The following is a 48,274-nucleotide window of genomic DNA, read 5'->3' on the forward strand; positions in this document are numbered from 1 at the left end:
GGAAATCGGTGCAATTACCCGAGCGAGCGCAAGGCAGCTCATAGCGTCAGGTAACTGATAAGGCGGCTCAACAGGCCCAGACCAATGGTCACTGCCAATACCAGTACAAGGAGCATCCACGGCCGGAAGGGCCGGCGCTCGACTTGGTGCTGGGACAAATGCAGGTACTCTTCGACATGCTTTTGGTCGTCTGGGTTCAGGCGGCTGGTCATAAAGGCCTCGTCAGGTAGACGTAGCTAAATGTGTAGAAGCTACAGGCTGATTTAACGAACGTTGAACGGAGCATAGCCGCTGTCCGCAAGGGGCTCGACGCTCACCGTATCGTCCAGGCGAATGATTCCACTTTGTAACACTCGGGCAGTGATTCCGCCATGTCCACGCACGGCCTGAAAGGTGCCGATGCCCAGGTTGCTTTCAAGACGCGCGCAGGGCTGGCACCAGCCGGTGGTTTCGAACGTTGCCTGGCCAATCCGGAAGCGGCGACCCTTGAGGCTGAACAGATTGATGTCACTGATAACGAGATTGCGCCGTAGATCTTCAGGCCGGACCGGATGATCGTGCGCACGCCCCATCAACGAACTGATCACCGCCAGGTGTTCCCACTGAATCAGCGTGACCTGCCGCGCATTGCGCACGCCGGGGCGGGCGTGGTCGCCGGTCAGGCCGGCCTCGAGGCGCGCTTCCACGGCCTCGAGTTCAAGCATCGGCGAGCGTGATTGCGGACGCACGCCGATCCAGCGTACACGACCTTGTTGCGGCACCTCGGCGATCAGTTCCTGTAGCGGGCTCACAGGCTGATCCCGACGTCAAAAACAATGCTGCGCCCCAGATTGCTGCGCAAGAAGTCCGGCGCATCCGGGTGAGCGAACAGCACGCGGGCAAATGTCGGCCCGACCAATGACAGCGAGCGCCAGCCCTGGCGCAAGTATTCGGTCGGCGGCGGGAAATGGCTGTTGAGGTCCAGCACTTCGCGTTTGAGGCTGGCGAAGGCAATGATGTCCAGATCACCCAGATCCATGCCGCGCTCTTTGTAGTTGTGCGCCTTTTTGCGCAAGGTCGGCGCCAATCGCAGCAAGAATTCGTTGGCGGGGATGCGTCGTGGCTTGGCTTCGCGGCGCACCAGTTGACTTAGGGAAAACGCGCTGCGTCGACGTTGCAATTCGTCGCGCCATTCATCGTTGAGGCGTCGGCCCTCGTCGAGCACGAAGAACACCTCGAAACTGGCATCGCGAAACAACACATCAGGCGGCTCGCCGGCGGGGGCGAATTCATCGGCACGATAGGGAATGTTCAAGCCTTGCAGCAGGCGCTGGCAGACCCAACGCTCACGCTCCCATTTGCGGGCATTGGACAGGAACGTGTTGGCTTGCTCGGCCGCGATGGTCAGCAGGCGTAAATAGTCTGAGTCATCCATAGGCCCAAGCTTAGCGTTCAAATGTGATCGCAAAGAAGACAATTTGTCGGGGAGGGCCAATGCCTCCCGTCCCCATGCCCGTTTCAGGGCCCTGCACAAAATGGATAGAGATCTGCGTGCACTGGATATTGCCACGTATCGGGTGGCTCTACCCTCGGCTGTACGGACGTAAGCCGTATTACCGACGCTCTAAAAAAACAACAACAAGAGACATATGCCATGCGCAAGATCGACGTACATGAGGTTATCGACAACGCTCGCTTCAACCGCTTTCACTGGATGGTGCTGTTCTGGTGTGCCCTGATCATCATCTTCGACGGTTACGATCTGGTGATCTACGGCGTGGTCTTGCCGATGCTGATGAAAGAGTGGGGGCTCAGTCCTTTGCAAGCCGGTGCACTGGGCAGCTATGCACTGTTCGGCATGATGTTCGGCGCGCTGTTCTTTGGTCCGTTGTCTGACAAGATCGGCCGCAAGAAGGCCATCACGATCTGCGTGATGCTCTTCAGTGGCTTCACCGTGCTCAATGGTTTCGCCCGAAACCCCACCGAGTTCGGCCTCTGTCGCTTCATTGCCGGGCTCGGCATTGGCGGCGTGATGCCTAACGTCGTGGCACTGATGAACGAGTACGCACCGAAGAAAATCCGCAGCACTCTGGTCGCGATCATGTTCAGCGGTTACTCGGTGGGCGGCATGTTGTCCGCCGGACTGGGCATTGTGCTGATCCCGAGTTTCGGCTGGCAGTCGGTGTTTTACGTAGCGGTCCTGCCGTTACTGTTGTTGCCGCTGATCATGTATTTCCTGCCCGAATCGGTAGGTTTCATGGTGCGTCAGGGGCGTAATGAAGAGGCGCGCAATATTCTCCAGCGGATTGATCCGGCCTACGTCGCGCAAACGTCTGACCAATTGCACATGGCCGAAGTGAAAGGCACGGGCACTCCGGTGTTGCAGTTGTTCCGTGAAGGCCGTGCGCTGCGCACGCTGATGCTGTGGCTGGCGTTTTTCTGCTGCCTGTTGATGGTGTACGCGTTGAGTTCCTGGCTGCCAAAACTGATGGCCAACGCCGGTTACAGCCTGGGTTCGAGCCTGTCGTTCCTGCTGGTGTTGAACTTCGGGGCGATCTTCGGCGCGGTTGGTGGCGGGGTGCTGGGTGACAAACTCAATCTGCCGAAAGTGCTGGCGGTGTTTTTCGCCACGGCGGCGGTGTCGATCACTCTGTTGGGCTTCAACAGCCCGATGCCGGTGTTGTACCTGCTGATCGCCGTTGCGGGTGCCACCACCATTGGCTCGCAGATTCTTTTGTACGCCTGCGCCGCGCAGTTTTACTTCATGACGATTCGCTCTACCGGTCTGGGCTGGGCGTCGGGTATTGGGCGCAACGGGGCCATCGTCGGTCCGCTGCTGGGTGGTGCATTGCTTGGGATCAGCTTGCCCCTGCAACTGAACTTCATGGCGTTTGCCTTGCCCGGTGCGGTGGCGGCCCTGGCCATGACCGTGTTCGCCATCAGCAGCCGACGCAGCGCTGCCGGTGTCAACCCGGCGTTGTCAGCGACCGGTGCCTGAATCATGAAAGCGTTTTTCCAGGACTTCTCGTTGTCAGCTGCCGTGGCCGGATTCATTGCCACGGTGATTTCCTATGCAGGCCCGTTGGTGATCATCTTTCAGGCGGCAGAAGCGGCGCATCTTTCGCGGGAAGTGTTGTCGTCCTGGATCTGGGCGATCTCCCTTGGCAGCGCCGTGCTCGGTATCGCTTTGAGCCTGCGCTACCGCGTTCCGGTGATCATCGCCTGGTCGGCGCCGGGCTCGGCGTTGCTGGTGACGCTGTTGCCGGAAATTTCCATGGCAGAGGCGGTGGGGGCTTATCTGGTCAGTAGCCTGATCATTTTCGTGGTTGGCATTTCGGGCGCTTTCGACCGGATCATCGGCAAGCTGCCCGCAGCCATCGCGGCAGCGATGCTGGCGGGGATCCTGTTCAGTTTCGGTACCGGGTTGTTTGTGTCGATGCAGCACAAGCCGTTGCTGGTCCTGGCGATGTTTGCCTGCTACCTGATCTGCAAGCGTGCGATGCCGCGTTATGCGGTAATGATGGTGCTGCTGGCGGGTTGTTCGATTGCCGCGTTCACCGGTGATTTGCATCGTGAAGCGCTGGTGATCGGTCTGGCCACGCCGGTGTGGATCGCGCCCGAGTTCAGCCTGGGTGCGATCCTGAACATCGCCTTGCCGCTGGTGATGGTGGCGCTGACCGGTCAGTTCGTGCCCGGCATGGCGGTGCTGCGCACCAGTGGATATCCAGTGCCAGCGAGTCCCATCGTCGCCAGTAGCGCGCTGGGTACGGCACTGTTGGCACCGTTTGGTTGCCATGGACTGAATCTGGCGGCGATCACCGCGGCGATCTGCACCGGTCGCGAATCCCATGAAGATCCTCGCAAACGCTACGTGGCCGGGGTCGTCGGTGGCCTGTGTTACCTGTTGTTGGGGGGCTTCGGCGCCACGCTGGTCTCGCTGTTTTCAGCGTTCCCCAAAGAGTTGATCGCGGCGCTGGCTGGGCTGGCCTTGTTCGCCGCCATTACCGGTGCGTTGACGGGAGCGATGGCGGTTCCGAGCGATCGTGAAGCCGCGCTGGTGACCTTTCTGGTCACGGCTTCGGGCATGACGTTGTTCGGATTGTCCGCAGCGTTCTGGGGGCTGATTTTCGGCATGGTTACCCATGTGTTGTTGAGCGCTCGTCGTCCCGTTCCCCGTCGCAAATCCACTGCAACTGAAGTCCTTCAACCAGTCGATCAATAACAATAAGAGAAAAACGATGAAACAGATTCTCCCAACAACCGGTTCGGCGTTGTCCCTGGCTGTCGTCTCGGGTTTTTCCACGGGGGCGATGGCGGCTGAAGCCGGCTTTGTCGAAGACACCACCGCGACGCTGCAGGCGCGCAATTACTACTTCAGCCGCGACTATTCCGACATCGTCGGCGCCAACCAGCAATCGAAGGCTGAAGAGTGGGCCCAGGGTTTCATCCTCAACGTGAAGTCCGGATACACCCAGGGTACCGTCGGGTTTGGGGTGGATGTCATCGGCTTGCTCGGCCTCAAGCTCGACAGTGCTCCGGACCGGACCAATACCGGTCTGCTGCCGGTGCAGGACGACGGCCGCGCGGCGGACAACTACAGCCGCCTGGAAGGCGCGTTGAAGATGCGCTACTCCAAAACCGAGCTGAAAGTCGGTGAGCTGCAACCCAATCTGCCGGTGTTGGCATTCAGCGATATTCGCCTGCTGCCACCGAGTTATCAGGGCGCGAGCATTACCTCCAGCGAGATCAATGGCCTGACGCTGCAGGGTGGTCATTTGAGTTCAACCCACCTGCGCAACGAGGCTGGCGACGAAAAGATGCAAGCGATGCTGGGTCACGTGCCGCAGCGTCAGGTCAGCAGTGACGGTTTCAATTTTGCCGGCTCTGATTATGCGTTCAATGACAAGCGCAGCTCGGTCAGCGCCTGGTACGGACAACTGGAAGATATCTACAACCAGCGTTTTCTGGGTTTAAAGCACAGTGAGCCAGTGGGCGACTGGATCCTCGGCGCCAACCTCGGTTACTACGATTCGCGCGAGGACGGCAAAAAACTGCTGGGCAATATCGACAACCAGGCGTTCTTCTCGTTGCTGTCGGCCAAGCGTGGCGGCCATACGTTTTACGTCGGCTATCAGGGCATGTTCGGCGACAGTGCATTTCCACGGGTATTTGCCAACATCTCGCCGCTGGGCAACGAAGTGCCGACCTACGAGTTCGCCTTCACCGATGAACGTTCCTGGCAGGCGCGCTACGACTACGACTTCGCGGCGCTCGGCGTACCGGGGCTGACCAGTACCGTGCGCTACATCAGCGGCAACAATGTCGATACCGGAAAGGGTTTCGAAGGCAAGGATCGCGAGCGTGACCTGGACATCGGCTATGTGTTGCAGAGCGGCAGCCTCAAAGGTTTGGGGATTCGCGTGCGCAATGCGATGGCGCGTTCAAACTACCGCAGTGATATCGACGAGAACCGCTTGATCCTCAGCTACACGTGGACCTTGCTGTGAGCCCTTTGATCACAGGTTGCTGGTGCAATCACCGATGACGTTGTAGGTCACGCGGTGGGTCTGGCCCTGATGGTCGACATACACCATGGTCGCCGGTACGACCCCGCACGCGGTCGCAGTGTCCGACACAGAAACCACGCTGGCGATGTCCAGTGGCTGCTCCGGGCTGTACAGGACCGCGAGGGGCTCGTTGTCAGCGGCCATGGCCGAGGTGGCGATGACGGTCAGCAACAGGCTGATCAACGTTTTCATGTTGGCGTGCTCCGTGTCGGTTCTGATGTCTGAATTTTAGTCCTGGCCACCGACGGATAAAGGGGCGAACGGTGGATGCAGCCTTACATAAAACGTAACAGTCATCGCCCGAGGAGGGCTTATGGATGTGCTTAACAACTTGCGCGTGTTCATCCGGGTGGTGGACTGCGCCAGTTTCACCGGGGCTGCCGATGCGCTGGATCTGTCGACCGCGCAGGTATCCCGATTGGTGGCGGATCTGGAGGAGCATGTACAGGCGCGTCTGCTGCAACGCACCACGCGGCGCTTGAGCCTGACCGACGCCGGCGAACGCTTTTTGCTGCGCAGCCGGCAAATCGTCGAAGCCATGGATGAGGCGACGGCCGAGGCTCGTGGTGCTCATATCAATCCGGCCGGACGCCTGCGGGTGCACAGCATGAACGGCCTGGGTGCGCTGCTCACGCCGTTGATCGCCCGCTACAGTGAGCTTTATCCGGATGTGGTGTTCGAGCTGACCTTGTCGCAGCGCAATCCCGATCCGCTGGAGGAGGGGCACGATGTGGTGATTTCGATAGCTCCGGAACTGGCCGACTCGCAAATGGTTGCGCAGGCCGTCGGGCAAATCTACAGCGTACCCTGTGCCTCCCCGGACTATCTGCACCGCCGGGGCGTGCCGCAGCATCCGCTGGCGCTGAACGATCATCAATGCCTGCGCATGCTCGACCCGCTGTACAGCGATCAATGGCTTTTCCACGACTCGCACGGCGAGCACGCCGTCAGCCCGGCCAAGACCTTTCAGTGCAATGTTGCCGAGTCGATGGTCAAGGCTTCGGAGGCGAGCATGGGCATCAGCCTGCTGCCGTTCTACACCGCGACGCGGCCCTTGAGCGACGGTACTTTGCTGCGTGTGTTACCTGCATGGCGCCTGCGCGAACGCAATGTGTATGCGCTGTATCCTTCGCGACGCTTTCTCGATGCCAAGGTCCGCACCTGGGTGGACTTTCTCAGGTCTGAGCTACCGAAGCTGTTCGCCGAACATGACGCGGTGATGAACGATCCGCGGCATTGGGCTTGAAGTCGAAGGGCCTGCGAGCGGCGGTGTAGACTGAGTGTCTGTTGTCTTTCGCCGAGGAGTCGCGCGTAGATGTGCACACCAGGGTCAGCGGGCATCGTGCCATGGCGCACACGGGAGTGTGTTGAACTATGATCGGTGCGCAGTTGCTGTCATCGGAAACCCTTGCGGCCGGCTGGCTGATCTATGTGCCGGTGTTGATCTGGGCGGTCTGTCGCGCGCCGTGGGTTGAACTGTTCACCGACAGCCGTCGTCAGCATCTGCTGTTTGGAACGGTGTTTGCGCTGTTTCTGCTGTGGCTGGTGCGGCAGGATTTCGATACCGGCGTGTCTTATCACCTCATCGGAATGACGGCGGTAACCCTGCTGCTGGATTGGCCGCTGGCGCTGGTCGGCGGGTTGGTTGCACAAATGGGGCTGGTGTTGCTCGGCCGACAGGACCTGGCGGCGGTCGGGGTCAATGGTGCGCTGTTGATTGCGCTGCCGGTGCTGGTCACCGAGTGTTGCGCCATTCTGGTGGAGCGTGCGCAGCCGCGAAATCTCTTCGTGTATATCTTCGTTTCCGGATTCTTTGCCGCCGCGCTGTCCGCGTTGTTGTGCCTGCTGCTGGGGCTGTGGTTGCTGTGGTTCGATGAGCGTTTCGAAATGCCGTATTGGCTCGAGGATTTTGTCGGTTACCTGTGGTTGATCATTTTCCCCGAGGCGTTTATCAACGGCATGATCGTCAGTGCGCTGGTCGTGTTTTGTCCGGAGTGGCTTGAGACGTTCAACCGCACGCGCTACCTCTCGGCTCCCTGGAAGGACGACGATCCCAAGTCCTGATCCCCATCAAAACCTGGAATCGCCCACTCGATGGATCAGTGACGCGGGTCGAAATCACCGCTGAACAACTCGTCCTCGGCATCGGGAGCCACTGGAATCTTGTGTTCTTCGGACGCCCAGGCGCCCAGGTCGATGAGTTTGCAGCGGTCGGAGCAGAATGGCCGGAATTTGCTCTCGGCGGTCCATTCCACGGGGGCGCCACAGGTTGGGCATTCGACGGTTGTTGGTTGGCTCATGACTGGCCTCCACGCAAAGTAAGATAAAAGTGATGCAGGCGTTCGACCTCGCTGTGCAGCCAGGCAAGGTCGCGGTCATTGACCACGACGTCGTCGGCATGGCTCACGCGATCCTGGCGATTGGCCTGGGCCTTCAGGATCGCCCGGACTTGCTGTTCGCTGGTCTGGTCACGTTGCAGGGTGCGTTCAACCTGCAATTGTTCCGGGGCATCGATCACCAGCACGCGTTGGGTCATGGCGTATTGTCCGGACTCGATCAGCAGCGGCGAAACCAGAATCGCATAAGGTGATTTTGCCAGCGCCAGGTGGTGAGCGATTTCCTCGCCGATCAGTGGGTGCAGGAGGGCCTCCAGCCAGCGGCGTTCTTCAGGCACTTCGAAGATCAATTTGCGTAGCGCTGCGCGGTCCAGTTGTCCGTCGCTCTGCAACACACCGGGGCCGAAGTGTTCGACGATCTTTGCCAGTGCCGGGCGGCCAGGTTCAACGACCCAGCGAGCGGCATGATCGGCGTCGACCACATGCACACCCAGATCGATGAAGTGCTGGGCGGCCGCGCTTTTGCCGCTGCCGATGCCGCCGGTCAGGCCGAGAATCCAGGGTTTTTCCACAGGGCTATTCATTTCAAACCGACAGACTGCCAATAAAGGTCGGTTATTTGACCACCCCAGAGCAACGCAATCCAGCCGGCAATGGCCAGATAGGGACCGAAAGGGATCGGCGTCGAGGTTTTTGCGTTGCGCCAGCGCAGCAATATCATCCCGATAATGGCACCCACCAGAGAGGACAGCAGGATGGTCAGCGGCAAAATCTGCCAGCCACCCCAGGCGCCCAGCATCGCCAGCAGCTTGAAATCACCGTAGCCCATGCCGTCCTTGCCCGTGATCAGCTTGAACACCCAGAACACCGCCCACAGCACGCTGTAGCCGGCTATTGCCCCCCAAAGCGCCTCGTGCAACGACACGAACAGGCCGAAACTGTTGACGATCAACCCCAGCCATATCAACGGAAGCACCAGCACGTCCGGCAATATCTGATGTTCGGCGTCGATCAGGCTCATCGCCAGCAACCCCCAACTCAGGATCAGCATCAGGCAGGCAGGCCAACCGAAGCCGAAGTGCCAGGCCACAAACGCCGACAGCGCGCCACAGGCCAGTTCGATCAACGGATAGCGCGGGCTGATCGCTGCTGCGCAGGATGAACAGCGCCCGCGCAACAACACATAACTGAGCAGCGGAATGTTTTCCCAGGCGCGGATCCGGTGACCGCAATGCGGGCACTGGGAATGAGGCAGCAGCAGGTTGTAGGTCGGCACCGGCGTTTCGCCGGGCAGCCCGAGAATGTCATGGGCCTGCACACGCCACTCGCGTTCGAGCATTTTCGGCAGGCGCCAGATCACCACATTGAGGAAACTGCCGACCAGCAGGCCGGTGATTCCCGCGAGAAGGACAAAGGCCAGCGGATAGTGAATCAGGATTTCATTCAAGGGCATGTCAGATCGCTGAGCCGAGTTGGAAGATGGGCAGGTACATGGCAACTACCAGTCCACCGACGATAACACCCAGCACCACCATGATGAACGGCTCCATCAGGCTGGTGAGGTTATCGATCATGTTATCGACGTCGTTTTCGTAGAACTCCGCGACCTTGTCGAGCATATCGTCCAGGGCGCCGGACTCTTCGCCGATGGCGGTCATCTGTATGGCCATGTTCGGAAAGACGCCAGAGGTTCGCATGGCGAAATTCAATTGCATGCCGGTCGAAACGTCCTGCCGGATGCGCAACACAGCACGCTTGAACACGATATTGCCGGTCGCACCGGCCACTGACTCCAGGGCCTCCAGCAGTGGCACGCCGGCAGCGAAAGTAGTCGACAGTGTGCGGGCGAACCGGGCCACGGCGGACTTGTAAATCAATGTGCCTACCAGCGGCAGTTTCAGCAGCCAGGTGTCCATCCGGTCACGAAAGGCCGGGGATGTCCTGAGGGCGTGGCGCACACCGAAGGTCATTGCGATCACTGCGGCAAGGACCGTCCACCACCAGGCCTGCATGAATTGCGACAGGCCAATGACCATCACGGTGAAGGCCGGCAGTTCGGCGCCAAAGCCTTTGAACACCGACTCGAACTGCGGTACGACATTGACCAGCAGAATACCGGTGACAATCGCCGCGACGAACACCACCACCAGCGGGTAGGTCATGGCTTTCCTGATCCGGGCCTTGAGGCTTTCGCTTTTTTCCTTGTAGGTCGCGACCCGCTCCAAAAGGGTGTCGAGGGCACCGGCCTGTTCGCCGGCATCCACCAGGTTGCAATACAGTTCATCAAAGTACCGGGGCTTCTTGCGCAGGGCGGTGGCGAAACTGTTGCCGGCCGCGACTTCCTGTTTCAGTTCGTCCACCAACTGGCGCATGGCCGGATTGTCGAAGCCTTCGCCGATGATGTCGAACGACTGTAACAAGGGCACGCCGGCCCTCATCATCGTCGCCATTTGCCGGGTGAACAGGGCAATATCCTGGGCCTTGATGCGCTTGCCCATGTTGAAAACCGAATGGTTTTTCTTGCGAATCTTGCCGGGATTGATGCCTTGCTTGCGCAGTTTCGCCTTGATCAGAGCCGGGTTTTGAGCGCTGAGCTCACCGGTTACCCTTGTGCCTTTGCGGTCGATGCCTTCCCATGCATACACGCTGATTTTCGCTGCCTTGACCGCCATGTTCAGTCCTGGGTAATCCGCTTGAGTTGCTCTTATAGCCTAGTCAATCAACGGAGCCAAACCAGCAAGGGTGAGGTGACAAAAAACGTCAGATAGTGCTGATCCTGGTAGTAGGAAAGGGCTTTGCCGCCGCCACGGCCCCAGCCAACAGGGGGCTTTTGCCTTGGCACAGGCTGTGCTGCCAAGGGGCAGATCATGAGCTTTCGACTCATGCATGGAGCCTGTATATGAATCAAAAAGGTTTTACCCTGATCGAGTTGCTTGTCGTGGTGGCGATCATCGGGATCCTGGCAACACTGGGTCTGCCGATGTATTCCAAATACCAGGCCCGGGCCAAAGTCACGGCGGCGCTGGCCGAGCTGACTGCGATGAAAGTGCCGTTCGAGGATGTGATCAATCAGGGGGATACCCCGACAATTGCCAACGTGGCGCCCGCCGGCGCGACTTCGACTACCCACTGCGCCCTGGCTGTGACGGCTTCGACTCCGGAGGGGGAGGGATCAATCGTTTGTACATTGCAGAATGCCCCGGGGACGGTCCTGGGCAAAACCGTCGTCCTGACACGGGACGAAGCCAAAGGCTGGTCATGTAAAAGCACCGTATCCCGGGATTACTTGCCCAAAGGGTGTTCCGCGACGTGAATCGCTGAATCAATTTCCCGCCATTGCGGGGTTTTTTCTGTTGGTCGGCCCGTCGTCAAAAGTTTCAGAGAAAGCGTAGAAATTCAGGATCTTAGGAACTTTCCATAAACCCGCAACTTGCACGCAGCATTTCGGCGTCTCGTGCATTTTGCATGGTTTCAAAATTCGTCTTACTTTATAAATTGTTGATTTATAAGGATTTATTAACTATCTAAAAATTGGCACAGCGTTCGCAACACCCTTGGTAACCCTGCCGACATGACACCCGGCAGATTTGTCAGAAAAACAGGAGTTACTCGTATGAAGAAGTTCGCTATCGCTGCCGCTACTGCTACCGCGCTGACTCTGACCATGGCAAATGCGGCATTCGCCCAGACCACTCAAGCCACCCAGGCTCCAATGACCCTGGCGGCGGGTGAAATGACCAAGGCTAAAGAAGCTACTTCCGATACCTGGATCACCACCAAAGTCAAAGCCGACCTGATGACCGAAAAAGGCATTCCAGGTACCGACATCAAGGTTGAAACCAACAAGGGCGTGGTATCGCTGTCGTCGACCGCTGCCGTGACCGATTCGCAAAAAGACATGGCTGTGGCCATTGCCAAGAAAATCAAAGGCGTCAAGGCGGTCTCCGCTGACGGCCTCAAAACCGAATAAGGCAGGCTTCTCGCCTGGACCGGGAGAGGGCGCGACAGACGGGCCGAGTCATACGTCTGTTGCCGCCTGAGAGTTCATGCGAGCGGCCAAATGGATTTTGGCCACTACAGGCCCCGCGCATTTTTGCCGGGGCCTGTTTTATTTGCAGTGGTGCCAATCAATTGTGGGGGCGTGCCTGATTAATTGCCGCGTTTGCTGGTGATCTGCTTCAGCCGATTACCTTCGAATCGCAAGTATTGATACATGCCGCCATTCGGTCCGTAGGTCCATTCCTCGACCTGAAATTCCTCGCGCCGGTCTGCACTGCGCTTGTAACCCAGCAAGTCGCGACTGACCGGCTCACCGCATTTCTGGATAACCTCACTCGAACGATCACCGACGCTGATCAATTGGCTGCCACAGCGCAGGGTATCGGCTGCCCAGGCCTGACTGACGGCTAGCACCAGGATCAGGCCTGTCAGCAGCCGTCGAATCATCACTCGGCATCCAGATGCATCGGTGTCACCACGCGGCCATCACTTTGTGCCTCGCCGAGATTGGCGTCGATGAAATACACCCGGTTATCTTCCAGCTGGGCCTTGTCGACCAGGTAATCCTTGATGCTGCTGGCGCGTTCCTGGCCCAGTTGACGCAACAGCACGTCGCTGGTGCTCCAGAATTTGATCACCTCGGCACGCATTTTCGCGGTGCGCTCTTCCTTGCCCAGGTCCTTCCATTCGGCTGGGGGCTGGGTTTTCAGGCGGGTGCGGTAGATACCTTCGAGCAACGGGCCTTTTTCCCCGTCCGGCACGTCCAGTAACGAAGCCTGGGCCGGGACCTTGTCGCCGCGGCGCTGGAGCATTTTGTAGTAGTTGTACTGATACTCACGTTCCAGGCGTTGTTCAGCGATCAATGGGCCATCACTGCTCTGGGCGGCGGTGCCTTCGATTTCCAGGCGCAGGGCCGGGCGTTCCTTGAGGGCCTTGGACAGTTTGTCCAAAGCGCCTTCGGCGTCCTTGCTCAGGTCGCTGGAACCCGCTGCGAACGACACACTGCCCAGATCTTCCGCGCCCCCACCGTTGACCAGCCCGCCAATGAGCTTGAACGGTGCGGCCGCGGCTTTGACGATCAGGTTGCGCAGGGTCTGCCAGATGATCGGCATGACACTGAACTGGGGGTTGTTCAGGTCGCCGCTCACCGGCAGTTCGATGGAGATCTTGCCGTCGACGTCCTTGAGCAAGGCAATGGCCAGTTTCAGCGGCAGGCTCACGGCATCCGGGCTGTCGACTTTCTCACCCAGTTGCAGTTGTTCGACCACCACTTTGTTTTCAGCTTTGAGCTGGCCCTTGGTGATCTGGTAGTGCAGGTCGAGATTGAGCCGGCCCTTGCGGATACGGTAGCCGGCGAACTTGCCGGAGTAGGGCGTCAGCGTGGTCAGTTCCACGCGTTTGAAGCTGGTGGCGATGTCAAGGCTGGCCATCGGGTCGAACGGATTGACGGCGCCCTTGATGGTCACCGGCGCGTAGCGATCAACCTTGCCCTTGACGTCGACACCGGCCGGTTTCGGCTGGCGGCTGTCGATGGTGCCGATCTGCCCGTTGAGTTGTTGGATGGCGGTGGCGAAGTTCGGGGTCAGGCTGAAGTCGGCGAAGTTGGCCGAGCCATCATTGATGAAAATGCCGCCGATGTGGATGCCCAACGGTTTTTCGTTGCTGGCCGGTTTGTTCGCTGCCGGTTTAGCCCCGGAGTCCGGCGGTTGCGGAATCAGCAGATCATCGATGTTGGTAGTGCGATCATCGTTGATCATGAAACGCGCATAGGGCTGGAACAGGTTGATTCTGTCGATCGACAGGTTGTCCCCGTGCTGATAGTTCAGGCCTTCGACAACGACCTGTTGCCACTTGACGAAATCGCGGGTTTTCAGGGTGTCCAGGGTATGCAATTGATCGACCTGGGCGCGGCCGGTAACGCCGAAGGCCAGGGGGTCGGTGCTTTTCAGGTTGACTGCCAGATCGCTGCCGAGCATGCCGCTGCGCAGTTCCAGGCGAATGAATGGCGTGATGTAGGACTGGGCAACCCGCAGGTCGATGTCCCTGGTCTGTACCTTCAGTTGGGCGCTGACCGGGGCCAGATTGACCTCGCCGTCAGCCATGATCTTGCCTTGCTTGCCCACGCCGGTATCGAGCTTGAGGGTAAAGGGCGAGCCGTTGAGGCTGTCGAAGTTTTGCAGGTCGAGGTTCAGCGGGCTCAGGTCCAGGGCGACGGCGGGTTGTGCCTTGCGGTCAGCCAGATGCACCCGGTAATCGCGCAACTGCACATCCTTGAGCAGCACCTGCCAGGGTTTGTCTGGCGCAGCCGGTTTGGGTTCAGGCGAGTCTGCCGCCGCCGGAGTGCTGGCCGGTTCGGCATCCGCCTTGGCTTTGGCGGTGGGTTTTGACGGCTGGCTGGCGAACAGCTTCTGCCAGTCGAGTTGGCCGTCCGATTCCAGCGCGGCCCAGGTTTCCAGTTTGTTGCTGCGGATCTTGCCGACCACCACTTGCTGCCTGGCCAGGTCCACGGTGGTTTCGCTGACGTCCAGGCGTTCAAGTTTTACCAGCGGTCGTCCGTCCGGGGCCTTGATCGCGAAGGGTGCGATGTTGACCGCTACATTGCTCAACAGCAGCTCGGTTTCCTTGGCCAGGTTGAGCTTGTAGTCGGTGCTGATACTCATGATGCCGCTTTCGAGGTCCAGTGGCACGGCATCGCGCACATAGGGCCAGAAGGATTTCATCTTGCCATCGGTGATTTTCAGCTTACCTTCGGAGGTGATCGGGATCAGGCTGAAGTTACCCGTCCAATCGATCTGTCCACCGTTTGGGCCGACAGCCACCAAGGTCATGTCGGCGCTGTCTTCGGGCAAGGTGCTGAGGTTGTTCAGCTCGAAATCGAGCGAGTCGTAGAGAAACTCGATGGGTTCGCTGGGGCGGGCATCTTCAAAATGCACGGCGCCGCCCGCCAGTTTGATGCGCTCGATGCGCAGCGGAAACGGCTTGGCATTCGGGTCGGCCGGTGTGGGTTCGCTCGCTGGCAGTTTGAACAGCCCAAGCAGATTGAGTTTGCCGTCCTTGCTGAACAGGATTTCGGTCTTGGGCTTGTCCAGTTCGACATCGGACAGGTGCACGGCCTTGGTCCACAGACTGTCGAATTGCAGATTGGCGTACAGGCGCTCGAAACCGACCTGCTCCTTGCCGGGCTCGCCGATATTCAAGCCCCAAAGGGTCAGTTCAAGGCTGAACGGATTGAATTCGATCCGCTGAATTGTGGCGGGGGTGGTGGCGTAGTTGGCCAGTTGCTGGTTGGCAACGCGCAACGCGATCCCCGGTAAAATCAGAAAGCCCAGCAAGCTGTAGAGGGCCAGAGCAGTCAACAAGGCGCCGATGGCGCGAATCAATCCTTTGTACATGTGCGGCTTCATCTGTCTGGATCGGAGTGCGTTGGAGTATGGCACGCGTTTCCGGTTCCGAAGTGATCGGCCTGTTGAGGAAATTCAAGATTTCTCCCACAGCGCTCAGAGCTGCAGAATCAGGGTTTTCAGCGGTGGTTGCTGATCCATCGACGGGAAGTCGGCGCCTGGCTTCATCACGGTCCACTCACGCACCGGCCGCCCGGCCTTCTCTGCACAACGCAAAACCTGCTCGCGCCAGTCGTCCATGCTGACTTTCGCCAGGTTGTTGCAGCAGATCAGCACGCCGTTGTCGGCGGTGGTCAGCAGGGCCGGTTTGAGCAGGCTCTGGTAGTCGCGCAGCAGATCGACGGTGCCGAATGCGCTCTTGGCCCAGGCCGGCGGGTCCAGCAGCACCAAATCGTACTGGCGCTGTTCCAGACGCTGATAGCTTGGCAGTTTTTGCCCGCGGCGCTGGCTGATCGGCAGGCCGGCCAGCTGACGAATGGCCGGGAAGTAGTCGGACTGGATAAACTCCATGGTCGGCAACTGCGGGTTGAGTTGGCCGTTCTCCCGACCGACCGCCAGGTTGCCTTCGGCGAAGTCCAGGTTGCATACCTCGCGCGCGCCGCCGGCGGCGGCACTGAGGCCGACACCACAGGTGTAGGCGAACAGGTTCAGTACGCTTTTGTTTTTACTGTGATCCTTGACCCAGCCACGGGTGTTGCGCAAATCGAGGAACAGCAGCGGGTCTTGTCCGGCATGGCGGCCACGCACCCGATAGTTCAGGCCCCATTCGTGGCCAACCAGGTCTTGCAGGGCGGCGTCGTCGGCGCGGTAGACAGTGTCTTCGCGATCGATACGCGAGTTGCCACGGGAGCGGTCGTTGTAGACCAGCAGGGTGGCAAAACCCAGGTGTTGATTGATCGCTTCGTGCAGTTGAAGCAGCGTCTCGCGCTCCAGCGGCTGGTGGAAGCTTTGCACCAGCAATTGCGGGCCGTAGCGGTCGATGGTCAGGCCACCGGCGCCTTCCTGGCTGCCATGGAACAGGCGATAGCAATCGGTACCTTGCTGGTGCAGTTCGGCGAGCAGGTCCTGGCGTTGATCGAGGGCGGCGCGCAGCGCCTGATTCAAGGAAGACATGCTGGGCGCCTTGCAGGAGGGAATTGGGCGCGGGAGTTTAACAGCTTGGAGCATAACCTGGAGCGGGCTCGCTCGCGATGGTCGACAACGATAACGCGTGCTGTCTGAATGATCGTGTGTTCCAGGAGTTTTTCGCGAGCAAGCTCGCTCCTACAGGCCCATCCGTCGTTTAGCGCGTTGAACCGATCCATTACGTACCGCCCAGCGCAGCATCGGCGCGCTGCGATTGACGCTGGCGCGGATCAGCTTGCGTTGCAGCGGGTTCTGGCTGACGCCGAGCATGTCGCTGGCCCAGTCCGGCAGCAGATCGATCCCGGCCTGAATCATCAAACTGCCGAATGGCTTGGCCAGGCGACTGGGGGAGGGGGCATTCAGCAGCAGGCGCAGGACTTCACGACTACGCTCGTCGCACAGCAGTTGTGGACGGATGCGCTTGAGGTAGTTGGCAATTTCCTGACGTGAACGGGGCACATCCCGGGCGCCCAGGCGTTCGGCGACCAAAGCGATTTCCGCGTAATAGCGATCCTGGTCGGCAGGTGAAAGATGCGGGTTGCGATAGCGCAAATGCGCGGCGAGGAAGTTGCTGACTTCTGCCACGTGCACCCACGTCAGCAATTCGGGATCGCTGGCGGCGTAGGGGCGTCCATCCGGCGCCGTGCCGGTAATCTGCAAATGGATAGTGCGGACTTTTTCGATCAGCCACTCGGCATCCTGTCGAGAACCGAAGGTGGTGCCGGAGATGAACTGCCCGGTACGGCGCAAGCGGCCGAGCATGTCTTCACGAAAATTCGAATGGTCCCAGACCCCGGCCAATGCCAGCGGGTGCAGGGCCTGCAGCATCAGGGCGGCGATGCCGCCGATCAGCATGCTGCTGAAGTCGCCATGGACTTGCCAGCTCACCGAATCTGGCCCGAACAACCCGGGATCGCCCTTGGGGTTTTCCAGGTCGAGTTTGCCCAGGGACAAACCGCTCAGGCTCATGATCTGGGTTTCGATGCGGGTGCGGATGAATTCCATGGCCACTCTGTAATTTTCTGTAGGAGCAGTCAGTACGTTATTGATTCAGGCGCTTATCGATCAGCCCCTGCACCACGTTCGGGTCAGCCAGGGTTGAAGTGTCGCCCAGACTATCGAGCTCGTTGCAGGCGATCTTGCGCAGAATGCGCCGCATGATCTTGCCTGAACGGGTTTTCGGCAAGGCCGGCGCCCACTGGATCAAATCCGGTTTGGCGAAACTGCCGATTTCCTGGCTAACGAGGGCCAGTAATTGCTTCTTCAGATCATCGGTGGTTTCGACGCCGTTCATGGGCGTGACGAAGACATAGATGCCCTGGCCCTTGATGTCGTGGGGGTAACCGACTGCCGCGGCTTCGGCAATGCTCTCGTGCAGCACCAAAGCGCTTTCCACTTCAGCGGTGCCGATACGGTGGCCGGACACGTTGATCACGTCGTCGATGCGCCCCGTGATCCAGTAATCGCCATCTTCATCGCGCCGTGCGCCATCGCCGGTGAAGTAGTAACCGGGATACGGCTTGAAGTAGGTGTCAACCATACGTTGCGGGTCGCGATAGACGCTGCGAATCTGCGCCGGCCAGCTGGACTTTATGGCGAGTACGCCGCTGCCGGCGCCCTTGATTTCCTTGCCCTGTTCGTCGAGCAGCACCGGTTGCACACCGAACATCGGATGCGTGGCGCAACCGGGTTTTATCCGCTGTGCGCTGACCAACGGGCTGAGCATGATGCCGCCGGTTTCGGTCTGCCACCAGGTGTCGACGATCGGGCAGCGCTCTTCGCCGACCTCATGGAAGTACCATTCCCACGCTTCCGGGTTGATCGGCTCGCCGACGGTACCGAGCAATCTGAGGCTTTGGCGCGACGTTTCCTTCAACGGCTCGGGACCTTCGCGCATCAGGGCGCGCAGGGCAGTGGGGGCGGTGTAGAAGATGTTCACCTTGTGCTTGTCGATCACTTGCCAGAAACGCGACGTGCTCGGGTAGCTTGGCACGCCTTCGAAGATCAGCGTGGTCGCGCCGTTGGCCAGCGGGCCGTACACGATGTAGCTGTGGCCAGTGACCCAGCCGACATCGGCGGTGCACCAGAACACTTCGCCGTCGCGGTAATCCAGCACGTATTTGAAGGTCATCGCCGCTTGTAGCAGGTAGCCGCCAGTGGTGTGCAACACGCCTTTGGGTTTGCCGGTGCTGCCTGAGGTATAGAGGATGAACAGCGGGTCTTCGGCGCCCATTGGTTCGGGTGGGCAATCGTCACTGACGTCGCGCAGCGCCTGGTGATACCAGAGGTCGCGGCCTTCAACCCAATTCACCTGGTTCTGGGTGCGCTCGACCACGATCACGCTGCTGACATCGGGGCAGCTTTGCAGGGCCTTGTCGACGTTGTGTTTGAGCGGCACGAATTTACCGCCGCGCACGCCTTCGTCGGCGGTGATCACGGTGCGGCAGTCGGCATCGAGGATCCGGTCACGCAGCGAGTCCGGGGAGAAGCCGCCAAACACCACCGAATGCACGGCACCGATGCGCGCGCAGGCGAGCATGGCGTAGGCGGCTTCGGGGATCATCGGCATGTAGATGCACACGCGGTCGCCTTTTTTCACGCCACGGCTTTTGAGCACGTTGGCCAGGCGGCAGACCTGGTGATGCAGTTTTTTGTAGGTGATTTGCGTGGATTCGGCAGGGTCGTCGCCTTCCCAGATGATGGCGACCTGATCGCCGCGTTTCTCCAGGTGCCGGTCGATGCAGTTGTAGCTGACGTTCAATTGCGCGCCGGCAAACCAGCTGGCCTCACCGGTTTTCAGGTTGTAGCGCTGGACGGTGTCCCACGGTTTGCTCCAGTCGAGAAAGCGCGTGGCCTGTTCGGCCCAGAACGTACTGGGGTGTTCGACGGATTCGCGGTACAGGCGGTGGTAGTCGTCTTGACTCAATTGTGCAGCCCGGCGGACGGCATCGGCTTTGGGGAACGTGCTGATATCGAACATGACGGTTCCTTATGCTTGTTTTGCGACAAGGATAAAGATGCGCCGAGAGATCGATGGGTTCAAGTCGTACACAAAACAACTGTGGGAGCGACGGTGCGACGATTCGACCTGCTCGCGAAAGCGATCTCACATTCACCATCATCGTTGAATGTCGGACCGTCTTCGCGAGCAGGCTCGCTCCCACAATGTGTAGCAGGCTTTTTCAGCTTATCCGCGGTGACGACCGCGGAAGTAGTTGATCAGCCCTTGGGTCGAGGCGTCCTCGGCCGGGGTTTCTTCGCTGCCGACCAGGCGGTTGTAGACGCCTTTGCCCAGCTCCTTGCCCAGTTCCACGCCCCACTGGTCGAAGGCGTTGATGCCCCAGACCACGCTTTGCACGAAGACCTTGTGTTCGTACATCGCCACCAGAGCGCCGAGGCGACGCGGGCTGATGCGCTCGACCACCAGGGTGTTGCTCGGACGGTTGCCCGGGATCACCTTGTGCGATGCAAGCTTTTGCACGTCCGCTTCGCTCATGCCTTTGTCACGCAGCTCGGCTTCGGCTTCCGGCAGGGTCTTGCCGAGCATCAGCGCCTGGCTTTGCGAGAGGCAGTTGGCGTACAGCCACTGGTGGTGGTCGGACACCGGGTTGAAGCTGACGATCGGCACAATGAAGTCCGCCGGGATCAACTGGGTGCCCTGGTGCAGCAACTGGTGGTAGGCGTGCTGCCCGTTGCAGCCAACGCCGCCCCAGATCACCGGTCCGGTGTCGGTGGACACGGGCTTGCCGTCCTGGCGCACGCTCTTGCCGTTGGATTCCATGTCCAGCTGTTGCAGGTGCTTGGTGATGTTACGCAGGTAGTGATCATACGGCAGGATCGCATGGCTTTGCGCGCCCCAGAAGTTGCCGTACCACACGCCGAGCAGGGCCAGCAGTACCGGCATGTTCTGTTCGAATGGCGCGCTCTGGAAGTGTTGGTCCATAGTGTAGGCACCGGACAGCAATTCCTTGAAGTTGGACATGCCGATGGCCAGTGCAATCGGCAAACCGATGGCCGACCACAGCGAGTAGCGCCCGCCGACCCAGTCCCACATCGGGAAGATGTTCTCTTCGCGGATGCCGAATGCCACCGCGGCGGCGTTGTTGCTCGATACCGCGATGAAATGGCGATACAGCTCGGCTTCCGAACCACCCTGGGCCAGATACCAGGCACGGGCGGCCTGGGCGTTCTTCAGGGTTTCGAGGGTGTTGAAGGATTTCGACGAGACGATGAACAGCGTGGTCTCGGCGCGCAGCTTCATGGTCAGTTCGTGGAACTCACTGCCGTCGATGTTTGCCAGGTAATGGCAGCGCACGCCTTTTTGGGCGTAGGACAGCAAGGCTTCGGATACCAGCTCCGGGCCGAGGAAGGAGCCGCCGATGCCGATGTTGACCACGTCGGTGATTGGTTTCTCAGTGTAACCGCGCCACAGACCATCGTGGATGCGGCCGACGAGGTCGGTGATCTGGTTCAGTACCTTGTGCACTTCCGGCATCACGTTGACGCCATTGACCGACAGCTTGTCGCCAACCGGGCGGCGCAGGGCGGTGTGCAGGGCTGGACGGCCTTCGGAGGCGTTGACGATTTCGCCGTCGAACAGCGACTTGATCGCACCCTTGAGGTCGACTTCGTTGGCCAGGCCCACCAGCAGATTGCGGGTCTCGGCGTTGATCAGGTTCTTCGAGTAGTCGAGAAACAGGCCGCAGCTGCTGAGGGTGAATTGAGTAAAGCGCTGCGGATCGGCATTGAAGGCTTCGCGCATGCTGAAATCCTGCATGGCTTGGCGGTGGTCATTCAGCGCTTGCCAGGCGGGCAGAGCGGTAACGTCGTGGGGAGTGCGGTAATACGCCATCGCTGCGGGTTTCCTTATTACTTGAACGGCCTTTTGAACACTAAAAATCCCGGAGCGCTGTGGGTGGGCGTTCCGGTCAACTGCGTCGACACGAATTCATGGCGCAGGGCGAATACAGTAAACCCCGCGCAATGATCTGTCTTGACTTTGTCTGACCTGTTTCCGGTACTTTTTTAACATCAAGTCAGGAATAGTCCGACAAACGGAAGAGACAGGGCTCGGATCAGGCGACCTGGACCGGAATGGCGTTGCTGGTGTGGCTCAGTTCATTGCCCGGTGCCATGTAGAGCATGCGTGGCTTGAAGTTGAGCAGTTCGGCTTCGCTGTAGTGGGCATATGCGCAGATGATCACGCGATCGCCGACCTTGGCCTTGTGCGCCGCAGCGCCATTGACCGAGATCATGCGCGAACCTTCTTCGCCACGGATGGCGTAGGTGGTGAAGCGCTCGCCGTTGTCGACGTTGTAGATCTGGATCTGTTCGTACTCGCGGATGCCGGACAGGTCCAGCCATTCACCGTCGATGGCGCAGGAGCCTTCGTAATCGAGTACAGCGTGGGTGACTTCGGCGCGATGCAGCTTGGCTTTGAGCATGATGGCGTGCATGAGTGTTTCCCAGGTCGGAATCGAACGGCGGGCAGTTTGCCCGATGGGGTTGTGGCCGGCAATACAGTCTGTTCGGGCGCAGAAGCCCTCTGTGGGAGCGAGCCTGCTCCCACAGGGTTTTTCGGTGTTTAGATTGGTGCGTCGAGGTTCAGGTGCAGGTTGTCGATCAACCGCGTCGTCCCCAGGAACGCCGCCACCAGAATCACCAGGTCCCGGTCTTCCGGCGTCGCCGGACGCAAGGTCAGGGCGTGGCGAATTTCCAGGTAATCCGGGCGCAGGCCGGCGGCTTCGAGCTGTTGCAGTTTCACGCGGATCAACGCCGGGAAATCGCGCTCACCTTGCCTGATCGACTCGGCGATCTCGCTCAACGTGCGGTACACCACCGGTGCCACAGCCCGCTGCTCTTCGTTGAGGAAGCCGTTGCGCGACGACAGCGCCAAGCCATCGGCCGCCCTTACGGTCGGCTCACCGATGATCTGGATAGGCATGTTCAGGTCATGTACCAGTGCGCGAATCACCGCCAGTTGCTGGAAGTCTTTCTCGCCGAAAATCGCCAGGTCCGGCTGGACCATGTTGAACAGCTTGCTGACCACCGTCGCCACACCCTCGAAATGCCCCGGCCGGCTGGCGCCGCACAAACCTTCGGACAATTGCGGGACGCTGACGCGGGTCTGGCCGGCCATGCCGTCGGGATACATCTCTTCAACAGTGGGGGCAAACAGCAGGTGGCAACCGGCCTGGAGCAGTTTTTCCTGGTCGGCGGCGAGAGTGCGCGGGTACTTGTCGAGGTCTTCGCCAGCACCGAATTGCAGTGGATTGACGAAAACGCTCGCCACCACGAAGTCCGCCCGTTGAGAGGCCTTGGTTACCAGCGCAACGTGACCGCTGTGCAGGTTGCCCATGGTTGGTACAAAGGCAATGCGCTTGCCTTCGCTGCGGGCACGGGCCACGGCGGCCCGCAGTTCGCGTACGGTTTTTACGGTGTTCATGCAGAAAATCCGTGTTCGATCCCGGGGAAAGTTGCCGCTTTGACTTCAGTCACGTAGGCATTCAGTGCAGATTCGATGCTGGTCTGGCCAGTCATGAAGTTTTTCACGAATTTTGGCACGCGGCCGGAAATGGACAGCCCCAGCATGTCGTGCAGAACCAGCACCTGGCCATCGGTGCGATTGCCGGCGCCAATACCAATTACCGGTATCCTCACCGCCTGGGTGATTTCTTCTGCCAGTTCGCTCGGAACGCACTCGAGCAGTAGCATTGCCGCACCGGCCTGTTCCAGGGCGATCGCGTCGGCACGCATCTGGCGCGCCTGGTTCTCATTGCGACCCTGGACCTTGTAGCCGCCAAGGATATTCACCGATTGCGGCGTCAGGCCCATGTGCGCGCATACGGGGATGCCGCGCTCGGCCAGCAGGCGGATCGAGTCGGCCAGCCACAAAGCTCCTTCAACCTTGACCATGTGCGCGCCGGCCTGCATCAACAGAGCACTGTTGGCCATGGCTTGCTCGGTGGTGGCGTAGGCCATGAAAGGCAGGTCGGCGAGGATCAAGGCATCGCTGTTACCACGTTTGACGGCAGCCACGTGGTAAGCCATTTCTGCGGTGGTGACAGGCAAGGTGCTGTCGTGGCCCTGCAAAACCATGCCGAGGGAGTCGCCCACCAGCAGCACTTCGACGCCAGCCTGATTGCAGGCATGGGCGAATGTCGCGTCGTAGCAGGTCAGCATGGTGATCTTTTCACCTTTTTGCTTCAGACCTTGCAGGGTGGTCAGGGTGATGGCTGGCATGAAAAGTTCCTCATTCAGGCGCTGTGGAAACTACTGCGAGTAACGCGCGTGATTCTTCGTTAAATACAGGCGCACGCTCTTTTTGTCGTGCTTTTAAGGCCTGGATTGCGCCCTTGAACGCCGTGTTGGCGGCAGCGGGACGCCTATAGTCGTGAGGAGAACGAGGGAAGTCAATTGCGTGTGTTACCGCATTGTTACGGGTGGGGTGTTACCGGGGTAACTGATGCGATTCAGCAGCAGATCTTGTACGCGACACAAAACCAATGTGGGATTTGTGTCACGTCGGGAGCAGGCGATCCAACCCGACGAACGGGCAGGCTGCGAGTAATTCACTTAGCGTGCGGCCATCGGCCAGTTGCAGATCCGCAGATGCCAATTCCGCCAGCGGATACAGCACGAAGGCCCGTTCCTGCATGTGGTAATGGGGGACCTTGAGACGCGGCTCGTCGATCAGGCGATCACCGAACAGCAGGATGTCGAGGTCCAGCGTGCGTGGCCCCCAGCGCTCGTGGCGCTCGCGACCCTGGCTGTTTTCGATGGCTTGCAAGGCATCCAGCAATTTCAGCGGCGCCAGTGTGCTGTCAAGAGCGGCCACTGCATTGGTGTAGCGCGGTTGTCCAGGAAGCAGCGAGTCGCTTTGATAAAACGCAGAAACCCCGACCAGCTCCGATTGCGGCAAGTGAGCCAGTGCCTCGACGGCGCTGCGCAGTTGTTCGGCAGGGTCAGCCAGGTTGCTGCCCATGCCGATATAGATGCGTTCCATGGATTATTCGCCCGTGGTGCTCGAAGCACCGGCGGCGCGTTTGCGTTTGGAGCCACTGCTGCGGCGACGCTTGCGCGGGGCGCCGGTGCCTTCGTCCTTGCCGCTGAGGTCGCGAATCATGTCGCGGCGCTCACTGTCGTTGGCGTCCTGGTAGTCCGTCCACCAGTCTCCCAGGCCGTCGGTCTGCTCGCCAGCGCTTTCGCGTAGCAGCAAGAAGTCGTAGCCGGCGCGGAAGCGCGGATTGTCCAGCAACAGATCGGCACGCTTGCCGCTGCGGCGCGGCAGGCGTTCCTGCATGTCCCAGATCTCGCGGATCGGCATGGTGAAGCGTTTCGGAATCGCGATCCGTTGGCACTGTTCGGCAATCAGCTCGTGCGCCGCTTCCTGCATGGCCGGAATCGGTGGCATGCCACGTTCCTGCAGATGCAGGACCCGCGCCGGCAGGGCAGGCCAGAGCAGGGCTGCAAACAGGAACGCCGGGGTAACCGGTTTATTCTGCTTGATCCGCAGGTCGGTGTTGATCAGGGCTTCGCTGATCAGGGTGTGGGTATACGTCGGGTTGTATTCCAATGCTTCGGCGCTGGCCGGGAACAGTGGATCGAACAATTGCAGGTCGACCAGCATTTCAAACGTATCGGCGGCATGGCCGGAGAGGAACAGCTTGAGTACCTCTTCGAACAGGCGAGCCGACGGGATCTCGCGCAGCATCGGCGCCAGGTCGCGGATCGGCAGGGCGCTGTGTTTTTCGATGCCGAAGTTCAGCTTGGCGGCGAAACGCACGGCCCGCAGCATGCGTACCGGGTCTTCCTGATAGCGTTGCTTCGGATCGCCGATCAGGCGGATCAGGTGATTGCGGATGTCGTGTACGCCATTGGCGTAGTCGAGGATGCGTTCGCTGACCGGATCGTAATACAGGGCATTGATGGTGAAGTCGCGTCGTTGCGCGTCTTCTTCCAGGGTGCCATAGACGTTATCGCGCAAGATGCGCCCGCTTTCGTTGCGGGAGGACTGGTTGCTGTCTTCTTCGTCTTCGTTTTTCGGGTGATTGGCGCGAAAGGTCGCGACTTCGATGATTTCCCGGCCGAAGTGGATGTGCACCAGTTTGAATCGGCGCCCGATGATTCGCGCGTTACGGAATTCGGCCCGTACCTGCTCAGGGGTGGCGCTGGTGGCAACGTCGAAATCTTTCGGTGTGATACCCAGCAGCATGTCGCGCACGCAACCGCCAACCAGGTAAGCCTGATAACCGGCGCTCTGCAGGCGTTCAACGATATTCACTGCGTAGCGGCTGAATTGCGCCTTTTGCAGCGAATGTTGACCGCTGTTGAGCACTTCAGGCGTGCTGCGAATGTGTTGCGTAGGACGCTTGGGAGAACGGAATGACTGGAACAGCTTCTTCAGCATGGGATGCACTGTTTGAAGGAATATTCGGCCATAACAGAAGAATGACCGCATGATGGGCGGGGATTCTAGCATTTAGTCGGGGGATGGTGTAGGACGCAGCAGATATGAGCTGTAGGCCGCGGGCTTCAAGGCAGAAATTAGCAGATTTGCGGGTGTTTCCGAATAGCAGAAACCACAAGGGGAGCCGAAGCTCCCCAAGAAGTAGTTGCATGCTCTATTTTTATTTTTGGTTTTGGGCTTCTTGTTTTTGTTGAGCGCCCTTGCCATGAAGTTTTCCTTCATGACCCTCCCAATCGGGAGTCAAGAGCAAACGGATTGCTTTGGTCGCTGAATTGCAGTGATCTTTCGATCCAACCAGTACAGGCTCTGTCTTGGGACAGTTTTTGTTGTTCTCGGCCTGGTCGTGGGGCAAGCCCCAAATACAACGCCTCTCCAAAAGAATCAGTTAGCTGCGCCTCTCGCCGTCTTGTTTTTATTGTGCGTGAGTCGATACGTCTTATTTTTATTGTCTTGTGCATTGCTTGTTATTGTTCTTGTACCAAACATATAGCAGGGTGCGTGCCAACTTTTAAGAAGCCCAATAAAACAAGGGGTTAGGCCGGCTGGCAGGCATTTCGAGGACCAAAAAAAGCCGGGGCTTCGTTACCGTAAGCCCCGGCTTCTGTTACGTGAAAAAGCTGAGGTAACAGTTTTTTCCACAAAGTCACGTGTTACTCGCACATCAGACAGGCGCGGTTCAGCTCTCGCTGGCCACCCCGGTCTTACGCCGTGGAATGCCGAGGCGTTGACGGCGCTCCCACAGGCATTTGCGGCTGACCCCGAGCTTGCGAGCCAGCTCGGTTTCGGTCATGTGGTCCTGATGCTCGAGAACGAAATGCTGGAAGTAGTCTTCCAGGGAGAGGTCTTCGGTCGGTTCGTGGTTGTTGTTACTGGCATTGCTGTTGCCCTGTTGTGGGGGCAGGCCAATGAACTCGTCGTCTTCCAGGTCACCCAGTTCGATGTCGATGCCCAGCAGTTCGGCAGAAATCTCCGGGCTTTCGCACAGGATAACGGCGCGCTCGACGGCGTTCTCCAGTTCGCGAACGTTACCCGGCCAGGAGTAGTGACGAATGGCTTGCTCGGCATCCGCGGCGAACTTCAGGTCGGTGCGGTTGATTCGCGCACTTTGCCGTGCGAGGAAGGCGTTGGCGATTTCGTTGACGTCCGCACCGCGTTCGCGCAGGGCTGGCAGCTTCAGCGCAATAACGTGGAGGCGATAATACAAGTCTTCGCGGAACTGGCCGATCTTCGCCAGGCTCTTGAGGTCGCGGTGCGTCGCTGCGATCAGGCGCACATCGACTTTTTGCGACTGCACCGAGCCCACGCGACGAATTTCGCCTTCCTGCAATACTCGCAGCAGGCGAGCCTGGGCTTCCAGCGGCAGTTCGCCGATTTCATCGAGGAACAAGGTGCCGCCGTCCGCCGCTTCCACCAGGCCGGCGCGTCCGGCGCTGGCGCCGGTGAATGCACCCTTCTCGTGGCCGAACAGTTCGGATTCGATCAGGCTTTCCGGAATGGCCGCGCAGTTCACCGAAATCATCGGCGCCTTGGCGCGTTTTGACAGGTTGTGCAGAGCGCGCGCCACCAGCTCTTTACCGGTGCCCGATTCGCCCTGGATCAGAACGTTGGAATCGGTCGGCGCGACTTTGCGGATCTTGCCGTACAGGTCCTGCATCGGCGGGCACGAGCCGATAATGCCGATTTCACCGTTGCTGTTGTCGGTACCGGATTTCACCGCACCGTTGGCCGCCTTGCCGGCAACCGCTTCGCCACCGGCCTGTGCCGTTTGTCGGTCACGCAGGATTCGTGCGGCGGCTTGCAGCATTTCGTCGTGGTCGAATGGCTTGGCAATGTAATCCACCGCCCCCATTTTCATCGAGTCGACCGCCGAGCGCAGGCTGGCATAGCTGGTCATGATCAGCACAGGCGTGCCTTGGGCGAGCTTGATCAACTCCGTGCCAGGCGCGCCCGGCAGGCGCAGGTCACTGACGATCAGATCGAACGAGGGAATGGTGAAGCGTTCTTGTGCTTCCTGCACTGAACCGGCTTCGCTGACCTGATACTGGTTACGTTCCAGCAGGCGGCGCAAGGCGGAGCGGATAATGGTTTCGTCTTCGACGATCAAAATGTGCGGCATTGATTCGATACTCTCGACGGTCTCAGTTCACAGCGGACGTCGCTTCGACATGACGCGGCAAGGTAACCCTGATTCGGGTGCCGCGTTGGCTTTGAACATCAGCCGGGCTGTCGATGGTGATTTGTCCATAATGCTCTTCAACGATGGAATAGACCAGTGCAAGGCCCAGACCGGTGCCTTCGCCAGGGTCTTTGGTGGTGAAGAAAGGTTCGAACAATCGGTCCATGATGCTCGACGGGATACCACTGCCTTCGTCCTCCACGATCAGATCGACCGTGTGCTCGCCGGCTTCACTCTTGACCCGTACCGCACTGCCGGGAGGCGAGGCGTCACGGGCGTTTGAAAGCAGGTTGATCAATACCTGGGCCAGCCGTTGCGGGTCGCCTTCGACCCAGTGTTCGGGGTCGCACAGGTTGTAGAACTGCACTTCGAAATTGCGTCGGTTCAGGGCCAGCAGGCCGATGGCATCCTGAGCCACTTCGGCCAGACAGACGGGTTCGTCACTGTGCTGATGGCTGCCGGCATGGGCAAAGCTCATCAGCGACTGGACAATGCGCGATACGCGTTTGGTCTGCTCGAGGATCTGACCGCTGATTTCCTTCAGCTCGCCGTCTTCTTCCCTTTCTTCGCGCAGGTTCTGCGCCAGGCACGCGATACCGGTGATCGGGTTGCCGATTTCATGGGCCACGCCGGCCGCCAGTCGGCCGATGCTGGCCAGGCGCTCGGAGTGCACCAGTTTGTCCTCGAGCATCTGGGTTTCGGTCAGGTCCTCGACCAGCAATACCAAGCCGCTGTTGCCCGGCGCCAGCGGTTCATCGATGGCCGCTTTGTGCAGGTTCAGCCAGCGGGTCTGGCCATCGAGGGCCAGGTGCTGTTTGTGCAAGTGCTCGTCCGGCAGGTTGATGAAACCTTGCAGCAGTTCTTTCCATGGGTCGGCAATGGTGCTCAGGCGCGAACCGACCACGCGCTGCGCAGCGATGCCGGTGAGTTCCTCCATGGCCTTGTTCCACATGAGAATTTCCTGATCCTTGGCCAACGAGCAAACACCCATTGGCAATTCCTGCAGGGTCTGGCGATGATAGCGGCGCAGGGCATCGAGTTCGGCGGCCAGGCCTGTCAGGCGCGAGTGGTAGTCCTCGAGACGGCTTTCGATGAAGTGAATGTCTTCGGTGACGTAGTTTTCGCCGCCAGCCTTGTACGGCAGGAACGTCTCTACCATGTCCTGGGCCACGCTGGGACCCATCAGGCCGGAGAGGTTGGCTTCGATGCGGTCACGCAAGCGGCGCAGGGCATACGGCCGGCGTTCGTCGAAGGGCAGATAGAGGTCGCGCAGTGCCTGTTCCACTTCTTTTTGCGCCGCTTTTGCACCCAATGGTTTTGCAAGCTGTGTGGCGAATTCCTGGGGTGAGGCGGCGTGCAGTTCCCGGCGTTGCGGGCGGCGAACGTTATCCACGGCGCAGGCTTCGGCAGCGCTGGCTTCTTCGGTGCTGGCGTTGGTGAATAGCGAGATCAGGGTGAACATCAGCACGTTGGCTGCCAGCGAAGCAATCGCCGCCATGTGCCAGCTGGTGTCGTCCAGCACGTAGATCATGTTCAGCAGCGGAATGTAGAAGCCTTGCAGGTTGCCGACCAGCGGCAGCAGCATGGTCACCAGCCACACCAATATCCCCGCCAGCAAGCCGGCAATGAAGCCGCGACGGTTGGCGGTCGGCCAATACAGGACCGAGAGCACGCCCGGCAGGAACTGCAACGTGGCGACGAACGCGACAATGCCGAGGTTGGCCAGGTCCTGCTCGGCACCGAGCATCAGGTAGAAGCCGTAGCCGGCCATGATGATCGCGACAATCAGCGCCCGGCGGGTCCACTTCAGCCAGCGGTAGATGTTGCCTTCGGCCGGTGGCTGATACAGCGGCAGCACCAGGTGGTTCAAGGCCATCCCGGACAGTGCCAACGTGGTGACGATGATCAGGCCGCTGGCGGCGGAGAGCCCGCCGACATACGCCAGCAACGCCAGCGCCTTGCTGTTGGCGGCAATACCGATGCCCAGGGTAAAGTATTCCGGATTGGTGGTGGCGCCCAGTTTCAGGCCGGCCCAGAGAATCAGCGGCACCGCCAGGCTCATCAGCAGCAGGAACAGCGGCAGGCCCCAGCTCGCACTGACCAGCGAACGCGGGTTGAGGTTCTCGGTAAAGGTCATGTGATACATGTGTGGCATCACGATCGCCGAGGCAAAGAACACCAGCAACAGCGTACGCCACGGGCCTTCCTGCAAGGGCGTGTGCAGGGCAGCGAGCGCGGTCTGGTTTTGCAACAGCCAGAGCTCAAGCTGTTGCGGGCCGTCGAACACGCCGTATAGCGCATACAACCCGACACCGCCGAGGGCGATCAGCTTGATCACCGACTCGAAGGCAATCGCAAACACCAGGCCTTCATGCTTTTCGCGGGTGGCGATGTGGCGGGAGCCAAAGAAGATCGTGAACAGCGTAATCAATGCACAGAAGCTCAGGGCCACGCGATTCTGCACCGGCTCTTGGGTGAGAATGCCAATGGAGTCGGCGACCGCCTGAATCTGCAAGGCCAGCAGCGGCAGTACGCCGACCAGCATGAAAATCGTGGTCAGCGCACCGGCCCAGGTGCTGCGGAAGCGGAAAGCAAACAGGTCCGCCAAAGACGACAGTTGATAAGTGCGGGTGATCTTCAGGATCGGGTAGAGCAACACCGGCGCCAGCAGAAATGCCCCGGAGACACCCAGGTAGCTGGACAGAAAGCCGTAGCCGTACTGATAGGCCAGGCCCACGGTGCCGTAAAACGCCCAGGCACTGGCATAGACGCCCAGTGACAGGGTGTAAGTCAGCGGGTGGCGAATGATCGCCCGCGGGATCATGCCCCGTTCACTGATCCAGGCCACGCCGAACAGCACCGCCAGGTACGCGGCGCTGATCAGGATCATCTGGGTCAGGCTAAAGCTCATCGGCATCTTTTTGGCTCTGCAGGATGAAGGTCACGACGATCAGAATCAGCCAGAGCAGATAAGGGCGATACCAGGCGCCAGTGGCGTCGATCCACCAATCCATGATGGCCGGGGAAAACAGGTAAATCCCCACTACCAAAAGCAGGACCAAGCGATAGATGTACATCCCGGCCTCTCTTTTTTATGCGCGTGCCTGAAAACGTGCGGCGATGGTAACGGATGGGCGCGCCACTGCAAGTGCGATCACAATAGTTGCGCCTCGGGCAGGTTCAGTGTGCGCGGGATCAACGACGCATCCCAGTGGGCAATACCCCAGTTCAACACTTCCCGTGGCGTGGCGTAAGCCAGTTCGGTTCCCGGGTTCTGCCCCAGTGCGCGCAGCGCCCGCAGCAACAGCGGCGTTGCCTGATCCTCGGTCAACGGCGGCGAACGGTAGGATTTACCCAGTTTATTGCCATCGGGCTGAGTAATCAGCGGGATATGCAGATAACGCGGTTGAGGCAGGCCGAGCAGTTCCTGCAGGTAGAGTTGGCGGGGCGTGGAGTCCAGCAGGTCGGCCCCCCGAACGATATCGGTGATGCCCTGCCAGGCATCGTCCAGGACCACGGCTAATTGATAGGCGTAGAGTCCGTCGCGGCGGCGGATCACGAAGTCGCCGACTTCCCGGCCCAGATGCTGGCGGTATTCGCCCTGCACCCGGTCGAGGAAGTGGTATTCCAGTTCCGGTACGCGCAGGCGGATGGCAGCATCATCAGTGCCATGGCCGGCATTGCGGCACAGCCCCGGATAAATCCCGTTATACGCTTCCAGCTGTTTGCGTGAACAGGTGCAGGCGTAGGCCAGGCCGTGATTGAACAGGCGATTGAGCACCTCGGCATAGGCATCGTGGCGCTCGCTTTGGCGAACCAGGTCGCCATCCCACTCGAAGCCGTAGCTTTCCAGAGCCTTGAGAATGGCAGCCTGGGCGCCGGGTTCTTCACGGGGCGGGTCAAGGTCTTCCATGCGCATCAGCCAGCGTCCGCCCACCGAGCGCGCGTCAAGGTAGGAGGCCAGCGCAGCGACCAGCGAGCCGAAGTGCAGATGGCCGCTAGGGGTGGGGGCGAAGCGCCCGATGTAAGGAGTGTTGGCGGTCATGGGTGCATTCGAGGCCATACAAACATCAGAAACAAAAACGGAGCGTTCGCACGCTCCGTTCTTCGTTCAGGTCGCAATTATTTGCCGACTTGCTTTTCCTTGATTTCCGCCAGGGTCTTGCAGTCGATGCACAGGTCGGCGGTAGGGCGTGCTTCGAGGCGCTTGACACCGATTTCGATGCCGCAGGATTCACACCAGCCGTACTCTTCGTCTTCGATCAGCTGAAGTGTCTTGTCGATCTTCTTGATCAACTTGCGTTCACGATCGCGGGCACGCAGTTCGAGGGCGAATTCCTCTTCCTGGCTGGCACGGTCTGCCGGATCAGGAAAGTTGGCCGCTTCGTCCTTCATGTGGTCCACGGTCTTGTCGACACCTTCCATCAGCTCTTTTTTCCACTGATTCAGAACCTTGGTGAAGTGCTTGCGCATGGGCTCGCCCATGTACTCTTCGCCGGCTTTCTGAACATAGGGCTCGAAGCCACTGATCGTCTGGTTTTGCTGCTTTGCTTGGGTGGACATGAAATAGACCGCCTCTACTCTTGTAATCCATCTGCGCAGGATTGCTCCATCACCGACACCTGCCGGCCCCGCGGCTGCAAGCGGGCGAACTTACCAGATCAACTCGGGCCGCGCTACTCCCGGATGTCGAGCTCGCGGCACATGGTGCTTGCCAATGATGACAAACCGTTGTCTGGTGGCTCTGGAACCCTGCTCAATTATTGATTTTAGTCAAACCTTGCGTACGCGCTTGAGTCGTTTGTGCCCGGGGTTATAAGGCCTCTGACCGCTTTAGGTTCTCGCTCGTTCCTGCGCTTGGGTAGAATCGGTTTTTTCCCCCGTTGAAGGAAGGCCAATGGCTCAGCCCTACAGTGCCCGCAGTCGTGCGATCGAACCTTTCCATGTCATGGCGCTGTTGGCGCGGGCCAATGAATTGCAGGCAGCCGGTCATGATGTGATCCACCTGGAAATCGGCGAGCCGGACTTTACCACCGCCGAGCCGATCATCCGGGCCGGCCAGGCTGCGCTGACGGCAGGGCGGACCCGTTACACCGCCGCGCGCGGTATTCCGGAGTTGCGCGAGGCCATTTCGGGTTTTTATCAGCAGCGTTATGGTTTGAACATCGACCCACGGCGCATCCTCATCACGCCGGGTGGGTCCGGCGCGTTGCTGCTGGCCAGCGCTTTGCTGGTAGACCCCGGTAAACACTGGCTGCTGGCGGACCCTGGCTACCCGTGTAACCGGCATTTCCTGCGACTGGTGGAAGGCGCCGCACAATTGGTGCCGGTCGGTCCCGAGGTGCGTTATCAATTGACGCCTGGCCTGATCGAGCGTCATTGGGACCACGACAGCGTTGGCGCATTGGTGGCGTCGCCGGCCAATCCGACCGGCACGATCCTGACCCGCGACGAGTTGGCGAAGCTGTCTGTCGCGATCAAGGAGCGCCACGGTCACCTGGTGGTCGACGAGATTTATCACGGTCTGACCTATGGCACCGATGCGGCCAGCGTGCTGGAAGTCGATGACGGTGCATTCGTTCTTAATAGTTTTTCGAAGTATTTCGGGATGACCGGTTGGCGGCTGGGATGGCTGGTGGCCCCCGACGCGGCCGTCAGTGAGTTGGAAAAGCTCGCCCAGAATCTCTATATCAGTGCTCCAAGTATGGCCCAGCATGCAGCACTGGCCTGTTTCGAACCGGCAACCATCAGCATTCTCGAAGAGCGTCGCGCCGAATTTGGCCGGCGTCGGGATTACCTGCTGCCGGCCTTGCGTGAAATGGGCTTCGGCATTGCGGTGGAACCGGAGGGTGCTTTCTACTTGTACGCCGATATCAGCAAGTTCGGCGGCGATGCCTTCGCGTTCTGCAAACACTTTCTCGAAACCGAGCATGTTGCATTCACCCCGGGGCTGGATTTCGGGCGTTATCAGGCCGGGCATCATGTGCGGTTTGCCTATACGCAAAATCTCGAGCGTTTGCAGGAGGCGGTCGAGCGCATTGCCCGTGGGTTGCGGAGCTGGCAAGGCTGATGCGATTTCATCCTCCACTTGAAGAAGGTCGCCTGATTCGTCGTTACAAGCGTTTTCTCGCCGATATCGAAACCGTTGGCGGCGAGTTGTTGACCATTCACTGCCCGAACACAGGCTCGATGCTTAATTGTCAGGTCGAGGGCGGGCAGGTCTGGTTCAGCCGCTCCAACGACCCGAAACGCAAGTTGCCTGGCACTTGGGAGATCGGTGAAACCCCGCAGGGACGGCTGTTTTGCGTGAACACCGCCCGGGCCAATGGTTTGATCGAAGAGGCGCTGCGTGCGGGCATCATCACTGAGCTGAACGGCTTTACCGGGCTCAAGCGTGAAGTGGCTTATGGTCAGGAAAACAGTCGCATCGATTTTCGCCTTGATTACCCTGACGGGCCGGCCTACGTCGAAGTCAAAAGCGTGACCCTGGGCTTCGACGGTACGGCGGTGGCGGCGTTTCCCGATGCGGTCACCCAGCGTGGCGCCAAGCATCTGCGTGAGCTGGCCCACTTGGTCAGGGACGGTATTCGCGCGGTGCAGTTGTACTGCGTTTGCCTGACCGACATCGAGGCTGTGCGCCCGGCGCAGGAAATCGATGCGACTTATGCGCAGGCCTTGCGTGAAGCAATGGCCTGTGGGGTCGAGGTGTTGGCTTACGGCGTGCGATTGAATCATGAAGAAATGTTGGTCGACCGGCGTCTGGACGTGTTGCCGGGTGGCTAGAGGCTGATCCAGATCCCCTGTTCATCCTCGCGGCAGGCCACTGTGGTCAAGGCTTGCCCTGCGCAAGGGCCGGCGACGCATTCACCGTCTTCGATCAGGAACAGTGCGCCATGGGTGGCGCACTGGATCAGGCTGTTGCTGGGGTCGAGAAACTGGTCGGGATGCCACTCCAGACCGACTCCCCGGTGCGGGCAGCGATTGATGTAGACATAAACCTGTCCGCTGCGGCGCACCGCAAAAAGCTTTTGGCCATCGATGTCGAATCCGCGGCTGCTGTCGTTGATCAACTCGGTACCTGCGCAAAGCAGCTTCATGTCTATCCTCAGTCCCGCAACTCGTGACCGGATATGCCCGAGCTTGGCCGTTAAATGCTGACAATAATGAAATGGCCGTCTTGCCCGTCGGGTACAAGTGCCTGTCACCGAGGATACTTGGCCTGCTCCTTCGATGCCCGGGAAAACTTTAAAGGACGCTGTTTATGCGCTTGATTGCCCGCGTCGCCGTGATTTGCATGGGGCATCACCTGATCCGGTCAGTATTTTTCCACAGGCAAAAAAAGACCCGGCAAGAGCCGGGTCAAATAACCGTGATTAGCCTGATGAGGAGATAATCCGAGAGTCCGAACCAAGGGCTTTTCAGAATATCGACCAGTCTCGCGACCAGTTGTGATAATCATATCGATTCTCATTACCAAGTCAATCGTTGTTTCTTGAATTCTTTTCGATTTGCCGGATTTTCGTCTGCAGGCTCCGCAATCATTGGGCTGCAGGTTGCAAAACTTCAGTGAGTTTTGTCGGATCAGTTCTTGTGGCGTGAAGAGATGGCTTCCAATTGTCTGTTCAACGCCTCCTTGCGCTCGGCAGGAATGTCATTCCAGTGAACGTCCATCAGGGCGCCTTCGATTGCGTACAACAACACCTTGGACGCTCGAAAGCCGCGCGTACGCACGGCCCGATAAGCATCCACCGCCCCGAGGCGACGCAAGTCCGAAGCGCTATGGATGCCCACGGCATGCAGCCATTGCGCTGACGTCTTGCCAAGATTCTTCAGGTGTTGCAGTTCATCATTCATCAAGCCTCCTTGCGATGGCCGAATGGAGATCGTGGGCAATCTTCTGAGGAGTGTAGCCATCAGCAGGAAAAGCGTGATTGTTTGCTCGTTTCCGACGCAAATGCTTCTAAGAGACAAGTATTGGCTGCGTGTGAAAAGTCTGCGAATGCAGGAGGAAGAGGCGGGAAACAATCAGGAATTGCGGGTGAGCATCCACGCAGTCCAGCGCAACGGAGCGCTGGACGTGTCAGTCAGCGACGTTGATCAGCGGGTGCGATAGCGCAGTCGCGTACCGAAGTTCATCGACATCAGGATTTCGTCGGCACTGAGTTCCACCGGAAAGTAGGCGCCGGAGATTTGCGCGTGGGCCAGGCTCGCGCCTTCCAGGTTCGCCTTGCGAAAATCGATGCCGCGCAAGTCGGCGGAACGGAAGTAGGCGTCGCTGAAATCCACGCCGTCAGCATTCAGCTCGCGCAGGTCCAGCCCCCGGAAGTCTCCACCCACCATGTCGATGGGGCCATCCTTGGGGCGTTCACTGTTGAAGCCTCTGATGTCGTCTTTGTGCAGCAGGGCATAAAGCGGAGTGTCGAGAAGTTTCGGCTGGCTCATGTCGCATCACCTGATGGTTTTATGGCGCCAGTATAGTGCCACTATTTGACGGTCGTGAAGCCAATGCCGGCCTCACGACTGAAATAGTTTCCTACAGGCCTGGCAGGCGCTGGCGAATCTGTGCCACAACCGTATCGAGAGTCCCGCTTTCATTGGTCTGGATGCGCTTGCTGCAGAGGATTTCCGCGGGCGTCAGCGCTTCACGGCTGGCTTGCTGGGCTGCGATAACAGTCAAGGTGGCATCAGACGGGTCTTTCTTGTCTGCCTGGCGCTCGGCCAGCCAGCTTTCGATCACGGCCTGTGGCGCATTGCAGTCGAGAATCAGGAACGGTGCGCCGGTGGCCTCGGCCACCTTCGCGGCGCTGTCACGCTGATCACGCTTGAGGTAAGTGGCGTCGACCACCACCGGAAAGCCTGCACGCAAAATGACGTCGGCGATTTCATGCAGACGGGTATAAGTCGCCACGCTGGCGTCGGCACTGTAGATGCCGGCCTGTACATCATTCTCGACGGTTTGCTCGCCGAACAGACGCTTGCGCTCGACATCGGAGCGCAGGCGAATCGCACCCAGGGCTTCGACCAGGCGCATGGCGACATGGCTCTTGCCGACGGCGGAAACGCCGTGGGTAATGGCCATGAAGCGCGAAGGAATGGTGCTGTAGCTTTCCGCCAGGTTGGCGTAGTTGCGGTACTGGCGCAGGGTTGTGGCGCGCTGCACGGCGGTCGCCTCAGCTGGCATGCTGAACAGGGCGACTTTGGCGCGAACCAGTGCGCGGTAGGCTTTGTAGAAGTTCAGCAGTTCGAGGCCGCGATAGTCACCGGTCAGCTCCAGGTACTGGCTGATGAAACGACGCGCCAGGCACTTCAGGCCGCGATCTTCCAGGTCCATCGCCAGGAAGCCGGTGTCGGCATAAACGTCGGTAAAGCGAAACGGTTCGTTGAATTCGATGCAGTCGAAGATCACGACCTTGCCATCGATCACGGTTGCGTTGCCCAAGTGGATATCACCGTGGCATTCACGAATGAAACCTTCGGCCTTGCGCTGGGTGAGCAGTGGTTTGAGGCGCTCGAAGCTGCTTTCGGCCCAGGCTTGCAGGGCGTCGAGTTGCAGCAGGTCGGATTTGTCGCTGAGGAACGGACGGATCTGTTCGAAGTTCTGCCGCACCGGCGCCATGACGCTGTCCGGGGTGCCGGCTTCGTGCTCGGCTGGCACTTTCGGTGCGCTGAGATGGAAGCGGGCGATTTGTTCAGCCATCTCGTCGATGTGGGCGGTGGTCAGTTCGCCATTGGCCTGAAGGGTGCTCAGCAATCCGTTTTGCGGGAACTGGCGCATCTTCAGTACATATTCGATGGCCGGGCCTTCGCCGCCCAGTTGCGGAGCCTCGGCGCTGCCGGTGACGGGCAGCACTTCGAGGTACAGATCGTCGGTCAGGCGCTGGTTCAGGCGCAGTTCTTCAGTGCAAAAGTGTTCGCGAGCTTCAAGGCTGGTGAAGTCGAGAAAACCGAAATTGACCGGCTTCTTCACTTTATAAGCGAAGGGGCCTGTGAGAACGACCCAGGAAATGTGGGTTTCGATGACCTGGAATCCGTCTACAGGATGCGGGTAGAGGGCAGGGTTTTGCAGGGCAGCGATCAGGGACTGGCTCACAGGCGATCCTTCAGGGTCTGGAAAATCAAGGCCGCCATTATGGCCGTAAGTCCGCTTGGCGCAAACCTCGGAGCGCTCCTGTTGAGTATGAATAAAGTGCGTATAATCCGCCGCCATGACTCGTACTCGAACTCCCCGTACCCCAAAAAAACCACCCTCCAGGGGCCTGCGCCCGTGGTTGGGCTGGGCCATTAAACTCAGTCTGGTCGGCCTGGTCGTGCTGGCCGGATTCGCCGTTTACCTTGATGCAATCGTCCAGGAGAAGTTCTCCGGCAAGCGCTGGACCATTCCGGCCAAGGTTTACGCGCGCCCGCTCGAACTGTTCGTCGGACAAAAGCTGAGCAGGGACGATTTCCTGACAGAGCTCGATGCCCTGGGCTATCGCCGTGAAAGCGTGGCTAATGGTCCGGGTGCGGCGTCAGTCAACGGGAATACCGTTGATCTGAACACCCGTGGCTTCCAGTTCTATGAAGGCATGGAGCAAGCGCAGCCGGTGCGTGTGCGTTTCTCTGGCGATTACGTGGCCGAACTGTCGGGCGCAAAGGACTCGAAACTTTCCGTGGTGCGCCTGGAGCCGCTGCTGATCGGCGGTCTGTACCCGAAAAACCTCGAAGACCGGATTCTGATCAAGATCGATCAGGTGCCGCCGTACTTGCTTGAAACGCTGGTGGCTGTCGAGGACCGCGATTTTTATCATCACTTTGGTGTTTCACCGAAGTCGATCGCCCGTGCAATCTGGGTCAACGGTGCGTCCGGCCGCATGCGTCAGGGCGGCAGTACGCTGACTCAGCAGTTGGTGAAAAACTTCTACCTGACCAACGAGCGCAGCTTGAGCCGGAAACTCACCGAAGCAATGATGGCGCTGCTGCTCGAGCTGCATTACGACAAGCGCGAAATCCTCGAGGCATACCTCAATGAGGTGTTTATCGGGCAGGACGGTCAGCGCGCGGTGCACGGTTTCGGTCTGGCCAGCCAGTTCTTCTTCAGTCAGCCACTGGCCGAACTCAAGCTGCATCAAGTCGCACTGCTGGTGGGCATGGTCAAGGGGCCTTCTTCCTATAACCCGCGTCGTTATCCGGAGCGTGCCCTTGAGCGGCGCAACCTGGTGCTCGATGTCCTGCAAGAGCAGGGCGTCGCGACTGCCGAGCAGGTTGAGGCCGCGAAGAAAATGCCGCTGGGCGTGACCAAGCGCGGTAGTCTCGCGGACAGCTCGTTCCCCGGCTTCCTCGATCTGGTCAAGCGCCAGTTGCGTGAAGATTATCGCGACGAAGACTTGACCGAAGAAGGCCTGCGGATCTTCACCAGTTTCGACCCGATCCTGCAGATGAAGGCCGAGGCGTCGGTCAACGACACCTTCAAGCGCCTGGCCGGGCGCAAGGGTTCCGATGACGTCGAAGCGGCAATGGTTGTGACCAACCCGGAGACCGGCGAAGTACAGGCCATGATCGGCAGTCGTCAGGCCAGTTTTGCCGGGTTCAACCGGGCGCTGGATGCGGTACGGCCGATCGGCTCGCTGATCAAGCCGGCGGTTTATCTGACCGCGCTGGAGAAGCCTAGCCAGTACACATTGACCAGTTGGCTGTCGGACGAAGTCTTCTCGGTCAAGGGCGCCGACGGCCAGGTCTGGAAGCCGCAGAACTACGATCGTCGTTCTCACGGTACCGTCTTCCTTTATCAGGGCCTGGCGCATTCCTACAACCTGTCGACCGCGCGTCTCGGTCTGGCGGTCGGTGTACCGAACGTTCTGAAGACGCTGGAGCGCCTGGGTGTGACTCGTGAGTTCCCGGCCTTTCCGTCGATGTTGCTCGGCGCTGGCGGCATGACACCCATCGAAGTGGCGACCATGTACCAGACCCTCGCCAACGGCGGCTTCAATACGCCGATGCGCGGGATTCGTAGCGTGCTGACTGCCGAGGGCGAGCCGCTCAAGCGTTATCCGTTCCAGATTCAGCAGCGTTTCGACCCGGCCTCCATTTACCTGATCCAGAGCGCCATGCAGCGCGTGATGCGTGAAGGTACCGGCAGCTCGGTTTATAACGTGTTGCCAAGGAGTTTGACCCTGGCGGGTAAGACCGGCACCAGTAACGACTCGCGGGACAGTTGGTTTGCCGGTTTCAGCCAGGACTTGCTGGCGGTGGTCTGGCTGGGGCGCGACGACAACGGCAAGACGCCTTTCACTGGTGCCACCGGGGCCTTGCAGGTTTGGACCAGCTTCATGCGCAAGGCTGATCCACTTCCCCTGGACATGCCGCAGCCGGACAATATCGTTCAGGCCTGGGTTGATTCGCGAACCGGGCAAGGTTCTGACGCCGGTTGCCCCGGTGCCGTGCAGATGCCGTATATTCGCGGCAGCGAACCGCCTCCCGGTGCTGTTTGCGGTGGTGAAAACCCTGCCGAGACGGTGATGGATTGGGTCAAGGGCTGGATGAATTAAGCAAAGAGGGCTTCAAGTGAACAAGTGGTTGATTCCAGCGGTTGCCGCCGTAGCTTTGCTCAGCGGTTGCTCCACCGTACAACGTGGCTCGATTCCGGTTGTGGATTCCGGGACCGCCGTGTCCAACAGTGAGCGGATCTCGGCCAATGGCGGCTTCCGCCAGTCGACCGTCAAGCGCCCTGTACAAGGTCAGTCGCGGGCCCAGGCGATTCCGCAAGGTGACAGCGGCGTTGTGGTGATGGTGCCAGGCGCTGCAACGACTTCAACGCCGATCAGCACCACGCCGATTACCCCGGGTCCGATCACGCCGGGGCCGATTGACACGTCGCCGATCCAGTCGGCGCCGATCAATCAGGGCAGCTACAGTATGCCGTCGTCGCCAAGCGGGATTCCGTCAGCCAGTTCGGGCGGGCTGTCTGCCGACGAGCAACTGGACGGCCCGGTATTGGCTTTGCTGACCACCGCTCAACAGCAGCAGGCGAGCGGTGATCTCAATGGTGCTTCCTCCAGTCTCGAGCGCGCCCAGCGCGTTGCTCCGCGTGAGCCGCAGGTGCTTTACCGTCTGGCGCAGGTGCGGATGGCTCAAGGCGATGCGGCCCAGGCTGAGCAATTCGCTCGCCGCGGGCTGACTTTTGCCAGTGGCCGTCCAGCCCTTCAGGCGAACTTGTGGGAACTGATTGCCCAGGCGCGAGAAAAACAGAGTGACTCCCAGGGCGCGGCATTGGCTCGTCAGAAGGCCAAGGTAACGCTGTGATGGATGCGCGCTTTGTGAAAATCGCCGATCAACTGTTGTTGATCGAGCGCGAATTACGGGTGCAAGGATGGTGGGATGAAGTCTCGCCATCTGCTGAAGCACTTTCCAGCGCCGAGCCGTTTTCGGTCGATACACTGGATTTCGAGCAATGGCTGCAATGGATCTTCCTGCCACGCATGAAGATGATCCTCGAGCAGAATTTGCCGCTACCCAATGCTTCGGGCATTCAGGAAATGGCCGAAATGGTCTTTGCCGGACGCAATGTCCAGGGCAAGGATCGGCAGTTGCAGGCATTGCTCAAAGAGTTTGATCAGCTGATCACAGCGTCTCGCTGAGCCAGAAGCTGCCAGCGTCCGCTGGCAGTTGTCCACAATCTCTCTCTATTTTGTCGGCCGCTGTAGGCTAAGTGCATGTGCGTGCCAATTTTTTGCCAAAACTTGCGCAATTGAAGCTAACACGCAACGGATTTACAGGTTTTTTCTTGCGTTCTCATGTGCTTACTAGGATAAAGCTCATAGACGACTTGACTTGCGAAGGGCGAAACAGAAGAATCCAAAGTCCGCTGTACAGGGACTGCCAGAAGCAGACCCTCTCAGCAGATCATGAGGCGCATATCCGCGTCGACCTGTTACACCCGCAACGCGTTACCTCGCGCTGGGTGGGAAAGGCCCGCAACACTTGGGACGATCCCAATACTTGCTCAGTCAGTGCTGACGTAGTCGGCGACCACCGTCGCTCATGCTCTGCTGAGAAGTAAACCTATTAAGACCCGTCCTATTTTTCGTGGGCGGTATTCTGGCGTTTTAGAGGTGAGCAACGTGGAGCTTTTATCTGGCGGTGAGATGCTCGTCCGCTTTTTGCGCGACGAAGGCGTCAAATATATCTACGGGTACCCGGGTGGTGCTCTTCTTCATGTCTACGATGCCCTGTTCAAAGAACCGGAAGTGACCCACATCCTGGTTCGTCACGAGCAAGCGGCTACCCATATGGCTGACGGTTACGCCCGTGCCACCGGTAAAGCCGGCGTGGTACTGGTGACTTCCGGTCCGGGTGCAACCAATGCCATTACCGGTATCGCCACGGCCTACATGGACTCCATTCCGATGGTGATCATTTCCGGGCAGGTACCGAGCACCATGGTCGGTACCGATGCGTTCCAGGAAACCGACATGATCGGTATCTCCCGGCCAATCGTGAAGCACAGCTTCATGATCAAGCACGCGTCGGAAATCCCGGAAGTCATGAAGAAGGCGTTCTACCTGGCGCAATCCGGTCGTCCTGGCCCGGTCGTTGTCGATATCCCGAAAGACATGACCAACCCGGCCGAGAAGTTCGAATACGTCTTCCCGAAAAAGGCCAAGCTGCGTTCCTACAGCCCGGCTGTTCGTGGTCACTCCGGTCAAATCCGCAAGGCGGCAGAAATGCTCCTGGCGGCCAAGCGCCCTGTGTTGTACTCGGGCGGCGGCGTGATCCTCGGCGGTGGTTCCGCACCACTGACCGAACTGGCGAAGATGCTCAACCTGCCAGTGACCAATACCCTGATGGGCCTCGGTGGCTACCCTGGCACCGACCGTCAGTTCATCGGCATGCTCGGCATGCACGGCAGCTACACCGCGAACCTGGCGATGCACCATGCTGACGTGATCCTGGCAGTCGGTGCGCGTTTCGACGATCGCGTAATCAACGGCGCGCCGAAGTTCTGCCCGAACGCCAAGATCATTCACATCGACATCGACCCGGCTTCGATTTCCAAAACCATCAAGGCTGACGTGCCAATCGTCGGTCCGGTGGAGAGCGTCCTGACCGAAATGGTCGCGATCCTCAAGGAAATCGGCGAAACCCCGAACAAGGAAGCGGTCGCCAGCTGGTGGAAGCAGGTTGATGAGTGGCGCGGTGATCGCGGCCTGTTCCCTTACGACAAGGGCGACGGCAGCAAGATCAAGCCGCAGACCGTGATCGAAACCCTGTGCGAAGTGACCAAGGGCGACGCCTTTGTGACCTCCGACGTGGGCCAGCACCAGATGTTTGCTGCGCAGTACTACAAGTTCAACAAGCCGAACCGCTGGATCAACTCCGGTGGCCTGGGCACGATGGGCTTCGGTCTGCCGGCCGCTATGGGTATCGCCCTGAGCTTCCCTGACACCGATGTTGCGTGCGTCACCGGTGAAGGCAGTATCCAGATGAACATCCAGGAGCTGTCGACCTGCTTGCAATATGGTTTGCCGGTCAAGATCGTCATCCTCAACAACGGTGTTCTGGGTATGGTTCGTCAGTGGCAGGACATGAGTTACGGCAGCCGTCACTCGCACTCCTACATGGAATCCTTGCCTGACTTCGTCAAGCTGGCTGAAGCCTATGGCCACGTCGGCGTGCGCATCACCGAATCGAAAGATTTGAAGTCGAAGATGGAAGAGGCGTTCGCCATGAAAGATCGCCTGGTGGTGATCGACATTTCGGTCGACACCAGCGAGCACGTCTATCCGATGCAGATCAAAGACGGCTCCATGCGCGATATGTGGCTGAGCAAGACGGAGCGTACCTAATCATGCGGCACATTATTTCCTTGCTTCTGGAAAACGAACCTGGTGCTTTGTCTCGCGTAGTCGGCCTGTTCTCGCAGCGCAACTACAACATCGAAAGCCTGACCGTGGCGCCAACCGAAGACCCGACCCTGTCGCGTCTGACGCTGACCACTGTCGGTCACGATGAAATCATCGAGCAGATCACCAAAAACCTGAACAAGCTGATCGAAGTGGTCAAGCTGGTGGACCTGTCGGAAAGCGCTCACATCGAGCGTGAACTGATGCTGGTCAAGGTCAAGGCCACTGGCGCCCAGCGCGCCGAGATCAAACGCACCACCGATATTTACCGTGGACAGATCGTCGACGTCAGCGCCAGCGTGTATACCGTTCAACTGACCGGTACCAGCGACAAGCTCGACAGCTTCATTCAGTCCATTGGCACCGCCTCGATTCTGGAAACCGTCCGTAGTGGCGTCACCGGTATTGCCCGCGGCGACAAAGTACTCAGCATCTAAACCAAATTAGCGAACGGCCTGAACGGCCTGATATAGGGGAAATTCATGAAAGTTTTCTACGATAAAGACTGCGACCTGTCGATCATCCAGGGCAAAAAAGTTGCCATCATCGGTTACGGTTCCCAGGGTCACGCTCAAGCGTGCAACCTGAAAGATTCCGGCGTTGACGTGACTGTCGGTCTGCGTAAAGGTTCGGCTACCGTTGCCAAGGCTGAAGCCCACGGCCTGAAAGTGACCGACGTGGCTGCCGCTGTTGCCGGCGCCGACCTGGTCATGATCCTGACCCCGGACGAGTTCCAGTCCCAGCTGTACAAGAACGAAATCGAGCCGAACATCAAGAAAGGCGCCACCCTGGCCTTCTCTCACGGCTTCGCGATCCACTACAACCAGGTTGTTCCGCGCGCTGACCTCGACGTGATCATGATCGCGCCGAAAGCCCCGGGCCACACCGTTCGTTCCGAGTTCGTGAAAGGCGGCGGTATCCCTGACCTGATCGCTATCTACCAGGACGCCTCGGGCAACGCCAAGAACGTTGCACTGTCCTACGCTGCCGGCGTTGGTGGCGGTCGTACCGGCATCATCGAAACCACCTTCAAGGACGAGACCGAAACCGACCTGTTCGGCGAACAAGCCGTTCTGTGCGGCGGTACCGTTGAGTTGGTAAAAGCCGGTTTCGAAACCCTGGTCGAAGCTGGCTACGCGCCGGAAATGGCCTACTTCGAGTGCCTGCACGAACTGAAGCTGATCGTTGACCTCATGTATGAAGGCGGTATCGCCAACATGAACTACTCGATCTCCAACAACGCCGAATACGGCGAGTACGTGACCGGCCCTGAAGTCATCAACGCCGAATCCCGTCAGGCCATGCGCAACGCCCTGAAACGTATTCAGGACGGCGAATACGCCAAGATGTTCATCAGCGAAGGCGCTACCGGCTATCCTTCGATGACCGCCAAGCGTCGTAACAACGCCGCTCACGGTATCGAAATCATCGGCGAGCAACTGCGCTCCATGATGCCGTGGATCGGTGCCAACAAGATCGTCGACAAAGCCAAAAACTAAGTCACGCGCTTGTACGAAAAAACGCGGCTTAGGCCGCGTTTTTTCGTTTGGGAGGCCGGTTCTGGTATAAAGCTGCATCGTTTGTGGCCGAACCGTCGTCCCAGACACCTGTCCAAACTTTCCACCCCGTTGCAAGGTAATGTCCATGAGCGAACGCCCCGAAGAGCCAAACCAGGCTTCTGACGCCGAAAGCCTGCTGCCCATCGATGAACATGTCGAGGAAGGGCATGACGCTGAAGGTCGTAAAGTCCGGCATCGTGGTATCTATCTTCTGCCGAATCTGTTCACCACTGCGAACCTGTTCGCAGGGTTCTACTCCATCATCAACTCGATGAGCGCCCAGGCTGCCTTGAGCGCCGGCGACTCGGTCAATGCGAGCAAGTACTTTGCGTTTGCCGCCATCGCCATTTTCGTCGCGATGGTACTCGACGGCCTTGATGGTCGGGTTGCGCGCATGACCAACACGCAGAGCGCTTTTGGTGCCGAGTACGACTCGCTGTCGGACATGGTCGCCTTTGGAGTTGCGCCGGCATTGCTGGCCTTCGGTTGGGCCTTGGGTGACATGGGCAAGGTCGGCTGGATGGTTGCCTTCGTTTATGTCGCGGGTGCGGCGCTGCGTCTCGCGCGCTTCAATACTCAAGTCGGTACGGCGGACAAACGCTACTTCATAGGCCTGGCCAGCCCGGCGGCGGCGGGTGTTGTTGCGGGCATTGTCTGGGCATTCAGCGATTACGGCATCCAGGGCTCCAAGATGTCTTTCCTGGTGGCGCTGATGGTTGCTGCGGCCGGCATGCTGATGGTCAGCAACATCAAATACAACAGCTTCAAGGAGCTGGATCTGAAGGGGCGAGTGCCTTTCGTGGCGATTCTCGCTGTGGTGCTGGTCTTCGCAGTGGTATTCAGTGATCCGCCGCGCATCCTGCTGCTGGTGTTTCTCGCCTATGCAGCTTCCGGTCCGGTTCAATACCTGTTACGCCTTCGCCGTAACAAGAGCGCGTAATTTCCCTCATACTCCGCAGTCTATGGGTGCATCTGTCCTCCAAAGCTGCGGAGTAACCATGCTGATCAAAGTCTCCAAGGCGTCCGACTGCCATGAGTCGGACGTCACACCTGAATCCCTCTATCTATCTCGACGCAAAGTGCTCGGTTCCACGGTTGCCGGTCTGGCTTTGGGCTGCCTGCCGCAATGGGCCAGCGCTGGCGATGCTGCGCGCTACCCGGATGTCGAATCCGGCAAGGCGCCCTCCTGGCTCAGCGAAAAGCTTGCGACTACCCAGTGGGGCGCGGTCAACGTCAAGGATGAGGCGATCACGCCATTCAAGGATGCGACCCGTTACAACAACTTCTACGAGTTCGGCGCAGATAAAGGTGATCCAGCTGCCAATGCGGGCACACTAAAGACGGAACCGTGGTCCGTGGTGGTGGACGGGGAGGTGGGCAAGCCTGGGCGGTATGCGCTGGAAGACTTCATGAAGCCGTATCAGTTGGAGGAGCGAATCTACCGACTGCGTTGCGTGGAGGCCTGGTCGATGGTCATTCCCTGGATCGGTTTTCCCCTCTCGGTTTTGCTCAAGGAGGTCGAGCCGACCTCGAAAGCCAGATTCATCCGCTTCGAAACCCTGCAGGATCCCAAGAGCATGCCGGGTCAGCGCTCCGGTTTTGCCTTGATCGACTGGCCATATATAGAAGGGCTGCGTCTTGATGAGGCGATGAACCCGTTGGCGATTCTCGCGGTAGGCATGTACGGGCGTGAGCTGCCTAATCAAAACGGTGCGCCGCTGCGATTGGTGGTGCCATGGAAATACGGTTTCAAGAGCATTAAGTCCATCGTGCGTATCAGTCTGGTCAGCGAGCAGCCGAAAACCACCTGGCAGGGCATTGCACCGGATGAATATGGCTTTTATGCGAACGTGAATCCCACCGTTGATCATCCTCGCTGGACTCAGGCTCGTGAACGCCGCCTGCCCAGCGGGTTGCTCAAACCCAATGTGCGCGACACGCAAATGTTCAACGGCTATTCAGAGGAAGTCGCCTCTCTATATGCGGGGCTCGACCTGAGGGTGAATTACTGATGCGCTATCCGTTTTGGCGTATCGGCGTCTTTATTGTGGTGTTGGTGTGGCCGCTGATGTGGTTGTACCAGGCCTGGGACGATGTGCTTGGGCCGGATCCGGGCAAGGTGCTGGTCGATCGCCTGGGTTTGGGGGCGCTTGTTCTGCTGCTTGTAACGTTGAGCATGGCGCCTTTGCAGAAGCTCACCGGTTGGGCGGGGTGGGGCTCCGTGCGGCGACAGTTGGGATTGTGGTGTTTTACCTATGTGCTGCTCCACCTCATTAGTTATTCCGCATTCATTCTTGGTTTTGACTGGTCACAGCTGAGTGTCGAGTTGCGCAAGCGGCCTTACATTATTGTCGGGGCGCTGGGCTTTCTAGAATTGCTGGCATTGGCGGTGACTTCCAATCGATACAGTCAGCGGCGATTGGGTGCTCGCTGGAAGCAGTTGCATCGCCTGGCTTATGTAATTCTCGGGCTTGGATTGCTGCATATGCTCTGGATTGTGCGCGCCGACCTGAAGGAGTGGGCGATCTATGCGTCTATAGGGGTAGTGCTGTTAGTGCTGCGGCTACCGCCTTTAGCTCGTCGAATCCCGCGGTTGATGGCTAAAAAGGGCTCTTCTGCCAAAAAGGCGTAAATAGTGGTTGACGGCAGATTCTGGAGGCCTATAATTCGCCCCACTTCCGGCGCAGTCGAAACGGAAAACTCCTTGTTAAACAATGAGTTACGCAGATTTCGGCGGCAGGTTGCTTCAGGTCATCGAAGCTGAAAGGAAGTTGAAAAAGAGGTG

The 48,274-nt window shown here is 59.2% G+C and carries 46 protein-coding genes; 18 read left to right on the top strand and 28 right to left on the bottom strand.

Annotated features, from left to right (window positions below):
- Positions 1-38: 38 nt before the first annotated feature.
- Genes CAF65_RS23805 through CAF65_RS23815 form a run of 3 tightly spaced genes read right to left on the bottom strand, consistent with a single transcriptional unit; the run spans position 39 to position 1,414 of the window.
- Positions 39-212 (bottom strand): DUF3094 domain-containing protein, encoded by a 174-nt coding sequence (locus CAF65_RS23805; protein WP_085718464.1) that lies wholly within the window; start codon positions 210-212, stop codon positions 39-41.
- A gap of 51 nt (positions 213-263) precedes the next feature.
- On the bottom strand, positions 264-791 hold the full coding sequence (locus CAF65_RS23810; RefSeq protein WP_085718465.1) for an MOSC domain-containing protein: 528 nt from the start codon (positions 789-791) through the stop codon (positions 264-266).
- Positions 788-1,414 carry a DUF1780 domain-containing protein gene (locus CAF65_RS23815; RefSeq protein ID WP_085718466.1) on the bottom strand — a complete coding sequence of 209 codons (627 nt, stop codon included), beginning with the start codon at positions 1,412-1,414 and terminating at the stop codon, positions 788-790. Before CAF65_RS23815 ends, CAF65_RS23810 begins: the two co-directional genes overlap by 4 nt.
- A gap of 219 nt (positions 1,415-1,633) precedes the next feature.
- Between CAF65_RS23815 and CAF65_RS23820 the strand changes: the two genes are divergently transcribed.
- From CAF65_RS23820 to CAF65_RS23830, 3 genes are read left to right on the top strand one after another with little or no spacing between them, the layout of a single operon-like run.
- A complete protein-coding gene (locus tag CAF65_RS23820) occupies positions 1,634-2,977 on the top strand; it encodes an aromatic acid/H+ symport family MFS transporter (protein WP_085718467.1) in 1,344 nt (447 codons plus the stop codon).
- 3 nt (positions 2,978-2,980) lie between these two features.
- The gene (locus tag CAF65_RS23825; protein WP_085718468.1) at positions 2,981-4,201 is read left to right on the top strand and encodes a benzoate/H(+) symporter BenE family transporter; all 1,221 of its coding nucleotides are present in this window, start codon (positions 2,981-2,983) and stop codon (positions 4,199-4,201) included.
- A gap of 16 nt (positions 4,202-4,217) precedes the next feature.
- On the top strand, positions 4,218-5,486 hold the full coding sequence (locus CAF65_RS23830; RefSeq protein ID WP_085718469.1) for an OprD family porin: 1,269 nt from the start codon (positions 4,218-4,220) through the stop codon (positions 5,484-5,486).
- 9 nt (positions 5,487-5,495) lie between these two features.
- Here the strand turns inward: CAF65_RS23830 and CAF65_RS23835 are convergent, their stop codons facing one another.
- Positions 5,496-5,738, bottom strand: a complete 243-nt coding sequence (locus tag CAF65_RS23835; protein ID WP_085718470.1) for a DUF2790 domain-containing protein — start codon at positions 5,736-5,738, stop codon at positions 5,496-5,498.
- A gap of 121 nt (positions 5,739-5,859) precedes the next feature.
- On the opposite strand from CAF65_RS23835, the gene CAF65_RS23840 reads away from it, so the two are divergent.
- Positions 5,860-6,792, top strand: a complete 933-nt coding sequence (locus CAF65_RS23840; RefSeq protein WP_085718471.1) for a LysR family transcriptional regulator — start codon at positions 5,860-5,862, stop codon at positions 6,790-6,792.
- A 128-nt stretch (positions 6,793-6,920) separates the two neighbouring features.
- On the top strand, positions 6,921-7,610 hold the full coding sequence (locus tag CAF65_RS23845; RefSeq protein ID WP_085718472.1) for an energy-coupling factor ABC transporter permease: 690 nt from the start codon (positions 6,921-6,923) through the stop codon (positions 7,608-7,610).
- Positions 7,611-7,645: 35 nt separating this feature from the next.
- On the opposite strand, the gene yacG is transcribed toward CAF65_RS23845, so the two are convergent.
- Genes yacG through CAF65_RS23865 form a run of 4 tightly spaced genes read right to left on the bottom strand, consistent with a single transcriptional unit; the run spans position 7,646 to position 10,554 of the window.
- Positions 7,646-7,846 carry a DNA gyrase inhibitor YacG gene (gene yacG / locus CAF65_RS23850; protein WP_008022439.1) on the bottom strand — a complete coding sequence of 67 codons (201 nt, stop codon included), beginning with the start codon at positions 7,844-7,846 and terminating at the stop codon, positions 7,646-7,648.
- Entirely contained in the window at positions 7,843-8,466 is a 624-nt protein-coding gene (gene coaE / locus CAF65_RS23855; RefSeq protein ID WP_085718473.1) for a dephospho-CoA kinase, read from the bottom strand. The genes yacG and coaE overlap by 4 nt, the downstream gene beginning before the upstream one ends.
- Entirely contained in the window at positions 8,463-9,335 is an 873-nt protein-coding gene (locus CAF65_RS23860; RefSeq protein ID WP_085718474.1) for an A24 family peptidase, read from the bottom strand. The genes coaE and CAF65_RS23860 overlap by 4 nt, the downstream gene beginning before the upstream one ends.
- Position 9,336: 1 nt before the next feature.
- A complete protein-coding gene (locus tag CAF65_RS23865; protein WP_085718475.1) occupies positions 9,337-10,554 on the bottom strand; it encodes a type II secretion system F family protein in 1,218 nt (405 codons plus the stop codon).
- Between the two features lie 227 nt (positions 10,555-10,781).
- Here CAF65_RS23865 and CAF65_RS23870 point away from each other — a divergent pair, with 227 nt between their 5' ends.
- Positions 10,782-11,195, top strand: coding sequence for a pilin (locus CAF65_RS23870; protein WP_085718476.1), 414 nt, complete (start codon positions 10,782-10,784; stop codon positions 11,193-11,195).
- A gap of 300 nt (positions 11,196-11,495) precedes the next feature.
- Positions 11,496-11,852 (top strand): BON domain-containing protein, encoded by a 357-nt coding sequence (locus CAF65_RS23875; protein WP_085718477.1) that lies wholly within the window; start codon positions 11,496-11,498, stop codon positions 11,850-11,852.
- Between the two features lie 179 nt (positions 11,853-12,031).
- Here the strand turns inward: CAF65_RS23875 and CAF65_RS23880 are convergent, their stop codons facing one another.
- The 16 genes from CAF65_RS23880 to dksA form a co-directional block, all read right to left on the bottom strand.
- Positions 12,032-12,328, bottom strand: coding sequence for a DUF2845 domain-containing protein (locus CAF65_RS23880; protein ID WP_085718478.1), 297 nt, complete (start codon positions 12,326-12,328; stop codon positions 12,032-12,034).
- Complete coding sequence (locus tag CAF65_RS23885) at positions 12,328-15,285, bottom strand: DUF748 domain-containing protein (protein ID WP_085718479.1); 2,958 nt, start codon at positions 15,283-15,285, stop codon at positions 12,328-12,330. The genes CAF65_RS23880 and CAF65_RS23885 overlap by 1 nt, the downstream gene beginning before the upstream one ends.
- Positions 15,286-15,378: 93 nt before the next feature.
- Positions 15,379-16,395, bottom strand: coding sequence for a class I SAM-dependent rRNA methyltransferase (locus CAF65_RS23890; RefSeq protein WP_085718480.1), 1,017 nt, complete (start codon positions 16,393-16,395; stop codon positions 15,379-15,381).
- Positions 16,396-16,545: 150 nt separating this feature from the next.
- Positions 16,546-17,412 carry an oxygenase MpaB family protein gene (locus CAF65_RS23895; protein ID WP_085718481.1) on the bottom strand — a complete coding sequence of 289 codons (867 nt, stop codon included), beginning with the start codon at positions 17,410-17,412 and terminating at the stop codon, positions 16,546-16,548.
- A 37-nt stretch (positions 17,413-17,449) separates the two neighbouring features.
- Entirely contained in the window at positions 17,450-19,387 is a 1,938-nt protein-coding gene (acs, locus tag CAF65_RS23900) for an acetate--CoA ligase (RefSeq protein WP_085718482.1), read from the bottom strand.
- A gap of 207 nt (positions 19,388-19,594) precedes the next feature.
- Entirely contained in the window at positions 19,595-21,259 is a 1,665-nt protein-coding gene (pgi, locus tag CAF65_RS23905; protein ID WP_085718483.1) for a glucose-6-phosphate isomerase, read from the bottom strand.
- Positions 21,260-21,482: 223 nt separating this feature from the next.
- On the bottom strand, positions 21,483-21,863 hold the full coding sequence (gene panD / locus CAF65_RS23910; RefSeq protein WP_003228271.1) for an aspartate 1-decarboxylase: 381 nt from the start codon (positions 21,861-21,863) through the stop codon (positions 21,483-21,485).
- 128 nt (positions 21,864-21,991) lie between these two features.
- Positions 21,992-22,852: a pantoate--beta-alanine ligase gene (gene panC, locus CAF65_RS23915; protein WP_085718484.1), complete on the bottom strand. Its 861-nt coding sequence runs from the start codon at positions 22,850-22,852 to the stop codon at positions 21,992-21,994.
- Positions 22,849-23,649, bottom strand: coding sequence for a 3-methyl-2-oxobutanoate hydroxymethyltransferase (gene panB, locus CAF65_RS23920; RefSeq protein WP_085718485.1), 801 nt, complete (start codon positions 23,647-23,649; stop codon positions 22,849-22,851). The genes panC and panB overlap by 4 nt, the downstream gene beginning before the upstream one ends.
- Before the next feature lie 277 nt (positions 23,650-23,926).
- Positions 23,927-24,412: a 2-amino-4-hydroxy-6-hydroxymethyldihydropteridine diphosphokinase gene (folK, locus tag CAF65_RS23925; protein WP_085718486.1), complete on the bottom strand. Its 486-nt coding sequence runs from the start codon at positions 24,410-24,412 to the stop codon at positions 23,927-23,929.
- A gap of 3 nt (positions 24,413-24,415) precedes the next feature.
- Positions 24,416-25,816: a polynucleotide adenylyltransferase PcnB gene (locus CAF65_RS23930; RefSeq protein ID WP_085718487.1), complete on the bottom strand. Its 1,401-nt coding sequence runs from the start codon at positions 25,814-25,816 to the stop codon at positions 24,416-24,418.
- A 736-nt stretch (positions 25,817-26,552) separates the two neighbouring features.
- Positions 26,553-27,992: a sigma-54 dependent transcriptional regulator gene (locus CAF65_RS23940; RefSeq protein WP_085718489.1), complete on the bottom strand. Its 1,440-nt coding sequence runs from the start codon at positions 27,990-27,992 to the stop codon at positions 26,553-26,555.
- 22 nt (positions 27,993-28,014) lie between these two features.
- Positions 28,015-30,969: a sensor histidine kinase gene (locus tag CAF65_RS23945; RefSeq protein ID WP_178076737.1), complete on the bottom strand. Its 2,955-nt coding sequence runs from the start codon at positions 30,967-30,969 to the stop codon at positions 28,015-28,017.
- Positions 30,953-31,129 carry a hypothetical protein gene (locus tag CAF65_RS28270; RefSeq protein ID WP_003176118.1) on the bottom strand — a complete coding sequence of 59 codons (177 nt, stop codon included), beginning with the start codon at positions 31,127-31,129 and terminating at the stop codon, positions 30,953-30,955. The genes CAF65_RS23945 and CAF65_RS28270 overlap by 17 nt, the downstream gene beginning before the upstream one ends.
- Before the next feature lie 77 nt (positions 31,130-31,206).
- A complete protein-coding gene (gluQRS, locus tag CAF65_RS23950) occupies positions 31,207-32,097 on the bottom strand; it encodes a tRNA glutamyl-Q(34) synthetase GluQRS (RefSeq protein ID WP_085718491.1) in 891 nt (296 codons plus the stop codon).
- Positions 32,098-32,174: 77 nt separating this feature from the next.
- Positions 32,175-32,615: an RNA polymerase-binding protein DksA gene (gene dksA / locus CAF65_RS23955; RefSeq protein ID WP_007995322.1), complete on the bottom strand. Its 441-nt coding sequence runs from the start codon at positions 32,613-32,615 to the stop codon at positions 32,175-32,177.
- Positions 32,616-32,949: 334 nt separating this feature from the next.
- On the opposite strand from dksA, the gene CAF65_RS23960 reads away from it, so the two are divergent.
- The gene (locus CAF65_RS23960) at positions 32,950-34,122 is read left to right on the top strand and encodes a pyridoxal phosphate-dependent aminotransferase (RefSeq protein WP_085718492.1); all 1,173 of its coding nucleotides are present in this window, start codon (positions 32,950-32,952) and stop codon (positions 34,120-34,122) included.
- Positions 34,122-34,835, top strand: a complete 714-nt coding sequence (gene sfsA / locus CAF65_RS23965; RefSeq protein WP_085718493.1) for a DNA/RNA nuclease SfsA — start codon at positions 34,122-34,124, stop codon at positions 34,833-34,835. Before CAF65_RS23960 ends, sfsA begins: the two co-directional genes overlap by 1 nt.
- On the opposite strand, the gene CAF65_RS23970 is transcribed toward sfsA, so the two are convergent.
- The 4 genes from CAF65_RS23970 to CAF65_RS23990 all read right to left on the bottom strand — a co-directional run bounded on the left by CAF65_RS23970 (position 34,832) and on the right by CAF65_RS23990 (position 38,142).
- Positions 34,832-35,149: a Rieske (2Fe-2S) protein gene (locus CAF65_RS23970; protein ID WP_085718494.1), complete on the bottom strand. Its 318-nt coding sequence runs from the start codon at positions 35,147-35,149 to the stop codon at positions 34,832-34,834. The two genes, sfsA and CAF65_RS23970, sit on opposite strands and share 4 nt — an antisense overlap.
- Positions 35,150-35,633: 484 nt before the next feature.
- A complete protein-coding gene (locus CAF65_RS23975) occupies positions 35,634-35,906 on the bottom strand; it encodes a TfoX/Sxy family protein (RefSeq protein WP_008020494.1) in 273 nt (90 codons plus the stop codon).
- Positions 35,907-36,149: 243 nt separating this feature from the next.
- Entirely contained in the window at positions 36,150-36,494 is a 345-nt protein-coding gene (locus CAF65_RS23985; protein WP_008020496.1) for a pentapeptide repeat-containing protein, read from the bottom strand.
- A gap of 91 nt (positions 36,495-36,585) precedes the next feature.
- The gene (locus CAF65_RS23990) at positions 36,586-38,142 is read right to left on the bottom strand and encodes a bifunctional aminoglycoside phosphotransferase/ATP-binding protein (RefSeq protein WP_085718496.1); all 1,557 of its coding nucleotides are present in this window, start codon (positions 38,140-38,142) and stop codon (positions 36,586-36,588) included.
- A 115-nt stretch (positions 38,143-38,257) separates the two neighbouring features.
- Between CAF65_RS23990 and mrcB the strand changes: the two genes are divergently transcribed.
- From mrcB to msrQ, 9 genes are all read left to right on the top strand, one after another.
- The gene (gene mrcB, locus CAF65_RS23995) at positions 38,258-40,576 is read left to right on the top strand and encodes a penicillin-binding protein 1B (RefSeq protein WP_085718497.1); all 2,319 of its coding nucleotides are present in this window, start codon (positions 38,258-38,260) and stop codon (positions 40,574-40,576) included.
- A 16-nt stretch (positions 40,577-40,592) separates the two neighbouring features.
- Positions 40,593-41,330 (top strand): tetratricopeptide repeat protein, encoded by a 738-nt coding sequence (locus tag CAF65_RS24000; RefSeq protein WP_085718498.1) that lies wholly within the window; start codon positions 40,593-40,595, stop codon positions 41,328-41,330.
- Positions 41,330-41,665 carry a YqcC family protein gene (locus CAF65_RS24005; protein ID WP_085718499.1) on the top strand — a complete coding sequence of 112 codons (336 nt, stop codon included), beginning with the start codon at positions 41,330-41,332 and terminating at the stop codon, positions 41,663-41,665. Before CAF65_RS24000 ends, CAF65_RS24005 begins: the two co-directional genes overlap by 1 nt.
- A gap of 483 nt (positions 41,666-42,148) precedes the next feature.
- A complete protein-coding gene (locus CAF65_RS24010) occupies positions 42,149-43,873 on the top strand; it encodes an acetolactate synthase 3 large subunit (RefSeq protein ID WP_085718505.1) in 1,725 nt (574 codons plus the stop codon).
- Positions 43,874-43,875: 2 nt separating this feature from the next.
- On the top strand, positions 43,876-44,367 hold the full coding sequence (ilvN, locus tag CAF65_RS24015; protein ID WP_003205610.1) for an acetolactate synthase small subunit: 492 nt from the start codon (positions 43,876-43,878) through the stop codon (positions 44,365-44,367).
- A 45-nt stretch (positions 44,368-44,412) separates the two neighbouring features.
- Positions 44,413-45,429, top strand: a complete 1,017-nt coding sequence (ilvC, locus tag CAF65_RS24020) for a ketol-acid reductoisomerase (protein WP_007959661.1) — start codon at positions 44,413-44,415, stop codon at positions 45,427-45,429.
- 145 nt (positions 45,430-45,574) lie between these two features.
- Positions 45,575-46,429 (top strand): CDP-diacylglycerol--serine O-phosphatidyltransferase, encoded by an 855-nt coding sequence (gene pssA / locus CAF65_RS24025; RefSeq protein ID WP_057400427.1) that lies wholly within the window; start codon positions 45,575-45,577, stop codon positions 46,427-46,429.
- A 58-nt stretch (positions 46,430-46,487) separates the two neighbouring features.
- Positions 46,488-47,501 (top strand): protein-methionine-sulfoxide reductase catalytic subunit MsrP, encoded by a 1,014-nt coding sequence (gene msrP / locus CAF65_RS24030; protein WP_085718500.1) that lies wholly within the window; start codon positions 46,488-46,490, stop codon positions 47,499-47,501.
- A complete protein-coding gene (msrQ, locus tag CAF65_RS24035; RefSeq protein ID WP_085718501.1) occupies positions 47,501-48,121 on the top strand; it encodes a protein-methionine-sulfoxide reductase heme-binding subunit MsrQ in 621 nt (206 codons plus the stop codon). The genes msrP and msrQ overlap by 1 nt, the downstream gene beginning before the upstream one ends.
- Positions 48,122-48,274: the final 153 nt, after the last annotated feature.

The sequence above is a fragment of the Pseudomonas sp. B28(2017) genome, from assembly GCF_002113025.1.
Lineage (GTDB): Bacteria > Pseudomonadota > Gammaproteobacteria > Pseudomonadales > Pseudomonadaceae > Aquipseudomonas.

Bases quoted from the DNA above. Each gene is read 5' to 3' on its own strand.
- CAF65_RS23805 (WP_085718464.1), bottom strand. From the start codon at position 212: ATGACCAGCCGCCTGAACCCAGACGACCAAAAGCATGTCGAAGAGTAC.
- CAF65_RS23815 (WP_085718466.1), bottom strand. From the start codon at position 1,414: ATGGATGACTCAGACTATTTACGCCTGCTGACCATCGCGGCCGAGCAA.
- CAF65_RS23820 (WP_085718467.1), top strand. From the start codon at position 1,634: ATGCGCAAGATCGACGTACATGAGGTTATCGACAACGCTCGCTTCAAC.
- CAF65_RS23825 (WP_085718468.1), top strand. From the start codon at position 2,981: ATGAAAGCGTTTTTCCAGGACTTCTCGTTGTCAGCTGCCGTGGCCGGA.
- CAF65_RS23830 (WP_085718469.1), top strand. From the start codon at position 4,218: ATGAAACAGATTCTCCCAACAACCGGTTCGGCGTTGTCCCTGGCTGTC.
- CAF65_RS23835 (WP_085718470.1), bottom strand. From the start codon at position 5,738: ATGAAAACGTTGATCAGCCTGTTGCTGACCGTCATCGCCACCTCGGCC.
- CAF65_RS23840 (WP_085718471.1), top strand. From the start codon at position 5,860: ATGGATGTGCTTAACAACTTGCGCGTGTTCATCCGGGTGGTGGACTGC.
- CAF65_RS23845 (WP_085718472.1), top strand. From the start codon at position 6,921: ATGATCGGTGCGCAGTTGCTGTCATCGGAAACCCTTGCGGCCGGCTGG.
- yacG (WP_008022439.1), bottom strand. From the start codon at position 7,846: ATGAGCCAACCAACAACCGTCGAATGCCCAACCTGTGGCGCCCCCGTG.
- coaE (WP_085718473.1), bottom strand. From the start codon at position 8,466: ATGAATAGCCCTGTGGAAAAACCCTGGATTCTCGGCCTGACCGGCGGC.
- CAF65_RS23860 (WP_085718474.1), bottom strand. From the start codon at position 9,335: ATGCCCTTGAATGAAATCCTGATTCACTATCCGCTGGCCTTTGTCCTT.
- CAF65_RS23865 (WP_085718475.1), bottom strand. From the start codon at position 10,554: ATGGCGGTCAAGGCAGCGAAAATCAGCGTGTATGCATGGGAAGGCATC.
- CAF65_RS23870 (WP_085718476.1), top strand. From the start codon at position 10,782: ATGAATCAAAAAGGTTTTACCCTGATCGAGTTGCTTGTCGTGGTGGCG.
- CAF65_RS23875 (WP_085718477.1), top strand. From the start codon at position 11,496: ATGAAGAAGTTCGCTATCGCTGCCGCTACTGCTACCGCGCTGACTCTG.
- CAF65_RS23880 (WP_085718478.1), bottom strand. From the start codon at position 12,328: ATGATTCGACGGCTGCTGACAGGCCTGATCCTGGTGCTAGCCGTCAGT.
- CAF65_RS23885 (WP_085718479.1), bottom strand. From the start codon at position 15,285: ATGAAGCCGCACATGTACAAAGGATTGATTCGCGCCATCGGCGCCTTG.
- CAF65_RS23890 (WP_085718480.1), bottom strand. From the start codon at position 16,395: ATGTCTTCCTTGAATCAGGCGCTGCGCGCCGCCCTCGATCAACGCCAG.
- CAF65_RS23895 (WP_085718481.1), bottom strand. From the start codon at position 17,412: ATGGAATTCATCCGCACCCGCATCGAAACCCAGATCATGAGCCTGAGC.
- acs (WP_085718482.1), bottom strand. From the start codon at position 19,387: ATGTTCGATATCAGCACGTTCCCCAAAGCCGATGCCGTCCGCCGGGCT.
- pgi (WP_085718483.1), bottom strand. From the start codon at position 21,259: ATGGCGTATTACCGCACTCCCCACGACGTTACCGCTCTGCCCGCCTGG.
- panD (WP_003228271.1), bottom strand. From the start codon at position 21,863: ATGCACGCCATCATGCTCAAAGCCAAGCTGCATCGCGCCGAAGTCACC.
- panC (WP_085718484.1), bottom strand. From the start codon at position 22,852: ATGAACACCGTAAAAACCGTACGCGAACTGCGGGCCGCCGTGGCCCGT.
- panB (WP_085718485.1), bottom strand. From the start codon at position 23,649: ATGCCAGCCATCACCCTGACCACCCTGCAAGGTCTGAAGCAAAAAGGT.
- folK (WP_085718486.1), bottom strand. From the start codon at position 24,412: ATGGAACGCATCTATATCGGCATGGGCAGCAACCTGGCTGACCCTGCC.
- CAF65_RS23930 (WP_085718487.1), bottom strand. From the start codon at position 25,816: ATGCTGAAGAAGCTGTTCCAGTCATTCCGTTCTCCCAAGCGTCCTACG.
- CAF65_RS23940 (WP_085718489.1), bottom strand. From the start codon at position 27,992: ATGCCGCACATTTTGATCGTCGAAGACGAAACCATTATCCGCTCCGCC.
- CAF65_RS23945 (WP_178076737.1), bottom strand. From the start codon at position 30,969: ATGCCGATGAGCTTTAGCCTGACCCAGATGATCCTGATCAGCGCCGCG.
- CAF65_RS28270 (WP_003176118.1), bottom strand. From the start codon at position 31,129: ATGTACATCTATCGCTTGGTCCTGCTTTTGGTAGTGGGGATTTACCTG.
- gluQRS (WP_085718491.1), bottom strand. From the start codon at position 32,097: ATGACCGCCAACACTCCTTACATCGGGCGCTTCGCCCCCACCCCTAGC.
- dksA (WP_007995322.1), bottom strand. From the start codon at position 32,615: ATGTCCACCCAAGCAAAGCAGCAAAACCAGACGATCAGTGGCTTCGAG.
- CAF65_RS23960 (WP_085718492.1), top strand. From the start codon at position 32,950: ATGGCTCAGCCCTACAGTGCCCGCAGTCGTGCGATCGAACCTTTCCAT.
- sfsA (WP_085718493.1), top strand. From the start codon at position 34,122: ATGCGATTTCATCCTCCACTTGAAGAAGGTCGCCTGATTCGTCGTTAC.
- CAF65_RS23970 (WP_085718494.1), bottom strand. From the start codon at position 35,149: ATGAAGCTGCTTTGCGCAGGTACCGAGTTGATCAACGACAGCAGCCGC.
- CAF65_RS23975 (WP_008020494.1), bottom strand. From the start codon at position 35,906: ATGAATGATGAACTGCAACACCTGAAGAATCTTGGCAAGACGTCAGCG.
- CAF65_RS23985 (WP_008020496.1), bottom strand. From the start codon at position 36,494: ATGAGCCAGCCGAAACTTCTCGACACTCCGCTTTATGCCCTGCTGCAC.
- mrcB (WP_085718497.1), top strand. From the start codon at position 38,258: ATGACTCGTACTCGAACTCCCCGTACCCCAAAAAAACCACCCTCCAGG.
- CAF65_RS24005 (WP_085718499.1), top strand. From the start codon at position 41,330: ATGGATGCGCGCTTTGTGAAAATCGCCGATCAACTGTTGTTGATCGAG.
- ilvN (WP_003205610.1), top strand. From the start codon at position 43,876: ATGCGGCACATTATTTCCTTGCTTCTGGAAAACGAACCTGGTGCTTTG.
- ilvC (WP_007959661.1), top strand. From the start codon at position 44,413: ATGAAAGTTTTCTACGATAAAGACTGCGACCTGTCGATCATCCAGGGC.
- pssA (WP_057400427.1), top strand. From the start codon at position 45,575: ATGAGCGAACGCCCCGAAGAGCCAAACCAGGCTTCTGACGCCGAAAGC.
- msrP (WP_085718500.1), top strand. From the start codon at position 46,488: ATGCTGATCAAAGTCTCCAAGGCGTCCGACTGCCATGAGTCGGACGTC.
- msrQ (WP_085718501.1), top strand. From the start codon at position 47,501: ATGCGCTATCCGTTTTGGCGTATCGGCGTCTTTATTGTGGTGTTGGTG.